Below are 57,671 nucleotides of genomic sequence, written 5' to 3'. Positions count from 1 at the left end.
GCCAAGGAACCATTTGCATTCAAGAAATAGTTGACATTGCCAATTTTATACCGATGTGATAGCTCAACCTCAAATCCACGGTTATCTACCTTACCCATATTGACGGGCGGAAGGTTTCCAGAAGGAACACCTAAAATAGAAGGAACGGTATTTCTGGTGATCAGAATATCGTATCTATTTTCTTTAAAGAGATCAAGTGTTAACCCAAAAACATTGTTGAAAAACTGGGTCTCGAGTCCTATGTTTGCCTTTTTAGATTTTTCCCAAGAAACATCCGGATTTGCCATAGCACCCTCTGTTATTCCGCCGATATGTGTTAAGGAGTTCCCAAACAAGTACCCCGTCGAATTTTGATATTCAGAGATGAACAACCAACGCCGCCCTCCAAGCTGGTCATTACCTGTAAGCCCGTAAGATCCCCGCAGTTTCAAATAATTAACTACACGATTATCTTTTAAGAAATTCTCTTCAGACAATACCCAACCTGCGGAAACTGCAGGAAAAAAGCCGTACCTAAGATCTTTTGCGAAGTTATCAGTACCATTGTAACCGGCGTTCAGCTCTCCGAAGTACTTGTTCTTATAGTTGTAAACGAACCTACCTACCAACCCTTGCGAAACAAACGGAACCTGATTAGCGATTACTTTTTGGGTACGGTTCGCCAATAGCAAACCTGTCAGCTCATGATCTCCAAATTTCCGTTGATAGTTTAAGGACATATCTATCCAAACGTCTCTATTTTGTACGAAGGAAGAAGAGGGCGCTGTTAGCGGCATTTCTGTACCGATGAGATCATAACTGCTATCTTCTTCAAACGGACCGGTACCTTTATATTGCGACCGGATGGTTAATTTCTGTCGTACAAAGCTGTTTCTAAAATATCCATCAAATGAGTAATTTCCTTTTAAGGTCAAGCCTTCGGTAATAAAATTGAGTTTTCGCGCCAAGGATAACATCCCTGACAAGGATGAATTGTATTCTTCTACATAACCCCAATCGTTTAAAATCCAGAAAGCATTGTTTTGTCCGCCACTTCTTGCACCATAACGGCCGTTCGGATACTTAATTGGAAATTCATTAGGGGGGACAACAAGCAAGGTATAAAAAATGTCTGCATCCGTATAAAATGGTCGGTTTTTATCCTCTATAGCGCCAAAAAGACTTAACCCCATGGAAAAATCATCGTCGAAATCAATATCAACATTAGACCTAAAATTATAGCGCTTGAAGTTGGCATTGGGATCATAATCCTTATTTTTCTCTGCTTTATAAATTCCTCCCTGATCCAAATAACCTACATTCACAAAGTATTTTACCTTTTTTGCTCCGCCACTTATATTAAAATTAACTTTTGATTGTAATCCGTTTTTCAACATCTCATCCATCCAGTCCACATTGGGATACAATAATGGATTACTACCCGTGCGATACGCTTCCAAAGCCTCCGCTGAATATAGCGGGGAAGTTGCATGAGGATTGTCATTAAAATAGGCCTCATTTGCTAATAATGCATGATTGTAAGAATCGAGGAACTTAGGAACACGCACCACCTCCTGGATAGCCTGTTCGACACTCGCATTGATAATAGGTTGTGAAGCACTCCCCCGCTTAGTCGTTACGATAATTACACCATTGGCACCTTTAACACCGTAAAGAGCCGTTGCAGATGCATCCTTTAATATGGTAATATTTTCAACTTCATTCGGGTCTAGTAGGCTAATGGATTGGTAATCTTTTTGTATTCCATCGATGGTCACTAACGGAGAAGAGTTATTTAGAGAAGCTCGTCCGCGAATGAAAAGATAAGGCATATCATTGCCGGGCTGGCCGCTACGCTGCATCGCTATCAATCCGGGCAAGCGACCTGCAAGGGCGTTCGTAATATTTGCCACCGGGCTCTGCTTCAATTGTTTGCTTGATATGGATGCAATAGATCCTGTTTGGGCGATTTTTTTTTGACTCTGTCCGAAACCAAGTACCACCACTTCTTCCAGGTTTCCCGATTCTGCGACCAGAATCACTTCCAATTCATTCTGGTTTCGCACCGTAATCTCCCGTGTAACATATCCTACATATGTGAATACCAACACGGCCGATTCGGCAGATAAAACATCCAAACTAAATCTTCCATCAGTGTTCGTTGAAGCAACAAGGGCTGTCCCTTTCACGGCGATAGTCACGCCTTCTATGGGCTCACCAAGCTCATTTTTTAAGATTCCTTTTATTGTTCTGCTTTGCGCGTTGGCCTGAAAAATCATCAAGCTCAACATCCATAATAAAAGGATTTGACAACAATACTTTCTGCCCAATGTTGGCAGAATAGATTGTGCATGGTTGTTCATTAGTCTCCAATTCATAATTTGATTTCATCTTTTAGTTTAATTATTGATGAACGCTTAATAAAATAATACGGCTCCTTGCGCACTTATTATTTACATCTCGGTTTCATGTGCTAGTTTTCTTATAAACAATATTAAGCTGAAAATAAAGAAGTTTCCAGTACCCCTTTATCCGCTACATGTACTATTTTGTCGTGATGATGTTTGATTTTTGGGCTTAAAGAGGTTATCGTCCTATAGTGCCTTATGTCCCTTTCGGCCATACCATAATACGATACAGAAACTTAGGCAAGGTAACGCAAAACACCATGCGGTACTCATATGATCGGCCAGTAAACCCATTAAGGGAGGCAACACCGCACCACCAACGATACTCATGATCATGAAGGATCCCGCTCGCTTTGTCTCTTTGCCCAATCCTTTCAGACCGAGCGCAAATATGGTGGGAAACATGATACTCATGCAAAAACAACTAATGATCAGCGCATAGAGCGATATCTCCCCCAGATTCAGCATCACCACTATCATCGCGATGGCTGCGATCGCTGCAAACCAAGCCAAAAGTTTTGGCGGCTGAACATAGCGGAGTAAAGCCGTGCCACTGAAGCGTCCAATGGTATAAAGTACCATGGCAGCCGTTAGATAAAAAGCAGCGCTTTGATTCGTCATCCCCGGCAGTTCGTCGACCACATAATTTATAAAAAAGCCCCAGACCCCGGCTTGAGCGCCGATATAAAAAAATTGCACAATCAACCCGTACACAAAATGTTTATGTTGAAATAGCGTTTTTTGCGTTAATGCCTGACCATAACTTTCAGCCTGATTTTCACCTATTTCCGTTACCTCGGGCAACTTCACGAACCAAAAAACAATGAACAACAGGATTACTGCCGCACCAACAATGAGATAAGCATGCTGCACACCGGCAAGTCCATTTTGCGGACCTCCCGTCTGGTCGCCGAAGAGTACCAGTCCGCCAATTAAAGGCCCGAGCACGACACCTAAGCCGTTGAACGACTGCGCCAAATTCAATCGAAATACAGCACCCTCTGGTGTACCGAGTACAGTTATATACGGATTCGCCGCTGTCTCGATGATAGCGAGCCCGCAACCGATAATAAATAATGCGGAAAGAAAAAAGCTAAATTGCGCTACCTGAGCTGCGGGATAAAACAGAAAAGCCCCTGCCGCATACAGTATTAGCCCTATCAAAATACCTTTATGATATCCGTAACGTCTCATCACGTAACCAGCGGGCAACGCGGTCAGAAAATACGCGCCGTACACCGCCAGTTGAATCAGTCCGGATTGTGCCTTGGAAACGTTCAATACGTCTTGAAAATGTTTGTTCAACACATCCAACATGCTAATAGCGGATCCCCACATAAAAAAAAGACTAGTCACCATTATTAATGGCAATAGATAAGGGCGTGATCGGGGAGTTCCCGTTTTGTGATAAGTTGGCATCAGTGAATTAGGATTATAATTTATACAAAGAAAGCAGCAAACGAGCGCATGAAGTAGTACGGATTTTACTACTATCGATACGCATTTGACACAGTCTTCGGCTAATGCCTCATTTTTTTAGCTATACACTGTTTTTATTGTGTATGCCTATAATATTGATACGATATTGTTGTGGGGTGATGCCCCTAACTTCTTTAAATCGCCTGTTGAAATTGGAGATGTTATTGAAACCAACTTCGAAACAGATCTGGGTAATACTATTTCGGTTTTCTTCAAGCAGTTGACAGGCGCAGTTCACCCTTAATTCATTGACAAACTCCTTTAACGTCCGTTTTGTGCGGGCTTTAAAATACCTACAGAACGCTGACGGCGACATATGCGCTTGTTCGGCAATTTCGTCCAGCGCAATATCTTTCGTGAAATTTCGTATCAGGTATTCGTAAATACTACTCATACGGATCGCATCGTGATCATTGAGGTTGTCCCAATAGCCCGCCGAAGATAGGAGGCTCAGTTCCTTTGCTACCGCCAATTCTTCTAAAATTTGGAGCAATAACACCACCCTTCTAGATCCGGTATTCGCAACCATCTGCTCCATCCAGTCTGCAATCTTCGCTTTTGAGGCTCCCTGCACCACCAATCCTCGCGAACTTTTCGTTAAAACAGCTTGAATGGCGCTCATTTCAGGAATGGAAAAAAAAGATTCTCCAAAGCAGGATTCACTAAAATGCACGACAATGGCATAATTCGAAAGACCCGCATTGTGTTTCTGCACTTCGGATTTACCTGAAAATTGTTCATGCGACCAGGCATGTGGTATATTAGGACCATAAAATACCAAATCACTGTTTTCGAATGTACAGATACTTTTGCCGGCGATCCGCTTTCCATAGGGATACCTAATGAAGGCCAATTCATATTCCGAATGATAATGCCATTTTGTATCCAGCACATCAAAATAATCCTTCCGAACCTGAAAGGCAGCTCGGCTTCCCCATGGTGGTTTCGCATAAATAGGTTTCATGACAACTAATATTTTATTGACAAAAAGTTTATAATTCGACACAAAGCATGTCAATTTAATATCTAAAATACAACAATAACTTTGGTTTTTCGACACGAAATCAAATTCGTACAGATATCCGCTAATCCAATACCATCACGACCTTTATTTTCTTTATACCTTTAAAAAACTTTTATGATAGCAAGATCCAATGATAACGACCTACTGATCACAGATGCACATCTGCACCTCTGGGATCTTTCCTTGATAAATTACCCGTGGTTGGATGAGGTACCGCTATTAAAAAAATCATACGACCTAGCTGCATACCGAGAGGCGACAAAAGGGATTTCAGTCTCCAATATGATATTTCTGCAATGTGAATGTGCACCGGAGGCATACCAACAGGAAGTTGATTATATCACACATCTAGCTTTTCATGATCCGCGCATCCGTGGAATTGTATCCTATTTCCCGTTAGAACAACCTGAGGTAGAAAGTACACTAGCGACCCTTACCCAAAATAAGCTGATAAAGGGCATCCGCAGACTAGAGGAGGAGCCTATATCCCTCTATGACAACACGCAGTTCATCAATAATATGAATTTGTTGCACCGTTACGGCCTTAGTTTTGATCTGGGAATAAAAGCCCATCAGCTACCTGCTGCTGTAAGGCTGGTAGAGGCGTGTCCGACCAATCGCTACATGGTGGATCATTTAGGCAAACCAGCTATTAAAACAGGTGAATTTCGGGAATGGAAACACAACATAACGGCACTTGCTAAAAATCCGCGTGTGTATTGCAAGCTTTCGGGATTAGTTACAGAAGCCGATTGGAAACACTGGACGATCGCCGATTTACAACCATACGTCGACGTCGTACTGGAGCTCTTCGGGGCCCATCGCATTGCTTTCGGCGGCGATTGGCCAGTTGTCACCCTTTCTTCGAGCTATCCCAGATGGCTTACCACGGCGCTTTCGCTGTGCCGATCTCTTCCGGATGCAGATTTGCAACGAATTTTCTACCAGAATGCACTGGACTTTTACCAAATTGACGACATTTCCTATGAACAGATATGAAATAGCAACGGATTTTAAAATGCCCGCCGCACCTCACCCCATTATAATTATCGGTGCTGGTGGCATCGTGGAAGAGGCACATCTTCCAGCCTACCGGAAAGCAAATTGGCCGGTTTACGGTATTTTCGATCTGGAACAAAAAAAGGCTAATCATTTAGCCTCGATTTTTGGAATTCCACGGATATACCCATCGCTCGCTGCTCTGGTGGCCGATGCACCGGACGACACCATATTTGACATTGCTGTTCCAGCCTCCCACTTGGCGGGTATACTCTATCAATTACCTCAGGGCGCAAATGTCCTCATGCAAAAACCTATGGGGGAAACATTGGAAGGAGCCAGAGAGATTCTACAACTATGTGAATCTAAAGGATTCACCGCGAGTGTAAACTTTCAGATGAAACTCATTCCATCCGTTATTGCCGCAAAGCGTCTGATCGACCAGGGCGCTATCGGCACGGTCCACGATATGGAAATACGGATGAACATTTATCATCCCTGGGAACTATGGGACTTCCTGTTTGGCATTCCTCGGATGGAAATGCTTTATCACAGTATACATTATATGGATATGATAAAATACTTTTTAGGTATGCCCAGGCATATCTATGCAAAGACGTTTCAACATCCCAAACAAATGCAGTTGGCATCCACTCGCTCGGTTATCATTTTCGATTACGAGCAGCCCATCCGTGCATTTATCAATACGAATCACGGACATGATTTCGGGTTAGCACATCAGGAATCGTTTGTAAAATGGGAGGGAACAAAAGGCGCTATCAAGGCCACACTCGGCAAAAACATCAACTTCCCCAAAGGAGAAGCTGATCATTTCACGTACTTTCTAACCGAAAAAGCCAGTGATGGGTGGATAGAAGCCGACATTCCGGGAGCATGGTATCCCGACGCATTTATGGCCACCATGGCCGACTTACAATGTGCTGTTGACGATCCAGGTTCAGCCCACATTACTTCCGTCAAACATGCATTCGATACCATGCGGCTCGTGGAAGCTGCGTACCAATCGAACGATGTTGGAGGCACTGTAATTCCCGACTAATAGAAATAGCATTAAAAACCTAATTTCCAATTCAATGGATACTATATTAAATAAATATAGCCGTAAACTTACGGAAAACGAAGACCAAACTGGATCGAAGGCCATGTTGTATGCGATTGGCCTGAATGAACGAACCATCAAGCTACCGCAAATTGGCGTTGCCAGTGCAGGTTATGCAGGCAATCCGTGCAATATGCACCTCAATGAGCTCGCCTCGATCGTAGCAGATGCCATGAAGGTTGTCGATCTGACCGGTTTAACCTTCAATACCATCGGCGTTAGCGATGCCATGAGTATGGGGACCGAAGGCATGAATTTTTCACTTCCATCACGCGACCTGATTGCAGACTGTATCGAAACCGTTGTAGGTGGCCAGTGGTATGATGGTTTGGTTACCGTGATGGGATGTGACAAAAATCTACCCGGTGCGGTCATCGCTATGGGGCGACTCAATCGTCCGGCGCTGATGATCTATGGTGGCAGCATTCATTCGGGACGTCACAAGGGAGAAAAAATCAACGTGCTGTCCACCTTTGAAGCCTATGGCGCTAAAGTTGCCGGCTTAATCGATGAAGAAGAGCTAGGTCAGATTATTCGTAATGCCTGCCCGGGGGCCGGTGCTTGTGGCGGAATGTACACGGCAAATACCATGTCTTCTTCCATTGAGGCGCTGGGCTTGTCTTTGCCATACAGCTCGTCCAACCCAGCTACAAGCGACGAGAAAAAACAGGAATGTATTGATGCAGCGGCAGCAATAAAGAACCTGCTCGAGCTGGATCTAAAACCACGTGATATCGTGACGTCCCGTTCACTGGAAAACGCCTTGGTAATGGTCATGGCGTTAGGTGGATCTACCAATGCCGTACTTCATTATCTCGCCATAGCAAAAGCTTATGGGCTCTCCCTTACCTTGCAAGATTTTCAGTACATCAGCGATCATACGCCCCTCATTGCCGATTTAAAACCCAGTGGGAAATATATGATGGAAGATGTACACGATTGCGGAGGAACTCCTGCTGTGATGAAGATTCTATTGGACGAGGGACTATTACATGGCGACTGCCTCACGGTAACAGGAAAAACCTTGCGTGAAAATCTCGACGGTATTGAACCGTGGAACAATGCCCTAAAAATATTGGCTTCCTTTGACAGCCCCCTCAAGAAAACCGGTCATCTTCAGATCCTTCACGGCAACATTGCCCCTGATGGCGCCGTCGCTAAAATAACCGGAAAAGAGGGTGAGTTTTTCGAAGGACGAGCTAAGGTGTTCGACAGCGAAGACGATACGGTCACAGCTGTAAAGAACGGGTTTATTGAAAAAGGCGACGTTATTATTATCCGTTACGTGGGCCCTAAGGGAGGGCCGGGAATGCCAGAGATGCTTAAAGTAACTGCTGCCATTATGGGTGCTGGACTAGGGCAAGATGTGGCCATGATCACAGACGGACGGTTCTCGGGCGGAACCCACGGCTTTGTTGTAGGGCACATCGCACCGGAAGCTTTTGATGGTGGAGTTATCGCGTTGTTAGAAGATGGCGATATTCTCACGATTGATATCCCAAACAACCGGATAGACGTTAGATTAAGCGACGAAGAATTAAAATCAAGGCGGGGGCGCTGGAAAAAACCCACGCTAAGAATTACACAAGGTATATTATTTAAATATGCGCAATCGGTCTCATCAGCTTCCGAGGGATGCATCACCGACGGTAAGATAATCGACTAAAAAGAAAGGAGAATTCCGGCGAACTCTGGAATTCTCCTTCGCTTATTCGATCGACGGAAAAGTAATCCTTTCTGACTCCAGGTTAAAGTGATTGACAGTGCTGATCGTAAGGTGGAAGTTTGAATCTTTTAAAGCGGTCGCAATAATTTTCATTTCTGGAAGGGCAGACATCGGTATCGCATCATCTCCGTTGGTATCAAAATACTGATACACACCATGCTCAGGGAAGCGAGCAATAAGCTGATCATTATTATAGATGTTGAAATGCTTAATTCCGGACTCGATGTCAGCATCCGCTTTCCACCGTAGCGCTACCGACACACTATGCAATCGTGCTATGCGAAGTTCAAATGGCGACGGCGGAGGCGTTCTGTCGATGACGCTTCCTGTAATTACGTATTCTTTCCATGCCGCAGCCGTTGCGGAATCAGGTAACCAAGACATAGACGACACATCGCCCTTATACGTTCGATATGGACAGGTATTAAGCGACAGGGTATCACCCAGCCAGCCTGTTGTTCTGTCGATTTTTCTCATCTCCCTGAATGAAGCAGAGCGCCCCTGTGGCAGCCGTTGCGACAACGCAGATTCATAAAAAGGAATGGCCATATAACGCACAAAACTATAGTTATGGTTTTGATAGGGTGTATACGCAATACTAACCAGTCCCCCGGCTCCTCTCAGTTTTTTAAAGCTATTCACTGCCGTAGCCCAACAGCTTACCTCAGGAGAATTAGCATCTGTCGCACCTGCATGACGGATCATAAGCGGGATTTCCAGCGCTTCTTTAGGATAGTTCCACGACGGATCGAAAGCAGGTGAATAACAGAAAGCCGCCAGCACACGTTGGGGGTAATCCCTCATCATTGCCAATGTCCAATATCCCCCTCCCGAATGCCCCCAAAGGAGCCAGGGGGCTTCCCCAAGCGCGGATTGGTCAGATACCTCGCCTACCTGAGTCAGTGCTGCTAAAAGAGATTCGGCCGAACCCGAATCGGGCTCTCTCCATGCATAACAACCTGCAGTGTAATACAAATCTGCTCCTACAATAGCTAAATTCCATTTCTTCGCAAAAGATTGATATTGTACATCGTATGCGGTCGATACACCCCGTCCTTCCATACCGCAACCGTGTTGATGAATTAAAACCCCTCGGATGCGGTCTATTCCCTTTGGAATAAATACATTGTAAGTGGCATAATTCAATGTGTTTTTATTTTTTACGGTTAACCGGTACACGGTGCCGTTGTCAATCAGATTGCTGTCTACCGCTGATTTTCGCTGCTGACCGGCGTTCAGCAGATGTTGTGCTTGCGTCACATGGGAAAACATGAGGTGTAAGACGCTTATCCCTAAATAAAGTATCTGCAAATTTATTCTTCTCATTTGATTAAGATTTCTAAAGGTAAAATTAACCGATCTACTCGTCGGCAGTTACAGGCAATCCAAAACTAAAACCAGCACCTGCCCAAACAAAGATGCCCAATGATGTGCCTTTCGCCAAGTACAGGTTTATCAGCAACCTATACCCATTTGACCTTTATTTTAATAAATTTCTACCATGCCTGATGCACTTTCTACTCCTGTTAATGCAGGGTGTCATTTATTATTTACCATTTTTAATTATATCTGCATGCGGATAGCCCCTCTTAACGAGCTAGTTGTTAAAATAGTATATATTTTAGTATAACTTGTACTAGCAACAAAGCCAATGTTATCTTATTATTGCTATATCAATTTCACCCAAAATAACTTATGATGAGATCAGTTCTAATCTTCATATCCTTTTACCAGTTCATTGTACAAGGTATCTTTGCGCAGACAACACCTGTAAATCCACAATTAATGAAAGGTTATTGGCCTTCCTCGTGGATTTCGTGTCCAGATATCTCCCAACGGGATTATGGTGTTTACCATTTCCGCAAGTCATTCGACTTAAACGAGAAGCCCGAGAAGTTTATCGTGCACGTCACTGCAGATAATCGGTATCGGTTATTTGTTAACGGTGTTGCAGTCGTGAGTGGGCCAGCCCGAGGCGATCTTGCTAATTGGTATTTCGAGACCGTAGATATCGGATCTTACTTACAACGCGGAAAAAATATTGTTGCCGCGCTGGTGTGGAATATGGGCGAGTATGCCGCCGTAGCACAGGTATCCAATCAGACAGGATTTGTTTTGCAGGGTGATGGACCCGCCGAACAGGTGATTAATTCGGATGCAAGCTGGAAAGTGATGCAAAACAACGCATACTCTCCTGTCTCTACAGACAATACGGAACGGTTAGGCGCATACATGGTTGTGGGGCCTGGAGACCAAGTCGATGCAAGTCATTTCCCGTGGAATTGGGAAAAACCAGAGTTTGATGATTCGCAATGGCAGTATGCTCGCAAGCTCGTCAATAATCCAGTTACGCATGGCTACGGTACAGACAACCTCTGGACCCTAAAGCCTCGGAATATTCCGTTTATGCAAGAGGTGATGCAACGTATTCCGACTGTTAGGAGAGTCCGCGGCCTTCAAGGAGCAGCTAAATTTATCGACGGTCGTACCCCACTCCGTATCCCTCCGCATCAAAAGGTGTCTATTCTTTTAGATCAGTCTGTTAATACCGTTGCTTATCCAGAATTAATAGTGAGCCAAGGAAAGGGGGCACATATAAAAATGACCTATGCCGAATCGCTATACGATGCTACTGGCAATAAGGGAAATAGGAATGAGATAGACGGAAAAGAAATTAAGGGAAACTATGATGTATTTCTACCAGATGGCGGTTCACTCCGAAGTTTTAGACCGTTATGGTTTAAAACGTACCGATACGTTCAACTCGACATAGAGACATTAGATGAGACACTGGTGTTGAACGATTTATATGGAATGAAGACCGGGTATCCGTTTGAATTGAAGGCCACCTTTACAAGTAACGATCCCAATCTGACTAAAATATGGGATGTCGGCTGGCGAACGCAGCTTATCTGTGCCGGCGAGACCTATTTTGACACGCCCTACTACGAACAATTACAATACGAAGGAGATACGCGAATTCAAGCGCTAATAACCCTATATATGAGTGGTGACGACCGTTTAATGCGGAAAGCATTATTGGATTTTTACAACTCAAAGACCCCTGAAGGATTGCCGCAAGGTCGTTACCCCAGCAATAGATTACAGGTAATACCCACATTTTCCCTCTTTTGGGTTTCGATGGTCTACGACTACTGGATGCACAGGCAAGACGATGAATTCGTTAAACAGTTTTTGCCGTCTGTGCAACAAGTCCTGGCTTGGTATGTCTCCAATATGGATAAGGAAAAGGGTATGCTAGGACCCATGAAATGGTGGAATTTTGTGGATTGGGATGCATTTGATCTCTGGGGCGTTCCTGAAGGAGCGGAAGACGGCAATTCTGCAATTATCAGCTTACAACTGGCCTATACCTTAAAACAGGCGCAAGCCCTGTTCGCGTACTTTGGCGAAGAAACGCAAGCTCAAAAATATGAAACGTTATCCCACAACTTGAATTCGAAAACGTATGAACATGCTTTTGATAAAGACAGAATGCTTATGGCTAATTCACCCTTAAAAGAAACGTACAGCCAGCATGCAAGTATCTTGGCCATTCTTAGCGGAGCTGTTCAAGGAGATGAGGCTCGCACCGTTTTTGAAAAATTGACGACAGATGATTCCATAAGCAAAGTAACTTTCTTTTATCGGTTTTATCTGATAAGAGCAATGAAAGAAGTTGGGTTGGCAGATCGATATTATGCGCAGCTCGACCCCTGGTGGAAGATGTTGGATATGGGGCTGACAACCTTTGCAGAAAAGCCAGAACCTACCCGAACAGATTCACACGCCTGGAGCTCTAGTCCCAATTATGATTTTCTCGCCACTATAATCGGTATTATGCCTGCCTCGCCGGGATTCAAATCCGTATTAATCCAACCTGGACTTGGCGAGTTGAAAGAGGCAGAGGGATCCATGCCGCATCCTAACGGAACAATCAAGGTAAAGTTGAAACGAAATGGTAGCGGTATCAAGGGAACGGTATCACTCCCCGACGATGTAGATGGAACATTTAAATTCGGAGGAAAGGAAATAAAGCTACAGGGTGGTACGAATTCGATCACCTTATAACGGCAAACAACTCGCATAATCAATTTAGGAAAATAACCCATTTAATCACGTTTTGCGTTAAGTCGCAACGTATAAATATTAAATTATGAAGACAGAAACACGTGTATTTTTTAGGTGTCCACGATCTACAGTTAGGTATGCTCACAAGGTTTTCCTGACCCTATTCGTTGCACTCTTGCTTCCTTTACTAACGGCTGTCGCGCAGGACAGGATATTTAAAGGAACGATCCAAAATATCGACGGGATACCTATTGCCGGAGCGACAGTTTCCGTCAAAGGAGATTCCAGACAGACCAGTTCCGATAAGGAGGGAAATTTTGCAATCCCCTTGACCGGCAACACCCCTATCGTTTTAAACATTACGTCTGTCGGTTACGCCTCCAAAGAAATTGTACTGGATGGCCAAGATGAATTTAGAACTATCGTCTTGGAAGCACAAATCGCTGGTTTGGACGAAGTCGTGGTCGTGGGCTATGGAACACAGAGCAAATCAAATGTCACCGGTGCGATATCCACTTTGAAATCTGAAGAGTTGGCCAAAGTTCCTATGTCATCTGTAACAAATGCGCTGGTTGGGAAGTTGCCGGGTTTAATTGCTATGCAGGGAAGCGGTTTACCGGGGCGTGATGGCGCTAGTCTTAACATTCGGGGGTATGGAAATGCCCTTATTATTGTAGATGGGATCGAAGCGTCCTTCAATAATATTGACGCCAGTCAGATCGAGAGCGTTACTGTACTAAAGGACGGTGCTGCTTCTATATACGGTTCTAGAGCAGGAAACGGTGTCATCTTGGTAACGACGAAAAGAGGGAATTCCGAAAAGCCAACCATTTCATTTAATGGAACATCTACGCTACAAAAGCCAACCTATTTCCAACAGATGCTTTCCTCGGGCGATTACACGACCTTGGTTTCTGAAGAGTATCTGCAATCGGGTCAACCTGCAAATGCCGTACCCTATACAGCGGAGCAAATCCAGAAATTCTACGATGCCACCGAACCTGGTTACTACAATACGAATTGGCAAGACATTATTATGAAAGATTATGCACAGCTACATAATTACAACATGTCTGTCAGAGGCGGAAGCGACAAAATCAAATACTATACTTTTTTAGGGCTGATGAATCAAGGATCTTTTTGGAAAAAGAATGGGGGCGATTACAACCGCTATAACCTACAGGTTAATGTTGATGCAAACATATTGGATAATCTTACCTTGGGCGTCACCGTTTCTAACATTGTAGATCGCATCAAGTCTACGCATCGTCCGCAGAATGGAGGAGGTTATCTTTTCGCGGATTTATTCAACAATAAGCCTATGTATCCAGCAAGTCTACCAGATCCTTCAAGGATTCCTTATTCTGGATCCGCCACTGGAGGCGCCTTGGTACAATCGGATATGGAACTAGGAGGCTATAATAACAATTTCTTACAGACATTAAGTAACACAGCTATACTGAATTATTCGTTTACAACTATCGAGGGCTTGTCACTGAAGGCATTTGGTAATTATTCACAGGTTAACGACAATGTTAAATCCTACGGTCGGCCGGTAGACATGTATAATTACAATGTTGGAAATGACACGTACGAACTGGTTTCACAGTTCAACACCAATACACCGCTTTTTCAACAGAAAGCTGTGAATACCATGTTAACAGGACAGTTTTCGATAAATTATGCTCGAAAATTTGCCGGTAAACATGATATGTCAGGCATGCTGTTGCATGAGATCATTTCGGTAGACTACGATTATCTCAGTGCAGGTCGTCAGGATTTTACCTTTCCAACATTAGATCAACTGTTTGCCGGAAGCACGAGCACTTTAAGTAATAACGGGTCTGCTAGCCAGATGGGACGTAAAAGTTTCGTAGGTCGTCTTAATTACGGATACGACCATAAATATCTCGTCGAAGCTATTATTAGAGCAGATGCTTCGGCTAAATTCCCTAAAGATTCGAGATGGGGATATTTCCCTTCTATTTCTTTTGGATGGAGAATGAATCAGGAGCAGTTCTTATCGGATTTTGATGGATTAGATGAATTGAAATTAAGAACAAGCTATGGAGCTTCGGGTAACGACGGGATCGGTGACTTTCAATATTTGGCGGGTTACGGTCCTACATTGATGCCAGTTCTTTTTGATGGGACACCGGTTTTAGGTATAACAACGCTGGGTATGGCCAATGAAAGTTTATCATGGGAGCGTCTAGCGAATTATAATGCCGGGCTCGATTTCTCTTTTCTGCAGCGTAAAATCTATGGTGAGGTTGATCTGTTTTACAGAACGCGCAACGGCATTCCGGCAAAGAAAACAATCAGTCTTCCGTCAAGCTTTGGCGCCGAATTACCCCTAGAAAACATCAACAGTCAGACAAATAGGGGCTTTGAATTGAAAATAGGGACATTTCGGCAACAGGGAGATTGGACCTGGGATATCTCGGCCAATGTGTCTTGGCAACGTGCGAAGTGGGATCACGTCGAAGAAGTAGAATATACTGATGAAGATTCGAAGCGGATTTATCAGCAATCTGGACAATGGGTCGACCGTACGGTCGGTTACCGTTCGGATGGTTTATTTGTAAGTCAAGATCAAATCGATAATTTGGATCTAAGCTATCCAGGAGATCCTACACTAAAACTTGGCGATGTACGGTATATCGATACCAATGGCGACGGCATATTAGACTGGCGCGACATGGTAGAAATAGGCAAAGGGCAGATTCCGAATATTATCAGCGGTTTAAATTTGGCAGTTGCATATCGAAATTTTGATATAGCCGCTTCTTTGCAAGGTGCATTTGGATTTTATAAAGCCGTATCATTAACATCTTTCACCCAGACATTTTTTGATAATAGGTGGACAGAAGAAGTCAACAATGCAAATTCTTTGATACCAAGATTGGGAGGAGCATCAACAAATGGTTTGCTATCGGACCGAAACTTTATCAAGTCGGACTATTTACGATTACGCTCTTTTACCATAGGCTACAACTTACCCAACAGGGTATTGGATAATCTAAACATGAAACAGGCGCGACTCTATTTGGGGGGAACAAATCTATTTACATTCTCGAAACTGAATAAATTTAAGATTGATCCAGAATCCCCCTATGCCGTTCAAGATGGACAGCCAACGACTTCGTATTATCCACAGCAAAAGACCATCATGTTAGGTGTTAATGTTTCCTTCTAACTTATAAAAAAATGAAAAAGATATATTACATAGTGCTATTGGGCACGTTGACCACGCTTTCCTGTAAAGACGTCTTAGACCGGGAACCTTTGGATCGCATATCTGAAAATATAGTCTGGAATGATCAAAACGCCATCTTAGCACACTTGGCGGGAAGTTACAGTATGATGAGCGTATTGGAGAATGAAACTCCCGAAAAGTACGTAGGTATCCGGCCCGGCGTTGGCTGGACCGTGGAAGGCCAAGTTGGGGCCACCTTAATAAACAACCTGAGCGATGAAGCGACTTGGGGTATGTATCCCAATTGGGCGGATTTTAGAAACACCGGAATAACGATAAATGGCGGATTGCTGGAATGGTGGGAGAATGCCTATATCATCATCAGACAGCTCAATGATTTTATAGCGCAAGTCCCTCAATCACCGCTTTCCGATGATCTAAAAATGAGCTTAATCGCCGAAGCTCGGTTTCTAAGAGCGTACAATTATTTTTCTATGGTACGTCGGTATGGTGGAGTTCCCTTAATTACCAAAGTGCAAAAATTGACCGATCCACAAGAGGAACTCTATCCAAGCAGAAACAGTGAAAAAGAACTTTATGATTTTGTGATTCAGGAAATGAACGAAGCATCGCCCCTGCTGCCCATCAAGGCCGAAAGCGGCCGAGCTTCGCGTTATGCCGCGCTTACGCTTTTATCAAGAGCTGCACTATACGCCGGAAGTATTGCCGAATATGGTACAGTCCAACTTGACGGTCTATTGGGGATGCCATCCACGGAAGCACGGGCGTACTATCAAAAAAGCTACGATGCTTCTACCCTGATCATGCAAGAGGGTGCACATGGCTTATACGACGTTTCATCAGATAAGGTAAAAAACTTCAGAGACCTATTTCTCGTTAAAGGCAATACCGAAGCTATATTCGTGGTACCGCATGATGGTAAGGATATGATTGCTTCCGGTGGAAATGGATGGCGTTACGATTTCATTCAAGGCCCCTTGCCCAACGCATGGTTCAACGGGAATCAAAATATGCCTTATCTTTCTTTCATTGCTTCAACTTTTGAAAAGAAGGATGGCACCGCACCAGATTTAACAACGAATAAGCTAACCAGTAAGTTGTGGGATATCAACGAACTCTGGGCCGACATGGAACCTCGCTTCTTTGCGAGTGTGTATACACATGGCACACCTTGGCAGGGCAGTACTATTGACTGGCACAAATCTTTAAAAGTCAATGGTCAATATCTAGCCGATCAGAATGGAGCGTATCAAGGGACACCTCACCTCGGTCTGCAGGCACAAAAATCTGGACCTTACACCAGTTTTGGCGTTCTAAAGTATTTAGATGAAACGAAGAACAATATGTCCGCCGACTTTGCATCCAGTCAAGACTGGATCGTATTTCGCTATGCCGAAGTGCTGTTAAATCACGCGGAGGCCGCCTATAAATTGGACAAGCACGATGAGGCACTGCTCGCCATTAATGCCATTCGTGAGCGTGCAGGCGTATCAAAAAGAACTGTTATCAACTTTGAATTGATTCAAAAAGAACGTAAAGTAGAACTAGCCTTTGAAGGTTCTCGTTATTGGGATCTTAGACGTTGGAGAATAGCGACCGACGTATTAACGAAAAGAGAAACCGGGTTACGCTATATGTTGGATTTTGCGACCAAAAAATTAGAACTTCAGGTTCTCGAAAAAGTAGACGGCGGGCCTAACGTCTCCGCTATTTTCGAAGATCATCATTATTATCTTCCCATCACCAAAGCACGCACGCAGCAAAACACCAGGTTAGTTGAAAACCCAGACTATCAATAAAGTTAATTATGCTATATAGACATTACATATGTTTCCTGATATTGAGCGTCTTTGCTTTTCCGAACGCGCTTAAAGCATTTCAATCCGATTCTTTGTGCGTAAATGGACTCTTCAAACACCACATGGTTTTACAGCGAGAAAAGTCCATTCCGATTTGGGGAACGGGAAAACCAGAAACAACTGTACACGTCTCGCTCAATAACCAGCGCGCAAGTGCCACCGTGCAGCCTGATAGTACCTGGTGTGTACAGCTCTCTGCCATGCCTGCCGGAGGGCCCCATATCCTGCAAATTACAGATTTGCGGGATAGCATATTCATCGATGATGTATATGTTGGCGAGGTTTGGTTAGCCTCGGGACAGTCTAATATGGAGTTTACGCTGGGCAGTTCCTTAAGCTGGGCAGAAGAACAGCTTCATGCTGATTTTCCGAACATCCGTTTCTTTCAGGTTGTTCACGGGATGAATAATCAGCAGCAGCACGATGTCCAAGGTTCTTGGGTACGTAGTTCTGCTGCAACAGCTGCGGCATTTTCAGGAGTGGCTTACCATTTTGCGAAAAAGCTCCACCAAGAAAAGAATATTGCTGTTGGTATTATCCAGTCGGCCTGGGGAGGAACACCTATCGAACCATGGATTAGTGAAGATGCCCTATCCAGTCGAGAAGAAACAAAACCTTCGGTGATTCAAGCCCGTGAATCGGGCGCGCAGCCAACCCAGCTATACGCGAAGTACCTTCAAGACGTTGATGCGTTCGAGAATGCTTCGGAAGGTTTGCGCTTGGGCGTGCACACCTTAGCGTATCAAGATCAACACTGGAAAAAGGTTTCGTTCCCCCTTCAGGTATCATCCATATACGGTGACGAAACTGCAGTGTACATTCCCGGATGTTATTTATGGGTCAGAAAACACTTCGATCTCTCGTCTCTAGATAAAGATGCCACCCTCCAATTCGATGAACTGGAAGGAAAAGCCACGATTTATCTAAATGGAACCGAAATTGAACTAAAAAACGCACAAGGCACTTCCCAAGGCCTTGTCTTGCCAAAGTCCGTCTTAAAAAAAGGCAGGAATTTGCTGGCCATTCGGTTGCGAAGTTTGTGGGCTACGGGCGCCGTTGGGCATTCGGAGGGATCCGTAAGTTTGTTACTAGGGACAAAACATATCAAACTGGATGGCGAGTGGTTAAGCAATATTTCCGTTGAACCACGTTATCCAGATCTTCCCAAAGAGCGGAACAATCCAGGCGTTCTTTTCAACGCGATGATCGCACCCCTGATCCCTTATTCAGTACAAGGCGTTTTGTGGTATCAAGGCGAGGCGAATACCTGGCGTCCGCGCGACTACCAGTTTTTGTTTCCTCTTTTAATTCAAGATTGGCGCATTCGTTGGCAACAAGGTTACATGCCCTTTCTTTTTGTTCAATTGCCCAACTTTGGGGGCAACAATCTGGCTCCGGCCGACGAAAGCTGGGCATACCTTCGTGAGGCACAGTTAATGACATTACCGCAGCCCGCTACCGGAATGGCGGTGAGTATTGATATTGGTGATGCTACTGATATTCATCCGAGAAACAAAAAAGATGTTGGTCTTCGATTATATGAGGCTGCGCGTCATATAGCCTACCACGAAGACAACGTGTACTCAGGACCTCTATATCGGCGCATGGAAATCAAGGATCATAAAATTATTGTCTATTTCGATCATGCACGCGATGGCTTAATAAGCAAGACTGCCAGCGTGGAAGGGTTTCAGATTGCAGGGGCGGACAATAATTTTGAAGATGCGACTGCCACGATAGTTGGCAACACCGTCGAACTGACCCATCCAAGTCTGAAAAACCCGACAACTATACGTTATGGTTGGGCGGCAGATCCTAAGGTTAGCTTATACAACACAGCAGGTTTACCCGCCTCCCCCTTTCGCACCGATAAATAAAATAAAGTAATTATGATAACAATGCGTTTAACTTCAAAACATACGGCTGCCATTCTAGCGTTTTGGCTTACGATCTGTTTCAGTCCTAAAGGATCTGCACAGGAATTTTCAATAGGCGTATTTTGGCCGCCCGTGTGGGAGCACACCAATGATCAGCAATATCAATGGATCAAAGAAGCACACATCGATTTTATAGAGAACGTTAAGAATGCGAAAATGTTCACAGAGTCGCATAATAAGAAGATGTTAGATCTGGCACATAAGTACGGATTTAAAGTTTCGGTCGCCGATCCACGTATCTATGGTACAGATGAGGAGATAAAAGCTGCTGTACAAGCATATAAAAACCACCCTGCGCTCGAGGGATATTACATCAAAGATGAACCAGATTCAACAGAATTTAATTGGGCAGCAACAATTTACCAAAAGCTAATAGATCTGGATCACGATCGCGTACCCCATGTCAATTTGTTTCCAAACTTTGTGATACCCAGTTATGAAACAAATCATGTAGAGCGTTGGGTGCAAAAAGTAGGTCCTCAGCATCTTAGATACCTGACTTTCGATCAATATCCGTTTATGGTAAATGGCTATATAAGACCTACTTATTTTGAAAATCTGGAAATCGTTAGGCGCGTCGGCCTCAAATACAACGTTAAAACATCGGCCTACCTGCAATCTGTAGGGATCATTGACGCGTACCGAAGGCCATCTGCCAGTGAATTGCGGTACAATATTTTTACCGCGCTGGCGTATGGCATTAAAAGACCCGTATGGTTCACCTATTGGACCCCAACCGATGCCGGTAAAGAGATCTTTGCCGATGCTATTATCGATCCCCATGGTAGAAAGACAGATCTTTACGCGCCATTCAGTGCGTTAAATAGGCATGTTAAGGCGATCGGCCAAGTGTTGTATAATCTGGATGCCACGGAGGTATTTCATAGCGGTGAAGAGCAGCCCTTGGGAACACAGGCCCTACCTCAGCACTACTGGATCAAGCCAACGTCCCGCACCGATAATATGATCATCACCCATTTCGCCAAGGGCAAAAGCGGAAGCTATGTTTTTATCGTGAATAAGTCTTTAACCGTTACTAAATCCTTTACATTCCAAGTCGATAAACGATATAAGCACATGACACATTATGAGGTCAACTCGGGTGTAATTGCCATCCGCAAAGAACCTCTAGACAGTGATTTCTCCGACACGTTTCTACCTGGTGAAGGACGCTTGTACTATTTTAACTAAAAAAAACACTAAAGTCAAACTTAAATTTTTTGTTATGAAAAAGTATTATTCAGTACTCTTGATTTTTTCGCTGATCGTGATGGTTAGCTGTCAAAAAAATGTATTAGAGGACCGGGATCCCCTCGCATTGAAGGTGTCGGAAAAAATTGCGTCGCTCGGAGGCAGGTCGTCCGCGGCAGACATTACGGACAATTTTCAGATCGGTGTATTTTGGCCGCCGACATATGCCGATGTAAACGATACCACGTTTAGCCATTTAGCGCAAGGCAATGTAGATATTTTACAATACGTTATCACGTATTCAGAAGCGGAAAATCTATTTATCCTCGATAAATCTGCAGACCACGGATTAAGGTCTATTATCTTTGATGCAAGAGCCTATGGTACTGACGCTGATATTGCTGCGATGGTAGCTGCCTATGAAACGCATCCCGGACTCGCTGGATATTATATTAAAGATGAGCCGAATATGCCTCAGCTAGATTGGGCTGCAACTATTTACAATAAGATATTAAGTCATGACAGTTTCCACTTGCCCCATGTCAATCTTTTCCCGGATTTGGTGGTTCCATCGATTTTGGGCCCCATCAACTATGAAACCGATTATGTACAAGCTTGGATTAACAAAGTTGGCGCGAGCAATTTGAAATATCTTTCCGTTGATGTATATCCGTTTCGTGCAGATGGCTCGTTGTTAAATGCGTATTATACCAACTTAGATATTATCCGGAAGTTGGCCATCAACAATGGAGGTATCAAGACCTCTGCCTACTTACAGTCCATTGGGATCACTGGGCATTATCGTAGGCCCAATGCCGATGAGCTGAAATTTAACGTGTATTCCATGTTGGCTTACGGGATCAAATATCCCGTATGGTTTACTTATTTTACGCCTATCAATCAAGGCGAGCCATTTACCAATGCAGTTATAGATTCGTTGGGCAATAAAACAGATCTGTACACACCCTTTCAACAATTAAATAAGGAAATGAAAACCTTAGGAGACCGCTTGATGAGGTTACAATCCTATAACGTTTACCATTCAGGCACATCCATACCCGCCGGTGTTGAGGCGCTACCCGCTTTACACTATATAAAGCCTACAGATTCTTCTGCCGAGTTATTGATCAGCCACATGAAGGATTGGTCTGAGGGAGGTCGCAATTACGCGATGCTTGTCAACAAGTCGCTTACCCTTTCTAAAACATACACATTTCAGATCGCGGGTTGGATCACCGATATGAAAGAAATTTCCAAAGTGGATGGTTCAGAAATTCCGATTTCCATCTCAGGTGGTACCGTTACGTTAACGTTGCAACCAGGAGAAGGTAGGTTGTTCGCCTTCTTACCCTATTAGTAAGATCCACGCTCGTCAAGATCGATTTAGGCCATAAACAGCAACTGAGATTGCATCCGTTGGTATGAGTTTCCCAAATTATGGGGTCTATAATCGATTTGAACTAACAATTCGTAGACGATCACTTCTGAACTTCTGATTAATAAAGAGCCTGCGCTATATTTTATTTTTAGTGCGGGCTCTTCTGTACCCTACGCTGATTGATACCTACAAGAATTAGTAAATTTCTAAATCAAAAAACTTTTATTGAATAAGCGAAACGGCACCCAGAAAATCATGGAACCGTAAAGCTGTTGATAAACAAGGAGCTGTCCCTGTCTACACGGACGAGGCTGCATTGCGCTTTCATCAGTTGTTTTGGGTTGATCCCCTGTTACCATCGCCCAAAAGAGCGTTATTAACCGCATATGTTACACGCGTAAACATACCCTATTCCGGCATTAGCTGCCAATTATCTACTACACTGGTCAACCGCATTTCGGGAAGAAATGCCTGGCCGATACGGATCCCTCAACCGCATTCCCTGTGAGGCAAAACCGAAATGCATAAAAAGAATTACTGGTTTAAAACTTTATAAAATAAAGCTCGCATTGAGTTAAAAGTGTATGATTATTTATGATGGGTTTAATTTTCACTTCGCAAGCAGACGAAATTGTTTTATCCAACGATCCGAATTATGACTTCGAGGGTAAAACTGTTGCACAGGTTATCGCTGACGGGGCTCAACATATCCTTTATAATGTCTAACCAATTATTTAACTTCTCGATTTTGCTTCGCAGAGTCATTCGGAGTTCCTCAATGGACAGTTTTGTAAACTGTCAGGTTTTTATGCGATTGTCGACATTTTCCTCTCCCAAACTCGACATCAGAACGAGTATATTCTCTAAGGTCTTTCCCTTATCCGATAGTTCATACTCCACTCGCGGTGGAACTTCCGGATACGCAATCCGGTTAATCAGGCCATCCTTCTCAAGTTCCTTTAGCTGATTAATTAACATCTTTTCAGATATTCCAATCACCTTTCTTTTCAGTTCACCGTATCTTAGTTTACCGTTATCCAGCAAAAACCCCAAAATACTTAGCTTCCATCTTCCCGACAATACCGAAATGGCATAAGCCATACCGCAATTAGTTTCTAAATTGTTTTTTTCTGAAAGTGTCTATTTCTCAAAGGCCATCAAGAACTTTCATGCCTGTTGGTGATTCAATGGATCATGAAAGTTTTGTTAATCGTATTGCTGGAGGTTTGTTTTCGCATTTCTAACTTTTTTGTTAGTACCTGATTATTTGGCAGGTACTTGTCTATTATAAAAGTACACAATACTTTAGCAAAAAAAAGATTATGATTATACAAATTATTCACTGGACCGCATTTACTTATTATGTATACCTATTCGGTTACGCAAGTCTTTTCAAAGTTTTCAAGAAACAAAGCATGATGGATGGGATGAAAGATTTAGGGTTCAATGAAAGTTGGACTTTATTTATTGGCTATGCCGAACTTTTAGGTGTGGTAGCTTTAATCATTGGCATATTCCATCATGAATTAAAAAATGCTGCTGTAATATGGTTATTCCTTTTTGCTGTCGGAGCCTTAATGGTTCATTTTGCACATCATGATTACCAATATTATTACAGTTCATTGTTCGGGTGTATCGCCGCTGTAGTAATATTATATACCGACAAACATTTTACGTTAATTTTATAATGAAGCTCCATTTATATTTATCCGCGGGCGTATTGAAATTCTTTTTAATTGTTATTTTTAGGAAAGCGTCATATTGCATGTAAATTAGAACGCTTATTTGATCTTCTCCTCAATGCAGACGTATCAGAAGATAAAGTAGTAGTGAGGGAAAGAGAGGATGTATACGCAGCTACTGGGTACAAAAAAGGGAAATCCTCTAACGTTTCGAGGACTTTCTCCAAGCGATCTTCAAACTGAAACACTATTTTTTCGCCCCAGCGTTCCATCAGTTGCGAAGTCACGGATTCATAAGTATCTTCTGCCTCCGGTGTCTATTAGTACAAAAAACCAAAGAGCCATAACGGGATCTTATGATGAAAACCGTGCGTAATGTCGTCTGAAGCAACATATGCCCTGTCAACTCCTTTAATCTGTTTTTCTGTTTTATCTTTACCACCAATTTCAAAGGTATATTGATTGTCCACTGTAAAATCTCCCTGTTCGGCATAGCTAAGGTCGTGCGCATACCCAACTTGGTTAGCAAAAAACGTTTCACGTAGATTTCCGCGATTCGCATTTTCCTTTGCCAGCAAATAAATAAGATTCGTGTTTTCGAGATAAATTTTCGATGGCTTTTGCAACAGACTGATTCCTTCCCCGTATTTGAAAAGATTCGTGGTTAAATCTATTTCATCCAGATAGTGCAGATAGGACAACAAGGTACTTCGGTTAATCCCTATCTTTTCACTTATCTTACTTACGTTGGGGATGAAAGGTACGGATTCCGCAATGATCGTTAGCAGCTGTTTAATTTTAGCCACATAAGCGAGGTCTATCTGCCGCAATAGCGGCAATTCAATCTCCAGCATCATATTTAATACCTCTCCTAAACGCATAAAATAGAGATCGGGTTCTTCTTTATAGTAGGGATAATAACCGTGTTGAAGATAGTTCGAAAAATGCTGGAAAGGCTTGATCTGTTCATTTACTTCCCTAGCTTTTTCTGTATGTTGAGCCAATAAATCGACTAAGGTTATCCGTTCAAATCGAACACCTGTTTCGATAGCCAGATATTCCCTAAATGAAAACCCCTGCATAGTATAGATCACAGCCCTTCTACTAAGATCTGCCCATGCATTTAAGATTTCTAATAAGGACGACCCCGTAAAAACGATTTTCAGTTCAGGATAGTCATCGTATATATTCTTCAATTCCTGCGCCCAGCCATCATATTTGTGCACTTCATCCAGGAACATGTATTTCCCTCCCTTTTGTTCGAATTCTTTAACCAGCCCAACTAATGAATTGGTGTTGAACCATATCGTATCCAAACTTACATACAACACTTCGTCTAATCGATCAGACAAGTGCAGCTTGATATGTTGCAGGAGCAAGGTTGTTTTGCCGATGCCCCGAGCTCCTTTTATACCGATTAACCTCGCATTCCAGTTGACTTCTTGCATTAGACTACGCGTGAAATCAACACTTACATGCCTGAGTTTTCGTTGAAATAATTCTATTAGCGCTTCCATTTCGTTCACCGTAATAAACAAATATAACAAATATTGTTCATTACAGTAAACAAATATTAGAAAAATCGTTTATCGTGATAGACAATCACAAAAAAAAATGAAGCTACGTAATAAGAATAAAGCGGTGCTCGTGACTAGTCTAAAAACTGTAAGTCCAGAAATTATTAAAGCACGGGCACCGTTACATTTAACCAAACGACCGCGGAAGGCAGTTTTATTTCTGACTTGTACTCAAGTCACACCCGGGGTTCGGCAGAATCTATCAATTGCTTCCGGATTAGCACATGATTGCAATAGTTTAGTAAATTCAAAAATCACTATTCCGGAATTATCTACAATTGTAGGCATTAACTTGACGGAGCATTTGCAGAAGAATATAGCGACTTGACAGAAATGTTGCAACTATGGGACAGAAAAGAATAGCTGCTTGTAACACAGTTTATTTTACAGTCTCTTTAGCGCCGACTTTGCCCGGGTACCCGACAAAATTCCCAAACCTGTGGTCGGTAAACCTGTCCAACGACCAGCGAATCACCGCACCACTTTTTTCACTCGTTTTGGCGGTTGATGGTAGCAACCTCTTCAACTATGCCTAACCTTCATTCAATGCTTCTTTTATCTTCTCTGCTGTAATATCCTGACTTGGTCTGGGCGCATCATTGTCAACGATTTTTCCATCTTTGCCAATAATAACGTAGCGTGGGATACCGGTGATATTGAAAGCCTTTGCTATAGGTGTATTTACACCTGAAGTAGCTTGGGATAACAGATGTATACCTTCTATCTTATCATCAGCAATCGCTTTTTTCCAAGCATCCACTTTACTGTCTAGACTCACATACAGAAAGACCACATCCTTATTATCTTTAAATTTTTCATGCAACTTGGGGCTACCATTTTTCATTTCATGTCGACAAGGAGCACACCAGCTCGCCCAGAAGTCAAGATAGACCACTTTTCCTTTAAAATCCTTCAACGATACGTCGTTGCCTTCCAAACTTTTCAATGTGAAGTCTGGGGCCATTTTTCCTGTCGCTAAATTCGTATAATCGTTGTATTTACTCATTAACGCTTCCGCATCTTCAGGTTCAATTTTTGTTAGATAACTATCCATCAAAGGTTTGAGCGTAGTCACATCCTTGGCCTTTCCCAACGCACCACTTATAATCGATACAATAGCCATGCTCTTCAGCTTGGTTGGATATTTACGCTCTACCAAACTCAACTTCAAGGTCTCATCTGCCTCATTGGTAAAAGTGCTGTCCAATTTCCCTTGCTTCAACTTTTCTTGGATCAATAAAAAATAAGGAAAAATCCCCTTCATATATCCAGTATAATCAGAATTTGAAAACAGATCATCCGTTATTTTCACCTCTTTTTCTAAATCCCAGTAACCCTCAGGAATCGATTCAGAGAGTTTTTTACCAGACTGCACAAAAAAACTTGGCCCATAGGTGGGTAAGTTTAGTTTTTGATATTGAAAAGCAATAGACCTATCTTGGTAAAATGCGGGGCTTACTTTTTCTTTATTGGCTTCCAACACATCTATTTGAGACTGTCCAAGTTTTAAATAGGTCTCAAAAAACTCCGTTGGACTCAACATACGCGTACCAATCTCCTTCTCCATCTCTTTATAAGTAGCCGTATATGCGGTCAGACAATCAAATAGTACTTGGGCATTCTCTTTTCCCTTTCCAGAAAATTTCGTTTGTTTATCAAGGTCCGTTATCACAGTAAGTTGATCTCCTTGTTCAACAAACAAAGAGAGGCTCCACTTAGTGGGTGCATCAATACCCAATTTCAATATAAAAGGGTGTTCTTCTTTAAAACGAAGTACAACTTTGTTTTCCTCATCCGGTTTTGCAAAGAAAGTCTTTCCATTGGGACCAGACACCCACATCGAATCTATTTTCGTCGAAGTGGTCTTAACAGTAATGGTACTTTCCTTTAATTGTGCACATACAATTCCTACTGATAGCGATAGTAGAAACGTGATCATTATTTTTTTCATTTTCATCCTATTATTTTTTTCTTATTTATTGTGTGTATGAACTCAATGGTATACAATGCGCTCGTTACACTCGGTCTGTCAATTGTTGAGGAGAGATCTATGGATTCTGATCCAGATCAGGGTTTGCTGTCATAATGTATTGGGGGAAGCGAAACTTCAATCGCTCCGGCTTTAATGGAAATGATTGGACTATGTTACCAGCTGCATCGTACACATGATGTGCCATACCAACAGTCGATTTGTAATCCTCATCGACAGAAAGGCGTCGCATATCCCACCAGCGTTCTCCTGCTGTAGCAAACTCCCTTATCCTCTCCTCCAATATGTATTTGGTAAGTGCGATCTTGTCTGATGCAATATCCGCCGGTATATTTGCTTCATCTGCGACATCCTTATTCATCCTTGTCTTTCGGAAAGCCACCAAATCGGTAACAGCACCTGCAAGATTATTGGTACGAGATTCACATTCGGCCTTTAAAAGATGGATATCGGACACATTTACACCCATATTGTTATATCTTCCATAACATCTCATCATTCCGGATGGATATAGAACCCCCGTAGGTGGAAAAGGTGAACTGTTAAAAAAATTAAGACGCAAATCTGTGTTTGCATACAATGCCGCTGTTTGCGGGCTAATCGGAATGCCGGACATGATATAACTATACAGATTAACAAAACTCTTCAGATATACTACTTCTTTATCAGTATCCAGATTGAAACGATTGGGACCGGTAAAAGGATTTATAGGATAAAAAGCTCCACCTTCGCCAAATACATCATTGAAATCATACAATCCAATGGTAATACCGGAACCCGACAGATTGGTGAGTGCCGAAGTCAATAATGGCAAAGCTTTATCAAATTGATGCATATAGACATAGGTCTTCCCTAATATCGCTTCTGCGGCGGCTCTTGACATGCGGTATCTACTGATAATCTGAACGGGCAGGTCGGAAATCGCTTCGGCCAGATCGGCAATAATCAGATCATATGCAGCCTGAACAGAGGATCTCGTAAAGGTAGTCTGTGTCACGTCGGCTACGGTCACCAAGGGAATGCCCAGATCTGTACCAGCGGTAGCGGCATGATAAGGCTTGCCATAATAATTGACAAGCATAAAATGTACCCATGCCCTGCCAGCTAGCGCTTCAGCACGCAAAGCCTTCTTTTGTGCATCATTGCCCTCTTTGGATTCCATGACCTCATTGATCACCTTATTGTAGGTGTACAGCTGCCGTTCCAGCAGGGTCAATTCGGTCGCATTTTCTGTTGCCAAATAAATATCGTCCTCGTATTCAAAAGCTTTTTGATCCGTCACAGTACCGATTCCGGATCCTACAGCATACATGGGTGCATATCCTGCTAGTTCATCTGACATCACAATCTGCGAGGATAATGAAACCCTATTGAGCGCAGGATCATTCAGCAAACGCTCATAATCGGATGTCTTGGTGGCGATAGCGACCCCTTTTGGTACAACTTCAAGAAAATCCTTCTTACAAGACGTTAGATTGATCCCGAGTAAGCTGATGATGACTATTTTTATAATGCTATTCTTGTAAAACATGGCTTTTGGATTTATAAGGTTAAATGAACACCCACATGAACTGCACTTTGCCCCGTTGGAAGATATCTCGTACCAAAGCGTGCATCGTGGAACTCAGGGTCTATGTTATAGTCGTTGGCTTTCCAAAGCATGATATTGGACATCCCTGCCCGTATGCTCAAGCTTTCGGCTTTAATTTTGCTTGCAATAGACTTCGAAAATCTATATGTCAGTCCGATATCCCTGATCTTCATATAGGAGGCACTGACTACATTTGTATGGCCAAATCTATAAAAATCGGTATTTCGCTTCGCATTGTCAGCGATTGATGCATAGCCTGGAATATTGGTTATATTCTCGTCGCCTGGCTTCTGCCAGCGATCGGCAAATTCAGCGTGAAGATTTCCGCTTTGAAAGTTCTGATTGCCAATAAATCCATAACCATTGGTGGATTCGGTATAGGTACCGTTGACATCGCGGAACATGACATGGCCAAGATTGTAGATGAGATTGACATTGAGCGAGAACCCACTGTACGTAAATGTATTGGAAAATCCCCCATTCCACTTTGGTTGGAATACGCCCTTAAACAACACATCATCTGATTTGGGCAGCTCTGCGTCTTCTATACCTAATGAAGAACTGCCGTCGGCGAGCTTTACCAATGGATTGCCCTCAGCATCCAGACCTGCATAATCATAGGAAAAAAGAGAAAATGCCGGATAGTCTGATAAATACTGCGCATTGATCTTGTCGCGTCCTGTACTCACAGCTGTTAACAAATTGATCTTGGTGATTTTATTTTCATTATACGCGAGTGTAAAGTTACTGCTCCATTGGAAATTGGGAGAACGAACATTGACCGAATTGATCGACGCTTCTATCCCTGTGTTGGAAAGATCTCCAACATTACCTACGATGGTCGCAAATCCTGTAAATGGATTGACTTCCAACGGACCGATCAGATCCGATGATTTCTTTTGATAGAAATCCAGGGAACCATTTAGGCGGTAGTTCAATACAGCAAAATCAAGCCCTATATTAAAGGTTTTGGTCTGTTCCCAGGTTAGATTTTTGTTGCCGGCCGTGACCACCCGATACCCCTGTCCTCCAGGCACAAAGGCGTTGGTAACAGGCCCCAGCACATCCTGACTGGCACTTTTCCCCGGTACAGGTGAATTGCCACCGATGCCATAAGTAACCCGGACAGCCAGGTCATTGATGCTGCTTATATCCCTCAGAAAGATCTCATTGCGTAGGGTCCATTTTCCACCGATGCTCCAAGCGGGCTTGCGTTGTGCCGATTTGTTGACACCAAAAAGGTTACTTTTATCCTGTCTCCAGCTGGCATTTACCGTATATCGTTTGTCATACGTATACCCCATATTCGCGTAATAGGACCTGAATCTTAACACCGATTCGTGGTCCTTAAAAGGTGCCTCATCTCCAAAAAGGCCCGCATTATATCTGGCATTTCCACCCAATGTCGGAATAATCCCGCCTGCTATCCCAGTGGTCGCCAAGGCATTGTAATCCAGCAGTGAAGATGATTCGGCATTGATATCAAAGCCGTATACCGTGCTGCTGGTGATGATATTTTTCTGTTCCTGGACTTCATATCCGGCTAATGCATTGATTTGATGGAGCAAATTTTCGGAAGTGTAATCGTATACCAACTGGTTTCGTACCGTCCAGTTTTCCTCCGTCAGATTGGATGTGCCATATCTGCCACCCGTATTGGGTAAATTATATTTGATAGTCCCGTTATTATTCTGGGCAAATCGAAGCAACATTATATTTTGATTATAGTTGGTATTGTCATCATAGTTGATCGTACGATTCGCCCCTCTGATGTAACCGAATATACCTTCATAACGCAGTCCTTTGTAAAGATCAACGGTGATACCGGATGTAAGGCGAGCGATCAGCGCATTGCTCTCAGTCGTACCCGTTGCTTGATTGGTAAGGGGACTATAGCTCAGGTCCCGTCCCGTCAAAGCTTCAATATCGGCAATACTCTGTGTTGGCAAATAGCCCATATAAGACATATCTATATTATCTCCGGAAGCATCCCGAAACAACTGATAGGGTAGAAATCTATTATCTGGTGACACAGCGCGATTTGAAGCTGTCCGTCGATTGGTCAGGTCCGCAATAAGGTAAGCCTTGAGAAATTTATTAAAAGAATAATCATGTCGGGTATTTATCTTAAACGTATTGTCCCGATTACCAGGCACATAACTCTGATCCTTATTGTAGGCCAAGGAAGTATAATTAGCATATTTTTCAGTCCCTCCAGACAAAGAAAGTGTATGGTTCATCAGCATTTGCGGACGATAAAAGATATCCCTTATCTGACGTAGGTTGCTGATAGATCCTAAACTGTCCAGTCTTGTATTTCTTGTCGATTCCGAAATCAATCCACGGGCATAGTCCCATTCGATTTGCCGGTCAGGGGTATACCCGGTGTTCCCTAAGACGGGTGAATAAATAGGATTGTATGTGAAGTTGACCGGATCAAAGGTCTCTTTGGAGGCCTGTATATATCCCCTGCTATCCAATACCGGAAAATAGTCGATCTCTGGTTTTCCCTGAAAACTGACAAAGGCGTCATAATTGACTTTTATCCGGCCTGTACTCCCCTTCTTTGTCGTCATGACAATCACACCATTTGATGCCCGTGCTCCCCAGATAGAAGATGCGGTAGCATCCTTCAACACGGTGACATCCTGCACATCCTGCGCATTTATAAAAGAAATATCAGGGACTGCTATCCCATCCACGACATATAAAGGTGCGGCATTGGTATAATTGGCTGTAGTCGGTAAAGTCGTCAGCCCTCGAATCAGAAACTGCTGCTTACCGGACGTAGGCGAGTTGTTGATCACCAGTCCGGGTATCAGTCCATCCAACCGCTGGATGATATTGTTGCTGGTCGGTCTATTGGATAGGATTTCCATATCGGGCTTCGAGAACGAACCGGCACTTCTCTCTTTTGAGATGTTCTGGTACCCCGTATTGACAACTACTTCCTGTAGTGCTCCCGAGAGCTTGAGTTGGATCGTCCCGAGATCCTTCGCTGCTTTAATAGGATAATCTTCGTAACCGACATAAGAAATAGCAATAAATGCGTCTTTATCGACATCGCGGAGCTGAAACTCCCCGTTGCTATCGGTGACGGCGGCGACCTTCCGACCTTTGACTGTCATGGAGAAATCGCCTGTCTCTTTATTTTCAGAAGAGGTGCTCAGGACAACAGCAATAGTAGCCCCCTGAAGAGGACGACCCTCCGGATCTACTACACGGCCACGCACATCGATCGTTTGAATCTGTACTGCTGACTTGCTGACCGCTGCCGGTTTTTTTGCACGGACAGTGACTGCCTTATCCTGCAGCGCAAACGTTAAAGGCTGATCTTTGAAAATCTGGGTCAACACCTGATCGACGGATGCTTCTCGGACCTGTATCGTCACGGGATTGGCCGTGTGAAGGAGCGCACTGGAGATAAAAAAATCTACACCGCTCTGCAAACTTATTTTGTCGAATACTTTTAACAGTGTTTCGTTCCTTTCATTCAGGGTTATTTTTTGTGCATAGGTGACTGCACGAACCTGAAACATGGTTATCAATATGAGCGCAATGGTAAGCTTCATCATTAGTAATAATTTAACAATAGAATATCGGAATATCTTACTGTTCTTAGTGTATAATTGGTACATTTGCCTAGGTTTTAGCGATCTGTCTTTTCATTTTCGACGATGGGGCGGACATTTCGCGATTGGTTAATATGTGATGATTTCATGTATTAATTTGAACCAATCCAGGATTCTGTCTTACAGGATCCTGACTTTTTTTGGGTATATTTTCTTGAATCTGTATTATCTAGTCACAATAATTCTCCTTTCTTCTATTTTAAATTGAACAGATCCAGATGCCTCCTCTATCATGCGGAGCACCTGACTTAAATTTTTGTTGCGTGAAATCCGTCCACTAAAGCCTCCCTCTGGCAGGAGATCCACATCTTGTATATCCATATCGTACCAACGGGCTATTTTTCGCATGATACTGCCCATATCTTCCTCTACAAACTTAAAATAACCGTTCTTCCAGTCCACGACTTGATCGATATCGACTTTTTGTATGCGTATTCCATCATTCTTGACCTCCGACTGTTGCCCCGGCTGTAGTACATGGATATCGGATTTATGCAACCCGGAAACGCCAACAGAACCTTCTATCAGTGTCGTTTTAACAGCCGGCTCATCCGTATAACCGTTGATATTGAAATGGGTACCTAAAACAGTTACTCTTTGCTTGTCCATCACAACTATAAATGGCCGCTTTTTGTCCTTAGAAACTTCAAAATAGGCTTCTCCTTTCAGGAAGACTTCACGACTATGCGGATCATCGAAGGCCGGAGAAAAACGGATGGAAGATGCCGCATTAAGCCACACTTTGGTCTTATCCGGTAATATCACTTGATATGTCCCGCCTCGGGGGGTACTGACAGTCTGTACGCCCCGTGATGACGGCTCATCACCTGATACCTCGGTACCGTCTCCATATCTCCACACTCCCCCATCGAGCACTAATGCATCTTTTGAACCGCTCAACGAAATTGTCTTGCCATCGCTATTTGTAATCATAGCTTTGTTAGAGCCCGGCAAAACATCCTGTGTGACTACAGTATGTGTATCTTGCTTGCGACCGGAGGGATGATAGAAAAATAAAGCAGCGATACCTAAGCACAATAATACAATGGCAGCAGCCCCATATCTAAGCCAATGTATAAATGGGTATCGCTCTTGGGCATGAGAAATAATTGCTTGAAAGCTGCTATCTTTAGCGTCAGTGCCTGTCATATCAATAATATCTCTTGGAGGAAGAGTTTGGTATATATCGGTCAATGCTTCGTCTATCAGATCCTGCAAATCGGCATCATGAAGTGCATTTTTCAATTCTTGCAGTTCGATATCACTTGAGGTATCATTTACGTAACAACGCCATAAATAGATTAATCTGTCTTTGTCCATTTTCGGGTTTTTATGAGGCAACTATTATTGACTCGAGCATGCAATTAACGATTTCGCATTTTATTACAAAGACGAATCAAAATGAACTTCGGGGGTATTGGTTACTAAAATAATTTGAAAATAGTCAATAGGACCATCAGGTCAGTCCTATTTGCCAATTGTTTGCGTAGATTCTTAAGAGCAAGCTTCATGTAGCTCTGCACCGTCAGAACAGATAAATTCAGTCTCTTGGCGACTTCTTCGTATTTTAAGCCCTCTTGATGGCAGAGCTCATAGACCTGTTTCTGTTGCCTGGGCAGCAATTCGATGGCTTCTTGTATAATCTGTTGTGTCTCTTTTAAAATCAGGCTTTCCTCTGTTTCGTTGTTTGCTTCTGACCAATCTTCATGATAATGTCTTGCGGCCTTTATTTCCAATTTGGCCTTTCTCAGTAGATCCAGCGTCCTATTACGGGATATGGTGACCAAAAAGCCTTCCAGACTCTTTACATTTTTGAGCTTATAGCCCTGTCTCCAAAATTTTAAAAAGGTTTCCTGTGTAACTTCCTCTGCAAGTACGTCGCTTTTCATCAACCGTAGGACGAATGTATAGATACGGCTGTAATAATGGTCGTATACGAGGCCAAAGGCCTTGACATCTCCCTTTGCAATCTGCGCAAGTAACAACTCTTCATTGGCGAGTGCTCGGGATACCCTATATGCTGGTGTATTATTCAAAAGGAAAGCGCGCTTTTATCCATATTAAATCTGTGAAGACTACTTATAATCAATAATTTTAACTGTACTATTGTCAGAAGAAACCTTTTTCAAAGTCACCAATCACCAAACCTCAAACCAAATTTAATAGTCTTATTGATATCTAGGCCTGTAATCCCTGGCTAAGGTAAAGATACTGATTATTCCTTCCTGTTACAATGATATGTCCGCAAAAAGATAATCCTCGTTCGCAGCAAATCGTTGTTTATCGGCACAATGAAGGCACTTTATTACTGCAAATCAAAATAGAATTATTGTCTTTCGTTTGTTTCAATCAACCAATTAAAAACGTTCCAGTGTTTTACTCCGCTTCGATCTTGCGTAAATCCATCTGTTGTGAGCAAATATTTTGGATAATTATCCTTGATTGTTTCCAACGGTATAGCTCAAACAGGGTACTTTTGCCGCTTCTACGTAAACCACTAACAACTTTTATGAGATCTTTGTCTTTGTAAGACATAAAATAAATTAGCAATATGTAGAAAAAGATAATTACCGCAGCTAGCCTCACGCTAGCTGCAGTTTCCTAACATGTGCTACATGTCTCCTATATCTGATCGAGCAACAAACCACTTCCCATCCCTTTTCTGGCGCATTGGCACCGCGCTAGAATTGGGACCTTTACAAACCTAAAGGCTAGAGTTGGAGCGGCCGGTAGTGGGGTTGTAGTTATACTTTAAACTCAACCCAAATATGACAAAAGTTATAATCACACTTATAACTTTTGTTATAGATTACTAAAATCTATCAATCCCAGTAAAAGCTGCAGCATACTGCCACGCGTCACGAGCCTGGATTGTTACCGCGGAAGGCAGTTTATGGTAAAGAAATCTGTAAAAGTTATCCTGTATATTACTCAAGTCACACCGAGGTTCAGCAGAATCTATCAATTGCTTCCGGATTAGCACATGATTGCAATAGTTTGGTAAATTCAAGAATCACTATTCCGGAATTATCTACAATTGTATGGATGAGCATCAAAAGGCGCTGAAGCTTATTTTGCAGTTTATAAACCTTAAAATAGAGTAAAAATTGCAGTATTGAAACTGCAATTTTTACCTATATTTGCAGTATACAAACAACAATATGCAAACATTACTCCATTTCCAAGATATTTTATTACATAGTGTAACTAACGAGTTCAGAAGATATCTCCATGATAAAATCAACTGGAATCAGCATATGATTGGCATTAAAGGCCCTAGGGGCGCCGGTAAGACAACGCTGTTATTGCAGCATCTCAAATACGGCCTAGGCCCGATCAAAGAAAATGCTTTGTATATTACGGCTGATCATACTTGGTTTTACAACCACACATTGCTTGATACGGCAATGGAGTGGTATCAACAGGGAGGGTTGGTGCTCCTGATCGATGAAGTACATAAATACCCAAACTGGTCGAGAGAACTAAAAAACATTTATGATGGCATCCCTCAGCTGAAGGTTATATTCTCCGCTTCTTCGGCATTGGATATTTATCGTGGGCAGGCAGATCTTAGCCGCCGGGTAATTAGCTACACACTGGCAGGCCTTTCTTTGAGAGAGTATCTGATGTTTACCGGTACTGCTAATTTTCCGGCCATATCGCTTCAAGATATAAAAAATCATCACCGTGAAATCACACTGGACATTACCTCGAAAATAAGACCCCTTTCTCGTTTTGCCAAGTATCTCCAGATAGGATACCTCCCTATTTTCACAGAAGGGGAAAGTGAATATTTACCAAAGCTGGAACAAGTAATAAATGCTGTGGTGGATACAGACTTAGCTTATATTGCATCTTACAATTCTGGAACAGCAGCGAAGGTAAAAAAGCTGTTGGGCGTCATAGCTGAATCGGCTCCTTTCAAACCTAACATCTCTGCCCTAGCGGGAAAACTTGATATTTCCAGAGATCGAATTTTAGAGTACGTATATCAGCTTTCTGACGCCCGTTTATTGAATGTACTTTCCGTACAAGGAAAAGGTGTATCGAGGTTGCAGAAACCGGATAAAATATTCCTCGAAAACACCAATCTCTCTTACGCTATACATACACAGCCTGACCCAGGAAATATACGGGAAACTTTTATGCTGAATCAGCTAATCAATGCCGAATTGCAGGTATCCGAACCGGAGACAGGTGATTTTCTCGTTAATGATATTCATGTTGAAGTGGGCGGTAAAAACAAGACTTCAAAACAGGTACGGAATACAGACACTTATCTCATAGCCGCCGACGATATTGAGACAGGCTTCGGTACAAAGGTGCCGTTATGGCTGTTCGGGTTTTTGTATTAGACTTACAAGCGAAGATATGTTCTTCATCTTCTTTGAAAGCATTGCTTGCTTCAAGTATCCGATGCATGGTGTCCATATCTTCTCCCTAGATCGTTGGGCTAAATCCCGTAAGTAAAAAAAAACATTAACACTTTCCTTCTTAAAACTAAACTTTTTACATATTTGTATTTCCAGCAGTGAAACTTTTCATTAATTTATCTTCCTATGAAAGAAATTGCTTTGTCATATTCAGGCTAGTTTCGATTGAAATTCCAGTAGTAGACTTTCCATAATTGCTTTTTGTAAAAGCAATTTTACTTATTTTTCGCTTTTACAGTGAGCATTTTTAGATGCTAAACAAAATATTGTACGTACTGCACGTCAGAATAAGAGTGGAATTGCAACTTAAAAGTGGAATATCACTTACCGCTTTGCTAGGTAAATGGATTATACCACCGTGGTGCTTATTGTACTACGGTGGTAAACACAGATTGGCTTACTTCGGAGCTGCCTCGAGGTCGTCATCCTTCCTTACAATGACGCATTTTTTGTGGGTATGCATTTTTGCGATGCCAAAATATCTTGCCTTCGTGCTTTTAAACCATAAGTTTGTACTGTATATTTGTAAGACGGATGGTCAACAATAATCACACTGATGAAAAGTTTTTACTGCTTCGATTGAAAAACGGTGATGAGCGTGCATTTGAAATTCTATACAATAACTATAAAGTTCGGATTGCAGGAAATTTGTTTAAATTACTGAAATCTGACGATCTGGTTAAAGAAATACTGCAGGAACTCTTTGTCAAAATATGGGAAGTGCGAACACAGATTGATCCCGAAAAATCTTTTAAATCTTATCTATTCCGTATAGCGGAGAACCTGGTACATGATTATTTTCGAAAAGTAGCAAAAGACAAACGTCTATTGAATAAAATAGTCGCTTCGAGCTCCGAGCTCTATCTTCATATTGAGGAGGATATGCTGACTAAAGAAGATGCTCAAAAATTGCATGAGGCCATAAACCTGATGCCCCCTCAGCGCAAAATGGTCTTTACCCTTTGTAAATTAGAAGGGAAATCTTATAAAGAGGTGGAGGAGATTATGGGGATCAATGTTAAAACCATTAGCAGTCATATGCTGCAAGCAAACAGATTTCTAAGGACCTATTTTAGAGATTCTTCTGCTCTCACCATTTCTGTAGTTCTAGGTGTTTTATTCAAAGGCCTATGATTTTGACTGTTGTTAATAAAAATTAATTGTTAATTTTTTATTAACAGACTAAGGATTTTTTTACTTAGCTCCGTATTAGCTGTAAAAATTGAGCCGTGGAATCATCTGATCAACTTCGTATTTTATTTAATAAATACCTCCAAAACTTGTGTAGTCTTGAAGAAACACAACGTTTGATGGATTATTTTGAACAAGACGAAGATAAGGATCGGTTAAAAGACCTCATCATCGAGGTTCTAGAAATTCAGGACGAGCGCTATGAAACCAATCCTGCCATTGCTGAAGTATTAGCAAAGGTTGACCGGGATTTGTTCATTCAGATTCAAGAAACACCGCCAACCATACCGGACCGTAAAAATAAAACACTTAAACTCTGGTTTAAAATTGCCACTGTTGCTGCATCGTTGGTCTTAATATTTACAGGGATTTATTTTTTCAATCACAGACCAGTAACTCCTTCGGCTATTGTCAAGGTTGAGGAACAGGAAATTAATCCAGGCGACTTTGGCGCTACACTTACTATGGCAAATGGCAAGAAGATTAGCTTAGCCAGTGTATCCAAAGGAGAAATAGCCAGAGAATCGGGAATCGTCATTACAAAAACAGATGATGGTAGACTGATGTACCAAATTGATGAAAAGTTATATGATCCAAATGCCATTAACACTTTGTCGACGGCTCGTGGAGAAACATACCAGGTGACTTTGCCTGATGGTTCTCGTGTTTATCTTAATGCCGCTTCAAGCCTCACCTATTCAGCCTCCCTGCTTCAAAACGGAAAACGTGTGGTTAAACTGATTGGCGAGGGATATTTTGAAGTAGCAAAGGATAGACGACACCCATTTATTGTAAAAACAAATAAGCAGGAAATAGAAGTATTGGGCACACATTTTAACATCAGCAGTTATACAGATGATGAAGTAGAAAAAACTACCCTATTAGAAGGAAGTGTGAAATTATCTGCATTGGGTAATTCCAAACTATTAAAACCTGGGCAACAAGCCAAGCTGTCTGGTGGTAAAATAGCGATTGTTGAAACGGATGCTGATCTGGTAGTTGCCTGGAAGAACAACGAGTTTGTCGTTGAAAGTGAGCACATTGAAGCCATCATGAAAATGATCGAGCGCTGGTATAATGTTGAAGTCATCTACATCGGCGAAAAAACCAGGGAACGATTCAGCGGCAAGGTATCAAGGTTTGATAATCTGTCAAAAGTGCTTGAAATCGTAGAATCAACAGGTGAGGCACATTTTGATATCAAAGGACGAACCGTATATGTATCAAAATAAACTAAAATATGAATTAACTGAATACTAACCTTAAATTCAACCAGATGAAAAGAAAACTACACTAGCTGAAGAGCAATGAAACGAAACCAGGCCCCGACTTGCCATCAGGACCTGGCAGAAGTTTGGAACATTCAATTAAAAATCAACGTTAAACTGCAGTCCTCCTTACGGTCCAACGCAAAAGAGGCTGCTTAACCAAACTGACAACTAATGTATCAAAAATCAAGGATATTTGGTATGCCTAAAAGGCTGTACCTAAAACTATTTCTTACTATGCGCTTAACTACCGTACTAATAATAGTATGCTTTATGCAGGTAAATGCGTCGAGCTTCGCCCAAAAGGTGACCTTAACCAAATCGAATGCTTTACTTAAAACTGTATTTAAGGAGCTGAACCAACAAACAGGTTACAACTTTTTTTATACGGACAATTTATTAAAAAATTCCTCTCCAGTAACTATCAACGTTAAAGACGCTGATTTATCCGTTGTCCTTACGCAGATTTTTGACAGGCAGAACCTGGATTTCGTCATTCGCAACAATACTGTGGTCATCAAAGCAGGCACCCCGGTGAGCAAAGCAAATACCCTGGTTAATCAGGAAATCATTTCTGGCTTTGTGGGCGATGCCAAGGACCGTAAACCAATTCCAGGAGTTACGGTGTCCATTAAAGGCACGGAGTCCGCTGTCCAGACTGATAGAAACGGAAAATTCACCATCAGTATCGCTACAGATGGTGAATCTTTGGAATTCAAATTTTTAGGTTATAAGACCGTGGAAGTACCCATCTCAGCCAACTCTAACTATACCATTTATATGACGAAGGAGCAGGTAGCGCTGAATGAGATGGTAATTACCGGCATGGTCGATAAGAAGGTTAGTACCTATACAGGAGCAGCAAAAACCATGACTGCTGCTGAGCTTAAGGCTGTAAATCCGGTGAATGTATTTGCCGGTATTGCCGCCCTTGATCCATCCTTCAGAATTATTCCCGACAACAAAATCGGAGGGAACATCAATGCGCTTCCCGAGGTCACCATGCGTGGACAAACATCCTATCCCACCCTTGGGGCAGAACTCGCTGGCAATCCCAATATGCCTTTGTTTATTCTAGACGGATTTCAGGTTACACTACAGGCTATTGTAGACTTAGACATGAATCAAATTGCCTCCGTCACTTTGTTAAAGGATGCTTCGGCTACGGCGATGTACGGTTCCCGTGGGGGTAATGGTGTGATGGTTGTTACAACGATCCTGCCACCAAGAGGAAAAGTAGAAATTTCGTTAAGCAACAATTTTACTTTATCATCTCCTGACCTGTCTGTTTATAACATGCTGAATGCAGCAGAAAAATTGGATTTTGAGCGACGTGTAGGATTCACTGATAGCTATAGGGGTGATTTCATCAATGCGGAAAGGTATAAAGCGGTGGTAAGCGGTGTAAATACCGACTGGAAATCCATTCCTGTCCAAACAGGGATCAACAACAGAACCAACCTGTCTTTACGGGGTGGTGACGAGTCGCTGACCTTTAACCTAAGCTTTAGCGGAAATATGTTACAGGGCGTGATGAAGGGACAGGACAGGAAAAATTATGCCGGAAGTTTTACGCTGAGTTACAGAACGAATAAACTGACATTCCAAAATAATACCATAGGAACACAGGTTAATTCCAACGATTCCCCTTATGGTTCATTCAGTCAGTACCTGGATTTGAATCCTTACTGGAAACCTTACGATGAAAATGGGAATGTTAACAAATACCTGGAAAACATCAATACAGGCTTCGGCGCAACAGGAGTAAGCTCTGTTGTATTAAATCCATTGATGGACATTACTTACAATACCATTGACAATAGAAATAAGAATTTTAATTTAAGGAACAACACTACTGTTCGTTACGATGCCAATAAATCCCTATGGTTTAATGGCAGCCTGGGCATCACAAAAGTGAACGGGACGATAGACAACTTCTATTCAGCTCTCGATAGCAGATTTAATGGGGTCGCAGATTTAAGTGCGCGGGGTACCTATTCCATCGACAACAGTACCTCCTTTACCATGGACGGAACAGGATCGGTAAATTACAACAAAAATTTCGGGATGCACGGTGTTACAGTCTACGCAGGATTCAGGCTCGCAAGTACACAGTTTAATTCCTATGCCGTCTCTACACAGGGTTTTCCTTTTGATCGTTTAGATAACATCCTGTTTGCCGCGCAATATTTAAACAGCAGGCCTACAGGAACCGAAAGTACACTTAACAATCTTTCTTATACCGGAAGTGCCAACTACTCTTATGATAACCGGTATTTTACAGATTTCACCTATACTAGAGATGGCTCTTCAGCTTATGGAGAAAACAATAAATTTGGTAATTTCTGGTCTGCAGGTTTAGGATGGAACATCCACAATGAGCAGTTCCTGAGGGATAGCGAAACTATCAACCTGTTGAGGCTTCGTGGCAGCTACGGTTCTACCGGCACATCTGTACAGGATCCTTATGCAGCACAATTCAGATATAATTTGGGCACGAGTACAGGCTATTTTGGCGAAGTGGGTGCTTTCCCGGGCGGACTAGGAAACCCAAATTTGAGCTGGCAACAGGTCTTGAAGTCGAATGCTGGTATCGCTTCTGCATTTTTTAACAGCCGTTTGACTTTCAATGCGGAGTTTTATAATGAAGTCACCCAGAATGCCCTCACTACAGTTTCGCTGGCACCTAGTACTGGCTTTCCCTCATATACTGAAAATTTGGGTAAAATCCAGAACAGGGGATTGCAGTTCGACCTGGGTTACACCATCCTATCTCAACCTCGTAAAGGCTTAAAATGGAATGTTTCTGTGAATGCAGCAACTAATAAATCTGTGTTAAAACAAATTTCGGAGAAATTGAAAGCCTTCAATGCGGCATTGAATGCCAATAATGCCGATCAGACTGTTGAAAATGCACAGTTTATTGAGGGCAGGTCAACAACGGCTATTTATGCGGTGAGGTCGTTGGGTATTGATCCGGTTACCGGTCAGGAGGTCTATCTTAAATTAGATGGTACCCCAACCTTTGTTTGGGATGTTAATGATAAGACCTATGTTGGTGATAGCCGACCGAGGTGGACAGGAGCTGTAAATTCAAATTTTCTATATGCTGGTTTTGCCTTCAACTTTAGCATCAATTATAACTATGGCGCTGATCTTTATAACAGTACGCTGTTAAACCGTGTGGAAAGTGTTGATGCGCGCAACAATGTTGATCGAAGAGCATATGACCTAGGCTGGACCGGGCCTGGTAGTGTAAGTCCGTATCGGCGGATTACTGGTGGTGTACCAACACCAACACAACTTACCTCTAGGTTTGTTCAGCGTGATAACAACATTCAGCTCAGCTCCGTTAATTTAAGCTATCAGTTCAAAACCCCATTTACTAAAAGATTGGGCTTGCAGAATCTGACCGTTAGCGCAACAACGAATAACCTGGCCAACTTCAGCACCATTGAAATTGAACGTGGTACAGACAACCCCTTTGCCAGAGAATATACATTTGGTCTGAGTGCAAGATTTTAAATTCAAAAGACAAATTCATATCCCAATGAAAAGAACAATATTAATAATAGGAATTCTGTCAATAGTTGTGGTGTTTTCCAGTTGTAAGAAATTTTTGGATGTAGAGCCCAAAACAAATTTATCTGAAGAACAGCTGTTTACGTCAGAAGTTGGTTTTCAGCAAGCTTTATCAGGCGTATATGGCCAGCTGGCCAGTAACAACCTATACGGCGACAACCTTTCTATGGGCTTCGTTTCTGCGCTGGCGCAAAATTATTCGACACTTAATAGCAACGCCGACGTTGCACTTCAACAAACACAAGTCCTGAACTTTGCTTCAGCGGAAGTCGCGGGGTATACCAATGCCATTTGGTCTGCCAGTTACGGTGCAATTGCCGCAGCAAATAAAATAATCGCAAATACAGAAACAAGCCGGTCTGTGCTAACCGATAATTCATATGCACTGCTGCGCGGCGAGGCTTTGGCCTTAAGGGCATTTATACATTTTGATCTATTGCGCATGTTCGGTCCTGAATATACGGCGGGTGCCAATTTAAAAGCCATCCCTTACAAAAAGGAAGTCAATGAAAATGCAGAAATCCCATCTACAACTGCAGATGTAGTCCAATTTGCTTTAGCTGACCTGAAACAGGCAGAAGATTTGCTGTTGCAGGCTGATCCGATTGTCAGCAGTGACTTACGAAGCAGGAGGAACAAACTGAATTACTATGGCGTAAAAGCACTTGAAGCAAGAATCAAATTGTACAGTGGTGATATGGACGGTGCTGCTGCTGCCGCAAATGTAGTGATTAATTCTACCAAATATACATTTGTTACTCCGGCAGCGGCCGGAGCGGTCAGCACCGGATTGGTAGTACGTGACCGTCTATATTTCAACGAGCAGGTGTTTATGATCAGGGTTAGGGATATATTGCCTACCGTACAACGATATTTTAGATTTAGAGGTGCCTTAGGACAAACCCTTACACGTACTTCTGCTAACTTTGCTACGCTGTATGAAACCACATCGGGGGGCGGTACAGATATCAGGTTCCTTTTCCGCCTTGAGCAGGATGGAGGAAACTTGTTTCCCTCTAAATTCTGGCAGGCCTCTACTGCTACAACGCCGATTACCGACAACTTACTGGATCAGTATGTACCTGGTATCCGCCTTGCCGAAATGTATTACATCCTGGCCGAAGCAGCTTCAACTCCAGCCATGGGTGTTGAATATTTAAATACGGTGCGCCAAAACAGGGGGCTTTCTAATCTGGCAACAGACATTACGGCTACCGCACTTACAGCAGCCATCACCAAGGAGTACCAGAAGGAATTTTATGCGGAAGGGCAGTTGTTCTTTTATTATAAACGTATCAATTCTACAAGAATGCAGTTTGGTCCAAGTATGGCCCCAGAGCAGTATGTGCTCCCAATCCCAGATGCTGAACTTCAATTTAATCCGAATTATGGAAATTAATCACACTCGTATTATGAAATACATATTATATGCGACGATGGTCTTCTCCCTTTTTTCTTGTAAGAAAGAAGCGGTAGAAACTTATCAAGGAAAAGATGGTGTTAGCTTTTTTGCTTACACCTATCAACAATTACATACCACAGCGACAAGAAGTTACTCTTTTGCGTTTCAAAAAACTGTAAAAACAAGGGATACCATGTATATACCCTTGAGGCTTACCGGAAAGCTGTCCGATCAGCCACGTACTGTATTGCTAAAAACAGCTGAGGGAACGACTGCAACGGCGGGTGTAGATTTTGAGCTAAAAGAAGTGACTATTCCGCCTGGCGTCTCCATGTTTAACTATCCCCTTGTACTGATCAACTCTGTTGGAATGGCAAGCAATGTTTATAAAATCGTGTTGGAGCCGGCAGAAACCAAGGACTTTACGCTAGGTACTTTAGGCCAGACACCTGCCAATAGCGTTAATCAGGGTACGGAGGAAAACTTTAGATATCTGACGATAGAGGTATCCAATATGTACACCAGGCCTGCTTATTGGGATATTCTAGATGCGGATTTCGGAGAATTTAGCGCCGAAAAATACAAATTCATGGTTAAAGTACTGGGTATAACTGATTTCTCTTACGAGAATATCGGGTTTGACGGTTATCTAAACTTCCCCGTGACGCTGAGAAATGCACTAGCCGATTATGAAGCTGCAAATGGTCCACTGTTGGATGAGAACGGTAACGAGATTTCTTTCCCTTAACTTAGATATTATGCATTTAAAACATATTTTTAAGCTTAGCATGATTGCAGCAATCATGCTAACATTTGCCTGTAGTAAAGATAATAATCTATCTAAATACGAGCCAATTAACGACATTAAGATTACCGATGCAACAACAAGTTTTACGATACCTCAACTGGATTCGCTGATCATTACTCCAACATTAACAGAAACAATGCCTGCAGGTGATTCATTTACCTACAGTTGGACAATGGATTCCGAAGTAATCGCTGATTCCAAAAATTTGCGCATAAAAGTGACCTTAAGTCCAGGTACGTATTTGATAACTTATAAGGTAACCAGTAATAAAAATGGCATTTATGCGCTACAGCGTTATACCGTTGTGGTAAACGGAGTCTATCCAAATGGCTGGTATGTGGTCAATAGCAAGGATGGGAAAGGCAAGGTTTCTTTGATCCGGTCGGATGATGTGATCTTTGACAATCCGATGGAAGTGGCCAATAATAAGACCTATTCGGGAAAGCCATTAGCCTTATATAATTTTGGGAAAGGTGGTTTCTTTTATTATTTCACCGATCAGAATGTGTATCGGTTTAACATGAACGACTGGCTCGAGCTTGGTGATAAAAGTTCTATACTTCCGAATTTGGCTACACAGCTTCCCTTTAAAAGTGCACCGGTATTTATTTTGAACACCTCGAAATTTGACCAGTTCATTGTTGCGGATGGCGGCTTATATGCTGGCATCTCAGGCTCGACTTCAGACGACATTAAGCCTTTCAGCCAACGCATTCCCGGCGATTATGACTTATTCCCGGGTGTGTTTCCTAACACGTATAACCTAACCTATTTTTATAATAATGCCAACATGCGCTTTATGCGAATGGGTATTTTTTCAAGAATTCTGGAAGATGCACCTAATACAACAGGCTCGTTTGACATAGCAAATGTGGGAAGAAAAATGATTGCGTACGATCGTGGCATGTCAACGCTATTTGAAGAAGAAATTGAGTGGTATTTCATCATGGACGATAATGACGGCCGTTACTTAATGTCCTTGACATATGATCCCTTTGGCAATACCCAGCCTGGGGTTAATCAAGAAATGGTAAATAGTCCTGAAATTGGTAGCGCAACTAATTTTGCGACTTCCTCCATCTTAAAACAACTTTATTATACTGTTGGCAATAGGGTGTATTTGTACGACATACTTGCAAAATCAGCACGCCTGATTTACACTTTCCCGGCTGGATACGTAATCAAGGATATCGAGATGTTGCGTAGCACCAGCAAACAACTTGTGATCGGTGTCAACAATGGTGCGGCGGGTGAAGTATATTATTTCAGCATCAATGGTCAGGGAGAATTCAGCAATAGTACTTACGATAAGAAATTTACGGGCTTTGGTGAAATTGTACAAATTGCTCCTGCGAGAAAAAACCTATAGGCTCCTTATTAGATTTAAAGAAGATTAATAAAATCCAATCTACATGAAAAAAATACTCCTACTCATCGTTCTCCTATCAGCAGGATACTCGGGATACAGTCAGCAGGCAGAACCGGCCTATAAGGCCAGTCTTGATTCTTTGAAGATCTTCATTGATCCTTTACAAAAGGAACTCATTCTTGAACGCCTTGTAAAAGAACACCCTGGCGATAGTTTTGACCAATACAGAGCTACACTCGTAGACAATTTTGTTGTTGCAAAGAACTCGGCCAAAGCTTTATTCCATTTTAACCAGATTGCAGAAACCGCAAGGATCATGTACGTAGGATCAGTGGCGACAGGAATCATGGCATTCGATTTGAAAACTGCAGAAACTTTAATTGAGCAGGAACTGGCAAATTCAACAAATGCGCCGGAAGACCGGCAGTTCCTGTTGCATCTTTATAGTCAGGTGATGGCTAAGCAAGGAGACTACAAAAAAGCCTTCGCTGCTATCAAAGAATGTTATGAAAATGCCATAAGAAAGACCGCTAGTCTGACTGCTGAATATTACTACCTGATGAGCAAAACAGGCGGGTACAAGGAAGCGCTTCCAGAGCTGGAAACAGCAGTGCTAGCAGGTTTGGCCGATTATGACTATAATGCCGAACTAAAAAGTGCTTACGTTAAGATGAATCCCGGCAAAGATCCAGATGCTTACCTAGCAGCGTTGACTAATGAGTTTGAAGGAAAATACAGGGCCTCAATAAAAGCCAAAATGCTGAACGAGCAAGCGCCAAATTTTAAAGTCACAGACATCAAAGGCAAAGAAGTGTCACTGTCTGATTTTAGGGGCAAAATAGTTGTTCTTGATTTTTGGGCGACCTGGTGCGGACCTTGTAAGAAATCTCTTCCGGCGATGCAAATGCTGGTCAACAACTACAAGCATGATCCAAGTGTAAAGTTTCTTTTTATTCATACCTGGGAGACTGTAAAAGATCCTAAATCAGATGCTGTGAATTATTTGCTGACACACAACCTGGATTTACCTTTGTACATGGACCTCAAAGATCCTGATACGAAAAAGAACCCTGCGGTATCTTCATTTGGTGTAAACGGGATTCCTGCAAAATTTGTCATTGACGGCAATGGAAAAATCCGGTTTAAGTCTAGCGGACTGACCTGGCCGAATGAAGCTGCAGTTAGGGAGTTGACCACCATGATAGAATTGTGCCTTTAGACCCAAAAGATGTTATGTTTCACCATAACAGCAACAGAATGAAACAACGGAAGTCATAATTTGTGGCTTTCCGAAAAAGTAGTATTGGGATTATTAATTCATAAATCTTTTTGCTTTTCGAAGTTGATTTTTTCGTCGTTACGTTGGCATATACACCAATGTATAATAAACAAGCTTTTACTATTGATCAACAGATAGAGCGTTTACGAGAAAGGGGATGGTTTGCGAACTAAACTGATCTATATCCTAGGTTGGGTAACAATAATCATTTATAATGAAAGAGATAAGACAGATCACAATAGTAGACGGGGAGCGGCCGGTAGTGGGTATTGAATAATTTTCAATAAAAGCGGAGTTGACGCTAATCAACTCCGCTTTTATTGTTGTAGGATATCGTGTTAAATTAATTCCAGAACCAGTTCCAGGCTTTCTCGAGTGCAGCCGCACTACTAGCAATAGCTGCTCCGGGACCAGCCCCTACACCACCTACCAATGCACCTACTACTGCTCCTGCTGCGTCGGCCCCGACGATATCACATGTGTGGCAGAGAGCGGCTATTTCTGCGTCTTGAAATGATTCGTAATAGCCACTTCTTCCCTTCTGGATCGCAGAGACATTATGCCAGTATCCAGCAGAGTAGCGTGCAACGGCATACTGATTCAGTAAGGCTTTTCTCTTTTCGTCGCTCAGCTCCTTATCGGCTAGGATCTTTCCTTCAATATCTTTTACGGCCTGAATAAATTTCAAGGTACGTTCGGTACTGTTGTTGCCATTTTCTGCATTCAACAGTCCGGTCGGAAGGGCATATGGAAAAGTCGGTGACGGGGTTAAAATCTCACAAATTATGGGGAACCATCGGCAAAGATTGGGTGGAAGCGATGATATTGGTCTTTCGATGTTCATTTCGCCATAGACTTCAAATAGTTTATGATAGCCCGCAACCTGCTCTTCACCAAACTCCATGTCGTTCGCGGCATAAAAACTAGCATAAATTTCCAACATCTTTTCTGGATTCATTTCTTTTTTTCCATCCGATTTGGCAATAAAGTGATCAAGAAAGGCGTTGTGCAATGCGCCCTCCTCATCGTAAGGGTTTTTGCTATTTTGCAGCTGCTTGGCAGAAATTTCACGTTCTTCTACTTGAGCGCCTGGCAGATCATCTTTTTGACAAGAGGTTAATGTTACGACACCTAATAAGGCGATTGCGATTAAATTTTGTAAAGTTTTCATAATTCTACTGTTTATTTACTTCTCCTACTCTTTTGGCTTTTCGGATTCCGCCGTCTGCTTCCGCATTCATAAGGATATCAAGAGAAGGTTTAATTTGTTACCCCCCAGAGTAAAAAAATAAATAGTACATGTTCCATTGCTTTACGATGACTTGCTGTTCGTCATTCCAAGGGGTGAAGTAATAACCAAAGAAATTGATTTAAGAATATATCGAGACTGGGCACTAAGATTAACTAAATTAACCCCTACTCGCGCCGGTATATGCAAATCGCCAGCGCGTGGGCTCTGTCCCGTTCCTAATCTACAAGACGTAGTAACGGAATAAATCATGTAGAATTAATAATTTATACATAATATTGTAAAACACGGGAGTTATCTTTATTTAACGAATCCATCATCATATGGAACTTAATAAAGTTTAAAACCCCAGAATAATTTTAAGGGAGAATAGTTAAGGTATGGACAAGAATAAATATATGAAAGCAGCAGTCTATACCCAGTATGGCGGGCCGGAAGTGGTTAGCATAATAAATGTACCTATCCCGATTCCTAAGGAAAGGGAGCTATTGATAAGAGTTCATTTCAGCACGGTTAACCGAACCGATACTGGTTTTAGAAGCGCGGAGTATTTTCTCTCGCGTCTGTTCAGTGGGTTGCTACGTCCAAAGACTCGGGTCCTAGGTTGTGAATTTGCAGGAGAAGTTGTTGAATTAGGCAGTGATGTCAATTCTTATGCTATCGGTGACCTTGTTTTTGGATACGATGACAGCGAATTTGGCGGACATGCGGAATACAAGGTAATTTCGGAAGACGGCGCGGTCGTTAACATCCCCAAGGGAATGGATACCAGGCAGGCCGCTGCCATGACGGAAGGCAGCCACTATGCCTTATACGACATTCAGGCAGCGAAAGTAAATGCAGGAGACACCGTACTGGTCTACGGTGCTACGGGTGCCATCGGTTCTGCCGCAGTGCAATTATTGAAACATATGGGCGCATTTGTCGTAGGGGTGGCAAACAGCAAAAATATAGAGCTCGTCAAATCTCTTGGTGCAGACGAGGCAATCGATTATCAGCGTCAGGATTTTACAAAAACAGCGCATCGTTTCGATTTTGTCCTTGATGCTGTTGGAAAGACTTCGTTCGGACAATGCAAACCGCTGATGAAGCCACAAGGCGTTTATATATCAACCGAGCTGGGCAAAAGATGGGAAAACGTCTGGCTTGCTTTAACTACACAGTTTGGGAAAGGAAAAAAGGTTTTGTTCCCCATTCCCACCATGCGCCGTGAAGATGCGCTTTATTTGCGGGATATCGCTGAGCAAGGATCGTTCCGACCGGTGATCGACCGGGAGTACACCCTTGATGAAATCGTCCAAGCACACCGCTATACGGACACTGGTCAGAAAACAGGAAATGTGATTATTTCCGTCGCGCCTATAAATTAGACCGCTAAGAATCCGGCTTTATCGCCCACTTCTGGTATTTAACTACTTCCGATTTTAAACGACTGAGGGCAAAGCCTACAATGGCAACATCGTCCACCCATCCTAAAATAGGAACAATATCAGGAATAGCATCCAACGGTGAGATAACATATACAATAGTCGCTACGATGATTCCAAGATTTAATTTACTTATTTTGTAACGACCATTGATTGCATCTTTAGCCATCGCTAAAATGACCTTAAATTCCTCTTTCCTATCCGTAAGATTTACAGACAAATTATCAGCATCGGCAATATCCTTGTTGGTTAGACTGTATGATTTGAAAACTTTAAAGAGTGCCACTGCTTTTCCAATATATTTTAATTTGTTCAATATCATTACACGTTAAATTATAAACACAACAGAGAAGATCAAATTTCACACCAAAAAGATAACAATTGATTTAACATTGTTTATTAGAGACTTTGTAGGATGATGTGTAAGTGCCGGATATGTAATGCATGCTTCCATAAAATCTACAAAACTTAATAATTACTTAATACGAACTCCATATTAGCGTAGTAGCAACAGTTTATTTTTGCCTCTGTTTATAAATTATGGCAAAATACGCATCATACTGTACGGACGAAATGCTTCTGGATTTGATCCAGCGCGAAGACGACCGCGCTGCTTTTGCCGAACTATACGACCGTTATTGGAAGATGCTAATTGATATGGCAGGAAAACGTGGCCTATCCATGGAATCTACTGAAGAGATCGTGCAAAATGTTTTTGTGGACCTTTACCTGCGCAGGGAGACTATTCAGGTGAATTCCCTGGAGGCATACCTCCGCACTGCCGTAAAATACCAGCTATACAAAACCTACCGTTCACAGCAGGTGCATGACAATTATGTAAATTCGGCAATTTATACCGAACAGCTGGAGCCGTTAACACCTGATACGGTACTGGAAACAAAGCAACTTCAGGATGAAATATCCCGGGCAACCGAAAAAATGTCTAACGCCTGCCGCAATGTCTTTTTGCTTAGCCGTATGGACCAATTATCAAACCAGGATATCGCGTACAAACTAGGGATATCGCTGGCCATGGTACGTAAACACATTACAAAGTCTATGAATATCATACGCGCGCAGTTCAAGGGCTACCCCATCAACCTAATTTTGGCCTGTATGCTATTCTTTTAACCATTCTTCGTGATAATTATCTTTTTGACAAACAACACGTTACCATCATTTCAAAAATTTCTTAAAAAAAACGTTCCCGCTATTGTTTCGCAGCGGTACTCCTTTATATAAAGCGAGAACAATGGACGACAAAAATGCCCACATCCTATCATTAATAGATAAGTTTGAGCGGGGCCTGGCTACAGACGAGGACATGCAGGAACTGGAAACCTGGTTCCAATCGTTTGAAGACCATCCCAATATTACCGATAAACTAACAACTGCGCAGCAGCAGAAGGCTAAGGCTACGCTGTTTCACCGCATCAATAATACGATCGAAGCCCCCTCGACAGATGAACAGCTGCCGCCCTCACACCCAAATAAGTTGGTATCGCTTTGGGTAAAAGTCATGGTTGCAGCAAGCGTATTAATCATCTCGACTTTAGGAACCTATCTGCTTGTAAATAGAAGTTTTAAGGAGGAGCAGGTAATTGCTACCATCACTGCGGATTTTGCCCCAGGTGGCAACAAAGCTATCTTGACTTTGGCAGATGGCAGACAAATTACCCTGAACCATGTCCAAAATGGTGAACTTGCCAGTCAAGGCAATACAATCATCCGAAAGGCAACGGATGGCACAGTATCATACGAGCAGCACGGGAACGAGAAGCACGGCATTCGGAATACGCTCAGCACACCACGGGGCGGTCAATACCGTCTCGTACTCACCGATGGAACAAAAGTCTACCTGAATGCGGCATCATCGATCAATTACCCCACCGCTTTTACCGAGATAGTTCGGGAGGTCGAAATCACTGGAGAAGTTTATTTCGAGGTTGCCCACGATGCTCGTAAACCATTTCGGGTAAAAACGGGTAAACAGATGGTGGAGGTATTGGGTACGCATTTTAATGTCAACGCCTATCCTAAAATGGGGCTCGTTAAGACGACGCTATTGGAAGGTTCGGTGGCCGTAACCACCGCAGGCAAAACAAAAATTCTTAAACCGGGACAACAGGCAATAGGTACGGGTACTGCCATTGCAGTTAGTGAGGTTGATGTCGCGGAGGTGATGGCGTGGAAAGACGGGTTTTTCGACTTTACAGACGCGGATATGCATACCGTGATGATGGAGTTTTCACGCTGGTACGACCTGGATATTGTATTTGAAGGTTCCCAAACCAAAGAGACTTTTACAGGACGAATTCCCCGTTCCTGGTCTTTTACCAAGGTTATGAAAATTATGGAGACTTTTAAATCTAGCCACCTAACGTTAGAAGGAAGGAGGGTAATGATAAGACAATAATTGCATGTTTAATTAAAAATGGGCACCATATACAATGAAAAAGCCAGAAGTGCTTGCAACACAACTGGCCCATGTCTGCATATGGTCATATGAATTTCGAGATACAAATAACTTTTTCACAGACAAACAAATGTATAAAAAATATACGCAAAAAAAAGGCGGGTGTAACAGCCATGTCCGCAAACTACTAAACATGACGAAGCTAACGTCTTTCTTTTTACTATTGGGAATGCTGCAGGTCAATGCAGCTGCGATTGCACAAAAGATCAGTCTTTCTGAGAAAAAAACCCCACTTGCCCAGGTCTTCAAGAAGATCAGCCGGCAAAGTGACTATGGATTTATGATCGAGGGGGCCATCTTAAAAGCGGCAAAACCAGTCACCATTACTGTTGAACATGCAGAACTGGAAGCCGTGTTGACAGCGATCTTCAATGACCAGCCTTTAACATTTGCAATTGGGGAGCAAGTGGTGCTGGTATCAGAAAAAGCAAATCTGCCTGCCTTGAATACCAGTCGCAGTGCCGGTCTATCGCCAAATACGCTTCCGCAGCAAGTCGGCCGTATTTCCGGAAAGATTGTGGACGACAGGGGCGAACCGTTGGCCGGCGCTAGTGTAAAAATCGTACAGACCGATGCATCATTACAGAGCAGCGTAGATGGAAGTTACAACTTCAGTATCACTCCCGGCAACTACACGATCGAGGTCAGCTATATCTCTTTCCAGACCAAGCGCATTACCGAAGTGGTGGTAAAAGCTGGAGCGCTAACCAGTCTTACGATAGCCCTGAGCCCGGCCATGAATGAGGTCAGCACGGTTGTCGTTACCGGTAGCTTCAAAAAAGAAAGCGTAGCTGGATTGTACGCACGACAGAAAAACGCGGCAATGGTGACCGATGGTATTTCGGCAGAACAAATTGCCGCCACACCGGACAGAAATATAGGCGAGAGCTTAAAACGAATCACCGGGTTAAGCACCACCGATGATAAAAACGTAGTGGTGCGTGGTGCTGCAGAACGATACAACATGGCGCAACTGGACGGTATATTGCTACCGAGCACGACAGTAATGAGCCGGAACTTTGACTTTTCGATCGTACCTACTAATCTGGTAGAAAGTGTAGTAGTCAGCAAATCTGCCACCCCCGATATGAACGCCGGCTTTGCTGGGGGCCTCGTGCAGGTAAATACCATTTCTATTCCCCAAAAGAATTTCCTGAGCTTCAGTTTGGGTAGTTCCTATAATTCCAGATCGACCGGTAAAGACTTATACGGCTACCAGCGTGGAAAATATGATTATTTGGGTTTTGATGACGGTAGCAGAGATCATTACCCCGAAGGACTTAACGATATGTCTAATTTTAGGCCTGGTAATGCGCCCAACAGCACACCTGTTGCAGAGGTAATCGAACAGAATCGCCGAATCGGCGGAACAGAGCGCCTAGGAGGCAGGGTATTTAAGGCGGCACCTTCTCAAAATTACCAGCTCAGCATTGGCAGAATTTACGACCTGTCGCAGCAAAGAGGGAATAAATTCGGGTTTGTCGGTTCGGTAAGCTACCGCAATACACAAAGCATTGACGATATCACCAATATCCGCCGGGGAAACTGGAGCGTTGTCGAAAATCCGGAAGACCCGAACGATCTCAACACCGGTGGAATATATAGTTTCAATACCACGCTTGGCACGATGCTGAACGCAGGGTACAGAGATGGCAAGCATCAGATTACATCTAACAATTTCTACTCCCGTGTCTTTAGCGAGCAAATGGAACGAATCACCGGTTGGGCGTTTTCTGAGCCGAAAGACGAAAGCACTTATCGACACCCGGTTATCCGCGAAGATGACCGCCCGGTATTTACTAATTTATTGCAAAATAAGCTTAGCGGCGAACATGTGCTGGGCCGGGTAAAATTGGATTGGAATGTGGCCAGAGTTACGAGCAATTCGGAGGAACTCGATGCGGTAACGGCGCTCTTGATGCCTGAGGAGTTGGCCAATGAAGTACGGTATAACTATATCCCTGGTCAGGCTACTACTTCTGGCGGAGGGGGTGTCGCTCAACGCGATAAGTACGTTTACAGGGAGCGAAACCTCACAGCAGGATTAAATGCGACTTTTGATTTTAATATTTACAACCAAAAGCAGGCTCTTAAAGCCGGACTCTATCATTTGGACCGACATGCAAGCTATGAGTGGACGATGCTGCCTATCGTCAGTTTTGCGACATTAGCCGACCTTTACAAAGACAGGCCGCTACAAGAATGGGGAAATGATATGGGTATGGAAAATCCTAACAAAGACCCATTTTACATGCCCAGTAGTTACCACCTGGACAGGTACGAAGGTAAAGATGTGAACAGGGCCGGCTATCTGATGATGGACAATAAAATTGCAGGCAAACTGCGGATGGTTTGGGGAGCCCGATATGAATACTTAAGGTATGACAGTCTGCAGAACAGCATGAATATGCAATGGACACCCGAAGTCACCCTTCGTGATAGTGTAAGATGGCGTTTGCTGCCTTCTGCACATTTAACTTATACACCCATCGATGACTTCAATGTTCGTGTTTCCTATGCCAAAACGGTAGTGAGGCCGTCGCTGATGGACAACTCCCGCTTCTCGCGTTACAATGCCTATTTGGGAAGAATGCAGGTCAATCTGGGACTGGAGTCGACCGCTATTGACAACTTTGATGTCAAGCTGGAATGGTTCCCCAACCCGGGAGACATCCTCTCTATTGGTGCATTCTATAAATATTTTGACAAACCTGCAGAGTTTTACGGTACCAACTCGATTTCAGGAACAGATAGGTTATATGTCTTCACCAATAACTCTGACTGGGGAAAGATCAGGGGAATGGAAATGGAATTTAGAAAGTCCCTTGGCTTTATAGCGCCCGAGGTCAGCGTCTTACGAAATACTACATTAAGCGGTAATATCACCCTGCTCAAATCAGAAGTGCGGTCCAGGGAATTGCGGTATGAGCAGGACGAAGCCGGCAATCAAATCTCATACTATATCTATCTAAAAAATAAGCGTCCGCTTTATGGACAGGTACCGCTCACCTTAAATGGGGGGTTAAATTATACTGGAAAACAGCTAGGGTTTAATGTCATATTTAACCATATGGGCTATAAAACATTTATCACCGGCGTAAGTCCGAATCTGGTCGAGTATGAAAGGCCCAGGAGCCAGCTGGACGCACAGGTAAACTATAGATTCTTTCATGACAGGGCACAGTTTAAACTTAACATGAGCAATCTTACGGACGCCCCTTACCGCTTTTTTGTAAATAGTGGAAAAACTTATGAATTGAAGACAGACGAGTTTAAGGTTGACCAGGAATGGCATGACATGTACAAATACAAATTTGGGTTTACAGACAAGTTTGAAGAAGGCTATAGTACCAAAGAGAACGGCTATCCAGAGCAGATAGGCGATGACCAGAGTTTTACGCGTTACATAGGCCGTAGTTTTAGCCTTTCTCTTTCTTATAATTTTTAATACATTTCAGATGAAAAATAGATATAAAATATTGCTTATTTCGATAGCCGTACTTGCGGTTTTTACCACTGCCTGTGAAAAGGAAGGCGAATTGGTCGTAAAAACGGTGAAAGAATTTAGGCCCATTGAGTTTAAAGGTTTTGTGATGCGTGATACGCTGGAACAATATTTCAACGGCGTAAAAATGCGTGATCTCTTTGGAAGGGTCAGCTATAACGGAAGGATTGCGTTTGAAGATGATGCACCGATCGTGATGGACCTGCGGAGAAAAAGTTCGGGTGAGATACTTTACAGCACGACGATAGAACAGGATGACCCCGCAGATGAAAGCTTTACTTTCTTCTATGATGGTACCAAGGTGACCAATACCTTTGCGTATCCGGATGCGGTACCTGGAGTGGATCAAATTGCATTTTATTTTGACTTCCCAGATGATATGCCGGTAGACATTGTTTATGGGGACGCTTCGGACATCAATTCGGTCACCTATCTCGCAAGAGATGTACAACCAAAGCAACGAACAGAATACTTCCAGATAGCACCATTGGAGGGAGAAATGTATGTTCTTCTTTTGAAGGCTGGCAAAAAAGAATATCTGCTAAATAATGATGTTAATTACAGTTATATGTCAACCATTCAATTACCGTCTAAATTGTGGGGAAGCCAGGGCGGCGTAGTAAAAAGCATGTATGTAGGTTTGCAAGCGGCAAATGGCATCGATCATTTGGTCCTGGCTGAAGCGGACCTTGTAGAGTTGATTGGAAGATAGTGTTGTACGTACCGTGACACAGGTAATGAATTGCAGCATAACTGTGGACACTTTTATGCTGCAATTCCATTACAATACGTACCTTAAAATTGACATACCTGTCACTT

General features: G+C 42.7%; 38 protein-coding genes (1 of these 38 cut by a window edge). 25 read left to right on the top strand and 13 right to left on the bottom strand.

Translation table 11 applies throughout. The annotated features are described in order from the left end of the window. The 3 genes from FAZ15_RS14245 to FAZ15_RS14235 all read right to left on the bottom strand — a co-directional run. Positions 1–2,357: the 5' portion of a SusC/RagA family TonB-linked outer membrane protein gene (locus tag FAZ15_RS14245; protein ID WP_136901982.1), read on the bottom strand. It extends 721 nt beyond the left edge of the window; 2,357 of the gene's 3,078 nt are visible here — the first part of the coding sequence; its start codon is at positions 2,355–2,357; the stop codon falls past the left edge of the window. A 216-nt stretch (positions 2,358–2,573) separates the two neighbouring features. After that, positions 2,574–3,746, bottom strand: a complete 1,173-nt coding sequence (fucP, locus tag FAZ15_RS14240; RefSeq protein WP_238387263.1) for an L-fucose:H+ symporter permease — start codon at positions 3,744–3,746, stop codon at positions 2,574–2,576. Between the two features lie 181 nt (positions 3,747–3,927). Further along, positions 3,928–4,830, bottom strand: a complete 903-nt coding sequence (locus FAZ15_RS14235; RefSeq protein WP_136901980.1) for an AraC family transcriptional regulator — start codon at positions 4,828–4,830, stop codon at positions 3,928–3,930. Between the two features lie 174 nt (positions 4,831–5,004). Here FAZ15_RS14235 and FAZ15_RS14230 point away from each other — a divergent pair, with 174 nt between their 5' ends. From FAZ15_RS14230 to ilvD, 3 genes are read left to right on the top strand one after another with little or no spacing between them, the layout of a single operon-like run. Next, the gene (locus FAZ15_RS14230) at positions 5,005–5,889 is read left to right on the top strand and encodes an amidohydrolase family protein (protein WP_136901979.1); all 885 of its coding nucleotides are present in this window, start codon (positions 5,005–5,007) and stop codon (positions 5,887–5,889) included. Beyond that, entirely contained in the window at positions 5,876–6,949 is a 1,074-nt protein-coding gene (locus FAZ15_RS14225) for a Gfo/Idh/MocA family protein (RefSeq protein ID WP_136901978.1), read from the top strand. The genes FAZ15_RS14230 and FAZ15_RS14225 overlap by 14 nt, the downstream gene beginning before the upstream one ends. Positions 6,950–6,983: 34 nt before the next feature. Next, the gene (gene ilvD, locus FAZ15_RS14220) at positions 6,984–8,675 is read left to right on the top strand and encodes a dihydroxy-acid dehydratase (protein ID WP_136901977.1); all 1,692 of its coding nucleotides are present in this window, start codon (positions 6,984–6,986) and stop codon (positions 8,673–8,675) included. A gap of 42 nt (positions 8,676–8,717) precedes the next feature. Here the strand turns inward: ilvD and FAZ15_RS14215 are convergent, their stop codons facing one another. Next, positions 8,718–10,061, bottom strand: a complete 1,344-nt coding sequence (locus tag FAZ15_RS14215) for an alpha/beta hydrolase family protein (RefSeq protein WP_136901976.1) — start codon at positions 10,059–10,061, stop codon at positions 8,718–8,720. A gap of 369 nt (positions 10,062–10,430) precedes the next feature. Here FAZ15_RS14215 and FAZ15_RS14210 point away from each other — a divergent pair, with 369 nt between their 5' ends. From FAZ15_RS14210 to FAZ15_RS22995, 7 genes are all read left to right on the top strand, one after another. Next, complete coding sequence (locus tag FAZ15_RS14210; RefSeq protein WP_202912401.1) at positions 10,431–12,806, top strand: alpha-L-rhamnosidase-related protein; 2,376 nt, start codon at positions 10,431–10,433, stop codon at positions 12,804–12,806. Positions 12,807–12,891: 85 nt separating this feature from the next. Continuing rightward, positions 12,892–16,005 (top strand): SusC/RagA family TonB-linked outer membrane protein, encoded by a 3,114-nt coding sequence (locus FAZ15_RS14205; RefSeq protein WP_136901975.1) that lies wholly within the window; start codon positions 12,892–12,894, stop codon positions 16,003–16,005. 11 nt (positions 16,006–16,016) lie between these two features. Further along, complete coding sequence (locus FAZ15_RS14200; protein WP_136901974.1) at positions 16,017–17,825, top strand: RagB/SusD family nutrient uptake outer membrane protein; 1,809 nt, start codon at positions 16,017–16,019, stop codon at positions 17,823–17,825. A gap of 122 nt (positions 17,826–17,947) precedes the next feature. Next, positions 17,948–19,762 (top strand): sialate O-acetylesterase, encoded by a 1,815-nt coding sequence (locus FAZ15_RS14195; protein WP_162304951.1) that lies wholly within the window; start codon positions 17,948–17,950, stop codon positions 19,760–19,762. 12 nt (positions 19,763–19,774) lie between these two features. After that, positions 19,775–21,013 carry a hypothetical protein gene (locus tag FAZ15_RS14190; RefSeq protein ID WP_136901972.1) on the top strand — a complete coding sequence of 413 codons (1,239 nt, stop codon included), beginning with the start codon at positions 19,775–19,777 and terminating at the stop codon, positions 21,011–21,013. A 34-nt stretch (positions 21,014–21,047) separates the two neighbouring features. Then, complete coding sequence (locus FAZ15_RS14185; RefSeq protein WP_136901971.1) at positions 21,048–22,370, top strand: hypothetical protein; 1,323 nt, start codon at positions 21,048–21,050, stop codon at positions 22,368–22,370. A 615-nt stretch (positions 22,371–22,985) separates the two neighbouring features. Beyond that, entirely contained in the window at positions 22,986–23,117 is a 132-nt protein-coding gene (locus FAZ15_RS22995) for a hypothetical protein (protein WP_262709305.1), read from the top strand. A gap of 72 nt (positions 23,118–23,189) precedes the next feature. Here the strand turns inward: FAZ15_RS22995 and FAZ15_RS14180 are convergent, their stop codons facing one another. Beyond that, positions 23,190–23,492 carry a winged helix-turn-helix transcriptional regulator gene (locus tag FAZ15_RS14180; RefSeq protein ID WP_136901970.1) on the bottom strand — a complete coding sequence of 101 codons (303 nt, stop codon included), beginning with the start codon at positions 23,490–23,492 and terminating at the stop codon, positions 23,190–23,192. 221 nt (positions 23,493–23,713) lie between these two features. Here FAZ15_RS14180 and FAZ15_RS14175 point away from each other — a divergent pair, with 221 nt between their 5' ends. Next, positions 23,714–24,079: a DoxX family protein gene (locus FAZ15_RS14175; protein WP_136901969.1), complete on the top strand. Its 366-nt coding sequence runs from the start codon at positions 23,714–23,716 to the stop codon at positions 24,077–24,079. Between the two features lie 314 nt (positions 24,080–24,393). Here the strand turns inward: FAZ15_RS14175 and FAZ15_RS14170 are convergent, their stop codons facing one another. After that, the gene (locus FAZ15_RS14170) at positions 24,394–25,590 is read right to left on the bottom strand and encodes an ATP-binding protein (protein ID WP_136901968.1); all 1,197 of its coding nucleotides are present in this window, start codon (positions 25,588–25,590) and stop codon (positions 24,394–24,396) included. Between the two features lie 404 nt (positions 25,591–25,994). Between FAZ15_RS14170 and FAZ15_RS14165 the strand changes: the two genes are divergently transcribed. Further along, a complete protein-coding gene (locus FAZ15_RS14165; protein ID WP_136901967.1) occupies positions 25,995–26,186 on the top strand; it encodes a hypothetical protein in 192 nt (63 codons plus the stop codon). Here FAZ15_RS14165 and FAZ15_RS14160 read toward each other — a convergent pair. The 5 genes from FAZ15_RS14160 to FAZ15_RS14140 form a co-directional block, all read right to left on the bottom strand. After that, positions 26,183–27,601 (bottom strand): TlpA family protein disulfide reductase, encoded by a 1,419-nt coding sequence (locus tag FAZ15_RS14160; protein ID WP_162304950.1) that lies wholly within the window; start codon positions 27,599–27,601, stop codon positions 26,183–26,185. The two genes, FAZ15_RS14165 and FAZ15_RS14160, sit on opposite strands and share 4 nt — an antisense overlap. A 97-nt stretch (positions 27,602–27,698) precedes the next feature. Then, a complete protein-coding gene (locus FAZ15_RS14155; protein ID WP_136901965.1) occupies positions 27,699–29,171 on the bottom strand; it encodes a RagB/SusD family nutrient uptake outer membrane protein in 1,473 nt (490 codons plus the stop codon). An 11-nt stretch (positions 29,172–29,182) separates the two neighbouring features. Beyond that, on the bottom strand, positions 29,183–32,806 hold the full coding sequence (locus FAZ15_RS14150; RefSeq protein ID WP_162304949.1) for a SusC/RagA family TonB-linked outer membrane protein: 3,624 nt from the start codon (positions 32,804–32,806) through the stop codon (positions 29,183–29,185). 222 nt (positions 32,807–33,028) lie between these two features. Then, complete coding sequence (locus FAZ15_RS14145; protein WP_136901963.1) at positions 33,029–34,183, bottom strand: FecR family protein; 1,155 nt, start codon at positions 34,181–34,183, stop codon at positions 33,029–33,031. Between the two features lie 104 nt (positions 34,184–34,287). Further along, a complete protein-coding gene (locus FAZ15_RS14140; RefSeq protein WP_136901962.1) occupies positions 34,288–34,899 on the bottom strand; it encodes an RNA polymerase sigma factor in 612 nt (203 codons plus the stop codon). 1,125 nt (positions 34,900–36,024) lie between these two features. Here FAZ15_RS14140 and FAZ15_RS14135 point away from each other — a divergent pair. The 8 genes from FAZ15_RS14135 (at position 36,025) to FAZ15_RS14100 (ending at position 48,135) form a co-directional block, all read left to right on the top strand. Further along, positions 36,025–37,218, top strand: coding sequence for an ATP-binding protein (locus tag FAZ15_RS14135; protein WP_136901961.1), 1,194 nt, complete (start codon positions 36,025–36,027; stop codon positions 37,216–37,218). A gap of 612 nt (positions 37,219–37,830) precedes the next feature. Next, positions 37,831–38,430, top strand: a complete 600-nt coding sequence (locus FAZ15_RS14130; protein WP_136902090.1) for an RNA polymerase sigma factor — start codon at positions 37,831–37,833, stop codon at positions 38,428–38,430. Between the two features lie 176 nt (positions 38,431–38,606). Further along, a complete protein-coding gene (locus FAZ15_RS14125; protein ID WP_238387262.1) occupies positions 38,607–39,719 on the top strand; it encodes a FecR family protein in 1,113 nt (370 codons plus the stop codon). Between the two features lie 309 nt (positions 39,720–40,028). Continuing rightward, positions 40,029–43,280: a SusC/RagA family TonB-linked outer membrane protein gene (locus tag FAZ15_RS14120; protein ID WP_238387261.1), complete on the top strand. Its 3,252-nt coding sequence runs from the start codon at positions 40,029–40,031 to the stop codon at positions 43,278–43,280. Between the two features lie 25 nt (positions 43,281–43,305). Next, a complete protein-coding gene (locus tag FAZ15_RS14115; protein ID WP_136901958.1) occupies positions 43,306–44,736 on the top strand; it encodes a RagB/SusD family nutrient uptake outer membrane protein in 1,431 nt (476 codons plus the stop codon). A 13-nt stretch (positions 44,737–44,749) separates the two neighbouring features. Then, positions 44,750–45,487 carry a DUF4843 domain-containing protein gene (locus FAZ15_RS14110; RefSeq protein ID WP_162304947.1) on the top strand — a complete coding sequence of 246 codons (738 nt, stop codon included), beginning with the start codon at positions 44,750–44,752 and terminating at the stop codon, positions 45,485–45,487. Positions 45,488–45,497: 10 nt separating this feature from the next. Then, complete coding sequence (locus FAZ15_RS14105; RefSeq protein ID WP_162304946.1) at positions 45,498–46,916, top strand: PKD-like family lipoprotein; 1,419 nt, start codon at positions 45,498–45,500, stop codon at positions 46,914–46,916. Positions 46,917–46,959: 43 nt separating this feature from the next. Continuing rightward, on the top strand, positions 46,960–48,135 hold the full coding sequence (locus FAZ15_RS14100) for a redoxin domain-containing protein (RefSeq protein WP_136901955.1): 1,176 nt from the start codon (positions 46,960–46,962) through the stop codon (positions 48,133–48,135). Between the two features lie 403 nt (positions 48,136–48,538). Here the strand turns inward: FAZ15_RS14100 and FAZ15_RS14095 are convergent, their stop codons facing one another. Then, positions 48,539–49,366 (bottom strand): hypothetical protein, encoded by an 828-nt coding sequence (locus tag FAZ15_RS14095; protein WP_136901954.1) that lies wholly within the window; start codon positions 49,364–49,366, stop codon positions 48,539–48,541. Positions 49,367–49,824: 458 nt separating this feature from the next. Between FAZ15_RS14095 and FAZ15_RS14090 the strand changes: the two genes are divergently transcribed. Then, entirely contained in the window at positions 49,825–50,814 is a 990-nt protein-coding gene (locus FAZ15_RS14090) for an NAD(P)-dependent alcohol dehydrogenase (RefSeq protein ID WP_238387260.1), read from the top strand. Between the two features lie 4 nt (positions 50,815–50,818). Here the strand turns inward: FAZ15_RS14090 and FAZ15_RS14085 are convergent, their stop codons facing one another. Beyond that, positions 50,819–51,193: a YkvA family protein gene (locus FAZ15_RS14085; RefSeq protein ID WP_136901953.1), complete on the bottom strand. Its 375-nt coding sequence runs from the start codon at positions 51,191–51,193 to the stop codon at positions 50,819–50,821. Positions 51,194–51,411: 218 nt separating this feature from the next. Here FAZ15_RS14085 and FAZ15_RS14080 point away from each other — a divergent pair, with 218 nt between their 5' ends. From FAZ15_RS14080 to FAZ15_RS14065, 4 genes are all read left to right on the top strand, one after another. Further along, positions 51,412–52,002, top strand: a complete 591-nt coding sequence (locus tag FAZ15_RS14080; RefSeq protein WP_136901952.1) for an RNA polymerase sigma factor — start codon at positions 51,412–51,414, stop codon at positions 52,000–52,002. A gap of 121 nt (positions 52,003–52,123) precedes the next feature. Further along, a complete protein-coding gene (locus FAZ15_RS14075; protein ID WP_136901951.1) occupies positions 52,124–53,287 on the top strand; it encodes a FecR family protein in 1,164 nt (387 codons plus the stop codon). A gap of 193 nt (positions 53,288–53,480) precedes the next feature. Beyond that, on the top strand, positions 53,481–56,795 hold the full coding sequence (locus tag FAZ15_RS14070) for a TonB-dependent receptor domain-containing protein (RefSeq protein ID WP_162304945.1): 3,315 nt from the start codon (positions 53,481–53,483) through the stop codon (positions 56,793–56,795). A gap of 10 nt (positions 56,796–56,805) precedes the next feature. Continuing rightward, positions 56,806–57,564, top strand: a complete 759-nt coding sequence (locus tag FAZ15_RS14065) for a hypothetical protein (protein WP_136901949.1) — start codon at positions 56,806–56,808, stop codon at positions 57,562–57,564. Positions 57,565–57,671 lie beyond the last annotated feature (107 nt).

The organism is Sphingobacterium olei (assembly GCF_005048855.1).
GTDB classification, from domain to species: domain Bacteria; phylum Bacteroidota; class Bacteroidia; order Sphingobacteriales; family Sphingobacteriaceae; genus Sphingobacterium; species Sphingobacterium olei.
Note: the sequence above shows the minus strand (reverse complement) of the source record. Positions and strands in the feature narration are given on the sequence as shown.

Excerpts from the sequence above, each read along its gene's own strand:
- FAZ15_RS14200 (WP_136901974.1), top strand. The coding sequence starts at position 16,017 with ATGAAAAAGATATATTACATAGTGCTATTGGGCACGTTGACCACGCTT.
- FAZ15_RS14165 (WP_136901967.1), top strand. The coding sequence starts at position 25,995 with ATGGGACAGAAAAGAATAGCTGCTTGTAACACAGTTTATTTTACAGTC.
- FAZ15_RS14085 (WP_136901953.1), bottom strand. The coding sequence starts at position 51,193 with ATGATATTGAACAAATTAAAATATATTGGAAAAGCAGTGGCACTCTTT.
- FAZ15_RS14155 (WP_136901965.1), bottom strand. The coding sequence starts at position 29,171 with ATGTTTTACAAGAATAGCATTATAAAAATAGTCATCATCAGCTTACTC.
- FAZ15_RS14150 (WP_162304949.1), bottom strand. The coding sequence starts at position 32,806 with ATGATGAAGCTTACCATTGCGCTCATATTGATAACCATGTTTCAGGTT.
- FAZ15_RS14190 (WP_136901972.1), top strand. The coding sequence starts at position 19,775 with ATGATAACAATGCGTTTAACTTCAAAACATACGGCTGCCATTCTAGCG.
- FAZ15_RS14095 (WP_136901954.1), bottom strand. The coding sequence starts at position 49,366 with ATGAAAACTTTACAAAATTTAATCGCAATCGCCTTATTAGGTGTCGTA.
- FAZ15_RS14180 (WP_136901970.1), bottom strand. The coding sequence starts at position 23,492 with ATGGCTTATGCCATTTCGGTATTGTCGGGAAGATGGAAGCTAAGTATT.
- FAZ15_RS14105 (WP_162304946.1), top strand. The coding sequence starts at position 45,498 with ATGCATTTAAAACATATTTTTAAGCTTAGCATGATTGCAGCAATCATG.
- FAZ15_RS14210 (WP_202912401.1), top strand. The coding sequence starts at position 10,431 with ATGATGAGATCAGTTCTAATCTTCATATCCTTTTACCAGTTCATTGTA.
- FAZ15_RS14145 (WP_136901963.1), bottom strand. The coding sequence starts at position 34,183 with ATGGACAAAGACAGATTAATCTATTTATGGCGTTGTTACGTAAATGAT.
- FAZ15_RS14110 (WP_162304947.1), top strand. The coding sequence starts at position 44,750 with ATGAAATACATATTATATGCGACGATGGTCTTCTCCCTTTTTTCTTGT.
- FAZ15_RS14170 (WP_136901968.1), bottom strand. The coding sequence starts at position 25,590 with ATGGAAGCGCTAATAGAATTATTTCAACGAAAACTCAGGCATGTAAGT.
- FAZ15_RS14070 (WP_162304945.1), top strand. The coding sequence starts at position 53,481 with ATGACGAAGCTAACGTCTTTCTTTTTACTATTGGGAATGCTGCAGGTC.
- FAZ15_RS14185 (WP_136901971.1), top strand. The coding sequence starts at position 21,048 with ATGAAAAAGTATTATTCAGTACTCTTGATTTTTTCGCTGATCGTGATG.
- FAZ15_RS14115 (WP_136901958.1), top strand. The coding sequence starts at position 43,306 with ATGAAAAGAACAATATTAATAATAGGAATTCTGTCAATAGTTGTGGTG.
- FAZ15_RS14065 (WP_136901949.1), top strand. The coding sequence starts at position 56,806 with ATGAAAAATAGATATAAAATATTGCTTATTTCGATAGCCGTACTTGCG.
- FAZ15_RS14230 (WP_136901979.1), top strand. The coding sequence starts at position 5,005 with ATGATAGCAAGATCCAATGATAACGACCTACTGATCACAGATGCACAT.
- FAZ15_RS14100 (WP_136901955.1), top strand. The coding sequence starts at position 46,960 with ATGAAAAAAATACTCCTACTCATCGTTCTCCTATCAGCAGGATACTCG.
- FAZ15_RS14130 (WP_136902090.1), top strand. The coding sequence starts at position 37,831 with ATGGTCAACAATAATCACACTGATGAAAAGTTTTTACTGCTTCGATTG.
- FAZ15_RS22995 (WP_262709305.1), top strand. The coding sequence starts at position 22,986 with ATGATGGGTTTAATTTTCACTTCGCAAGCAGACGAAATTGTTTTATCC.
- FAZ15_RS14135 (WP_136901961.1), top strand. The coding sequence starts at position 36,025 with ATGCAAACATTACTCCATTTCCAAGATATTTTATTACATAGTGTAACT.
- FAZ15_RS14205 (WP_136901975.1), top strand. The coding sequence starts at position 12,892 with ATGAAGACAGAAACACGTGTATTTTTTAGGTGTCCACGATCTACAGTT.
- FAZ15_RS14160 (WP_162304950.1), bottom strand. The coding sequence starts at position 27,601 with ATGAAAAAAATAATGATCACGTTTCTACTATCGCTATCAGTAGGAATT.
- FAZ15_RS14225 (WP_136901978.1), top strand. The coding sequence starts at position 5,876 with ATGAACAGATATGAAATAGCAACGGATTTTAAAATGCCCGCCGCACCT.
- FAZ15_RS14120 (WP_238387261.1), top strand. The coding sequence starts at position 40,029 with ATGCAGGTAAATGCGTCGAGCTTCGCCCAAAAGGTGACCTTAACCAAA.
- FAZ15_RS14080 (WP_136901952.1), top strand. The coding sequence starts at position 51,412 with ATGGCAAAATACGCATCATACTGTACGGACGAAATGCTTCTGGATTTG.
- ilvD (WP_136901977.1), top strand. The coding sequence starts at position 6,984 with ATGGATACTATATTAAATAAATATAGCCGTAAACTTACGGAAAACGAA.
- FAZ15_RS14090 (WP_238387260.1), top strand. The coding sequence starts at position 49,825 with ATGGACAAGAATAAATATATGAAAGCAGCAGTCTATACCCAGTATGGC.
- FAZ15_RS14195 (WP_162304951.1), top strand. The coding sequence starts at position 17,948 with ATGGTTTTACAGCGAGAAAAGTCCATTCCGATTTGGGGAACGGGAAAA.
- FAZ15_RS14075 (WP_136901951.1), top strand. The coding sequence starts at position 52,124 with ATGGACGACAAAAATGCCCACATCCTATCATTAATAGATAAGTTTGAG.
- FAZ15_RS14235 (WP_136901980.1), bottom strand. The coding sequence starts at position 4,830 with ATGAAACCTATTTATGCGAAACCACCATGGGGAAGCCGAGCTGCCTTT.
- FAZ15_RS14215 (WP_136901976.1), bottom strand. The coding sequence starts at position 10,061 with ATGAGAAGAATAAATTTGCAGATACTTTATTTAGGGATAAGCGTCTTA.
- FAZ15_RS14175 (WP_136901969.1), top strand. The coding sequence starts at position 23,714 with ATGATTATACAAATTATTCACTGGACCGCATTTACTTATTATGTATAC.
- FAZ15_RS14125 (WP_238387262.1), top strand. The coding sequence starts at position 38,607 with ATGGATTATTTTGAACAAGACGAAGATAAGGATCGGTTAAAAGACCTC.
- fucP (WP_238387263.1), bottom strand. The coding sequence starts at position 3,746 with ATGGTGACTAGTCTTTTTTTTATGTGGGGATCCGCTATTAGCATGTTG.